The organism is Stenotrophomonas sp. CASM106 (assembly GCF_049384825.1).
Lineage (GTDB): Bacteria > Pseudomonadota > Gammaproteobacteria > Xanthomonadales > Xanthomonadaceae > Stenotrophomonas > Stenotrophomonas muris.
In genome coordinates this window covers 1-56,872 of record NZ_JBMRFS010000001.1, presented here as the reverse complement: position 1 = coordinate 56,872, position 56,872 = coordinate 1, and the positions used below count along the sequence as shown (strand labels likewise).

At 66.9% G+C, this 56,872-nt stretch carries 54 protein-coding genes and 2 pseudogenes (1 of these 56 cut by a window edge); 21 read left to right on the top strand and 35 right to left on the bottom strand.

Annotated elements, in window-relative coordinates:
* Positions 1-995: the start of a 1,4-alpha-glucan branching enzyme gene (locus tag VG556_RS00280; protein ID WP_100450179.1), read on the bottom strand. 1,240 nt of this gene lie to the left of the window's left edge; 995 of the gene's 2,235 nt are visible here — the first part of the coding sequence; it begins with the start codon at positions 993-995; its stop codon lies off the left edge, out of view.
* On the bottom strand, positions 992-2,518 hold the full coding sequence (gene glgA / locus VG556_RS00275) for a glycogen synthase GlgA (protein ID WP_080354467.1): 1,527 nt from the start codon (positions 2,516-2,518) through the stop codon (positions 992-994). Before glgA ends, VG556_RS00280 begins: the two co-directional genes overlap by 4 nt.
* A 441-nt stretch (positions 2,519-2,959) precedes the next feature.
* On the opposite strand from glgA, the gene VG556_RS00270 reads away from it, so the two are divergent.
* Both VG556_RS00270 and VG556_RS00265 read left to right on the top strand, forming a co-directional pair.
* The gene (locus VG556_RS00270; RefSeq protein WP_005409905.1) at positions 2,960-3,388 is read left to right on the top strand and encodes a PAS domain-containing protein; all 429 of its coding nucleotides are present in this window, start codon (positions 2,960-2,962) and stop codon (positions 3,386-3,388) included.
* Positions 3,385-4,914 carry a diflavin oxidoreductase gene (locus tag VG556_RS00265; RefSeq protein ID WP_100450180.1) on the top strand — a complete coding sequence of 510 codons (1,530 nt, stop codon included), beginning with the start codon at positions 3,385-3,387 and terminating at the stop codon, positions 4,912-4,914. The genes VG556_RS00270 and VG556_RS00265 overlap by 4 nt, the downstream gene beginning before the upstream one ends.
* A 138-nt stretch (positions 4,915-5,052) precedes the next feature.
* Here the strand turns inward: VG556_RS00265 and VG556_RS00260 are convergent, their stop codons facing one another.
* The 11 genes from VG556_RS00260 to moaA all read right to left on the bottom strand — a co-directional run bounded on the left by VG556_RS00260 (position 5,053) and on the right by moaA (position 12,900).
* Positions 5,053-5,721, bottom strand: a complete 669-nt coding sequence (locus VG556_RS00260; RefSeq protein ID WP_032959962.1) for an ATP-binding cassette domain-containing protein — start codon at positions 5,719-5,721, stop codon at positions 5,053-5,055.
* Entirely contained in the window at positions 5,711-6,394 is a 684-nt protein-coding gene (modB, locus tag VG556_RS00255; RefSeq protein ID WP_005413347.1) for a molybdate ABC transporter permease subunit, read from the bottom strand. The genes VG556_RS00260 and modB overlap by 11 nt, the downstream gene beginning before the upstream one ends.
* Before the next feature lie 3 nt (positions 6,395-6,397).
* Positions 6,398-7,141: a molybdate ABC transporter substrate-binding protein gene (gene modA, locus VG556_RS00250; protein WP_100450181.1), complete on the bottom strand. Its 744-nt coding sequence runs from the start codon at positions 7,139-7,141 to the stop codon at positions 6,398-6,400.
* 18 nt (positions 7,142-7,159) lie between these two features.
* Complete coding sequence (locus tag VG556_RS00245; protein WP_100450182.1) at positions 7,160-7,936, bottom strand: helix-turn-helix domain-containing protein; 777 nt, start codon at positions 7,934-7,936, stop codon at positions 7,160-7,162.
* Between the two features lie 68 nt (positions 7,937-8,004).
* On the bottom strand, positions 8,005-8,370 hold the full coding sequence (locus VG556_RS00240) for a hypothetical protein (RefSeq protein WP_014647390.1): 366 nt from the start codon (positions 8,368-8,370) through the stop codon (positions 8,005-8,007).
* Complete coding sequence (mobA, locus tag VG556_RS00235) at positions 8,367-8,933, bottom strand: molybdenum cofactor guanylyltransferase (protein WP_238381461.1); 567 nt, start codon at positions 8,931-8,933, stop codon at positions 8,367-8,369. Before mobA ends, VG556_RS00240 begins: the two co-directional genes overlap by 4 nt.
* Complete coding sequence (locus VG556_RS00230; RefSeq protein WP_100450184.1) at positions 8,899-9,399, bottom strand: molybdenum cofactor biosynthesis protein MoaE; 501 nt, start codon at positions 9,397-9,399, stop codon at positions 8,899-8,901. The genes mobA and VG556_RS00230 overlap by 35 nt, the downstream gene beginning before the upstream one ends.
* Positions 9,400-9,402: 3 nt before the next feature.
* Positions 9,403-9,663: a MoaD/ThiS family protein gene (locus tag VG556_RS00225; RefSeq protein WP_005409914.1), complete on the bottom strand. Its 261-nt coding sequence runs from the start codon at positions 9,661-9,663 to the stop codon at positions 9,403-9,405.
* Positions 9,663-10,916, bottom strand: a complete 1,254-nt coding sequence (glp, locus tag VG556_RS00220; protein ID WP_100450185.1) for a gephyrin-like molybdotransferase Glp — start codon at positions 10,914-10,916, stop codon at positions 9,663-9,665. Before glp ends, VG556_RS00225 begins: the two co-directional genes overlap by 1 nt.
* Positions 10,913-11,911, bottom strand: a complete 999-nt coding sequence (moaCB, locus tag VG556_RS00215) for a bifunctional molybdenum cofactor biosynthesis protein MoaC/MoaB (protein ID WP_100450186.1) — start codon at positions 11,909-11,911, stop codon at positions 10,913-10,915. Before moaCB ends, glp begins: the two co-directional genes overlap by 4 nt.
* Positions 11,912-11,919: 8 nt before the next feature.
* Positions 11,920-12,900 (bottom strand): GTP 3',8-cyclase MoaA, encoded by a 981-nt coding sequence (gene moaA / locus VG556_RS00210; RefSeq protein WP_100450187.1) that lies wholly within the window; start codon positions 12,898-12,900, stop codon positions 11,920-11,922.
* Positions 12,901-13,466: 566 nt separating this feature from the next.
* On the opposite strand from moaA, the gene VG556_RS00205 reads away from it, so the two are divergent.
* A complete protein-coding gene (locus tag VG556_RS00205; RefSeq protein WP_049404254.1) occupies positions 13,467-13,841 on the top strand; it encodes a hypothetical protein in 375 nt (124 codons plus the stop codon).
* 19 nt (positions 13,842-13,860) lie between these two features.
* On the opposite strand, the gene VG556_RS00200 is transcribed toward VG556_RS00205, so the two are convergent.
* From VG556_RS00200 to VG556_RS00165, 8 genes and pseudogenes are all read right to left on the bottom strand, one after another.
* The gene (locus VG556_RS00200) at positions 13,861-14,481 is read right to left on the bottom strand and encodes a hypothetical protein (protein ID WP_234413051.1); all 621 of its coding nucleotides are present in this window, start codon (positions 14,479-14,481) and stop codon (positions 13,861-13,863) included.
* Between the two features lie 10 nt (positions 14,482-14,491).
* Positions 14,492-14,878 carry a hypothetical protein gene (locus VG556_RS00195; RefSeq protein WP_049404253.1) on the bottom strand — a complete coding sequence of 129 codons (387 nt, stop codon included), beginning with the start codon at positions 14,876-14,878 and terminating at the stop codon, positions 14,492-14,494.
* Positions 14,879-14,976: 98 nt separating this feature from the next.
* A complete protein-coding gene (locus VG556_RS00190) occupies positions 14,977-15,339 on the bottom strand; it encodes a hypothetical protein (protein WP_100450188.1) in 363 nt (120 codons plus the stop codon).
* Between the two features lie 489 nt (positions 15,340-15,828).
* Positions 15,829-16,152: a hypothetical protein gene (locus VG556_RS00185; protein WP_146257718.1), complete on the bottom strand. Its 324-nt coding sequence runs from the start codon at positions 16,150-16,152 to the stop codon at positions 15,829-15,831.
* Between the two features lie 318 nt (positions 16,153-16,470).
* Complete coding sequence (locus tag VG556_RS00180; RefSeq protein ID WP_141098601.1) at positions 16,471-16,911, bottom strand: hypothetical protein; 441 nt, start codon at positions 16,909-16,911, stop codon at positions 16,471-16,473.
* 17 nt (positions 16,912-16,928) lie between these two features.
* Positions 16,929-17,354, bottom strand: a complete 426-nt coding sequence (locus VG556_RS00175; protein ID WP_336884645.1) for a hypothetical protein — start codon at positions 17,352-17,354, stop codon at positions 16,929-16,931.
* A gap of 21 nt (positions 17,355-17,375) precedes the next feature.
* Positions 17,376-18,462: pseudogene (locus VG556_RS00170) on the bottom strand (RHS repeat-associated core domain-containing protein); the annotation flags it as partial.
* Between the two features lie 565 nt (positions 18,463-19,027).
* Positions 19,028-23,713 (bottom strand): RHS repeat-associated core domain-containing protein, encoded by a 4,686-nt coding sequence (locus tag VG556_RS00165; RefSeq protein ID WP_111144218.1) that lies wholly within the window; start codon positions 23,711-23,713, stop codon positions 19,028-19,030.
* Between the two features lie 358 nt (positions 23,714-24,071).
* Here VG556_RS00165 and VG556_RS00160 point away from each other — a divergent pair, with 358 nt between their 5' ends.
* Positions 24,072-24,893 (top strand): alpha/beta fold hydrolase, encoded by an 822-nt coding sequence (locus tag VG556_RS00160; RefSeq protein WP_100450190.1) that lies wholly within the window; start codon positions 24,072-24,074, stop codon positions 24,891-24,893.
* 35 nt (positions 24,894-24,928) lie between these two features.
* Here the strand turns inward: VG556_RS00160 and VG556_RS00155 are convergent, their stop codons facing one another.
* Positions 24,929-25,723, bottom strand: a complete 795-nt coding sequence (locus VG556_RS00155) for an AraC family transcriptional regulator (RefSeq protein WP_100450191.1) — start codon at positions 25,721-25,723, stop codon at positions 24,929-24,931.
* A 166-nt stretch (positions 25,724-25,889) separates the two neighbouring features.
* Here VG556_RS00155 and VG556_RS00150 point away from each other — a divergent pair, with 166 nt between their 5' ends.
* From VG556_RS00150 to VG556_RS00130, 5 genes and pseudogenes are all read left to right on the top strand, one after another.
* Entirely contained in the window at positions 25,890-27,764 is a 1,875-nt protein-coding gene (locus VG556_RS00150) for an FUSC family protein (RefSeq protein WP_100450515.1), read from the top strand.
* A 4-nt stretch (positions 27,765-27,768) separates the two neighbouring features.
* A complete protein-coding gene (locus VG556_RS00145; RefSeq protein ID WP_100450192.1) occupies positions 27,769-27,978 on the top strand; it encodes a DUF1656 domain-containing protein in 210 nt (69 codons plus the stop codon).
* Position 27,979: 1 nt separating this feature from the next.
* Positions 27,980-28,865: pseudogene (locus VG556_RS00140) on the top strand (biotin/lipoyl-binding protein).
* Positions 28,862-30,298, top strand: a complete 1,437-nt coding sequence (locus VG556_RS00135; RefSeq protein WP_100450194.1) for an efflux transporter outer membrane subunit — start codon at positions 28,862-28,864, stop codon at positions 30,296-30,298. Before VG556_RS00140 ends, VG556_RS00135 begins: the two are co-directional and overlap by 4 nt.
* Positions 30,299-30,431: 133 nt before the next feature.
* Entirely contained in the window at positions 30,432-30,779 is a 348-nt protein-coding gene (locus VG556_RS00130; RefSeq protein ID WP_100450195.1) for an RcnB family protein, read from the top strand.
* A 50-nt stretch (positions 30,780-30,829) separates the two neighbouring features.
* On the opposite strand, the gene VG556_RS00125 is transcribed toward VG556_RS00130, so the two are convergent.
* Both VG556_RS00125 and VG556_RS00120 read right to left on the bottom strand, forming a co-directional pair.
* Positions 30,830-31,144, bottom strand: coding sequence for a hypothetical protein (locus VG556_RS00125; protein ID WP_049420791.1), 315 nt, complete (start codon positions 31,142-31,144; stop codon positions 30,830-30,832).
* A 17-nt stretch (positions 31,145-31,161) separates the two neighbouring features.
* Positions 31,162-31,485: a hypothetical protein gene (locus VG556_RS00120; RefSeq protein WP_100450196.1), complete on the bottom strand. Its 324-nt coding sequence runs from the start codon at positions 31,483-31,485 to the stop codon at positions 31,162-31,164.
* 155 nt (positions 31,486-31,640) lie between these two features.
* Between VG556_RS00120 and VG556_RS00115 the strand changes: the two genes are divergently transcribed.
* The 6 genes from VG556_RS00115 (at position 31,641) to VG556_RS00090 (ending at position 37,184) form a co-directional block, all read left to right on the top strand.
* Complete coding sequence (locus VG556_RS00115) at positions 31,641-32,273, top strand: hypothetical protein (RefSeq protein WP_238381462.1); 633 nt, start codon at positions 31,641-31,643, stop codon at positions 32,271-32,273.
* 35 nt (positions 32,274-32,308) lie between these two features.
* On the top strand, positions 32,309-32,839 hold the full coding sequence (locus VG556_RS00110; RefSeq protein ID WP_100450198.1) for a nuclear transport factor 2 family protein: 531 nt from the start codon (positions 32,309-32,311) through the stop codon (positions 32,837-32,839).
* Between the two features lie 104 nt (positions 32,840-32,943).
* Complete coding sequence (locus VG556_RS00105; protein WP_032962486.1) at positions 32,944-33,618, top strand: response regulator transcription factor; 675 nt, start codon at positions 32,944-32,946, stop codon at positions 33,616-33,618.
* Entirely contained in the window at positions 33,615-34,868 is a 1,254-nt protein-coding gene (locus VG556_RS00100; protein WP_100450199.1) for a sensor histidine kinase, read from the top strand. The genes VG556_RS00105 and VG556_RS00100 overlap by 4 nt, the downstream gene beginning before the upstream one ends.
* Positions 34,869-34,915: 47 nt before the next feature.
* Positions 34,916-35,302 carry a diacylglycerol kinase gene (locus tag VG556_RS00095; protein WP_050483602.1) on the top strand — a complete coding sequence of 129 codons (387 nt, stop codon included), beginning with the start codon at positions 34,916-34,918 and terminating at the stop codon, positions 35,300-35,302.
* A 73-nt stretch (positions 35,303-35,375) separates the two neighbouring features.
* Positions 35,376-37,184 (top strand): phosphoethanolamine transferase, encoded by a 1,809-nt coding sequence (locus VG556_RS00090; RefSeq protein ID WP_100450200.1) that lies wholly within the window; start codon positions 35,376-35,378, stop codon positions 37,182-37,184.
* Here the strand turns inward: VG556_RS00090 and VG556_RS00085 are convergent.
* Positions 37,088-38,008: a M14 family metallopeptidase gene (locus VG556_RS00085; protein ID WP_032962492.1), complete on the bottom strand. Its 921-nt coding sequence runs from the start codon at positions 38,006-38,008 to the stop codon at positions 37,088-37,090. The genes VG556_RS00090 and VG556_RS00085 overlap by 97 nt on opposite strands.
* A gap of 144 nt (positions 38,009-38,152) precedes the next feature.
* On the opposite strand from VG556_RS00085, the gene VG556_RS00080 reads away from it, so the two are divergent.
* Genes VG556_RS00080 through VG556_RS00065 form a run of 4 tightly spaced genes read left to right on the top strand, consistent with a single transcriptional unit; the run spans position 38,153 to position 42,089 of the window.
* Positions 38,153-38,806 carry a DUF3348 family protein gene (locus VG556_RS00080; RefSeq protein ID WP_049407309.1) on the top strand — a complete coding sequence of 218 codons (654 nt, stop codon included), beginning with the start codon at positions 38,153-38,155 and terminating at the stop codon, positions 38,804-38,806.
* Positions 38,807-38,816: 10 nt separating this feature from the next.
* The gene (locus VG556_RS00075; RefSeq protein WP_111144219.1) at positions 38,817-41,081 is read left to right on the top strand and encodes a DUF802 domain-containing protein; all 2,265 of its coding nucleotides are present in this window, start codon (positions 38,817-38,819) and stop codon (positions 41,079-41,081) included.
* Positions 41,078-41,716, top strand: coding sequence for an OmpA family protein (locus tag VG556_RS00070; protein WP_111144220.1), 639 nt, complete (start codon positions 41,078-41,080; stop codon positions 41,714-41,716). The genes VG556_RS00075 and VG556_RS00070 overlap by 4 nt, the downstream gene beginning before the upstream one ends.
* Positions 41,706-42,089, top strand: coding sequence for a DUF2894 domain-containing protein (locus VG556_RS00065; protein WP_049407312.1), 384 nt, complete (start codon positions 41,706-41,708; stop codon positions 42,087-42,089). The genes VG556_RS00070 and VG556_RS00065 overlap by 11 nt, the downstream gene beginning before the upstream one ends.
* Positions 42,090-42,837: 748 nt before the next feature.
* Here the strand turns inward: VG556_RS00065 and VG556_RS00060 are convergent.
* The 10 genes from VG556_RS00060 to VG556_RS00015 form a co-directional block, all read right to left on the bottom strand.
* A complete protein-coding gene (locus VG556_RS00060) occupies positions 42,838-43,284 on the bottom strand; it encodes an REP-associated tyrosine transposase (RefSeq protein WP_100450203.1) in 447 nt (148 codons plus the stop codon).
* Between the two features lie 170 nt (positions 43,285-43,454).
* Positions 43,455-44,213 carry a 2,3-dihydro-2,3-dihydroxybenzoate dehydrogenase gene (locus VG556_RS00055; RefSeq protein ID WP_100450204.1) on the bottom strand — a complete coding sequence of 253 codons (759 nt, stop codon included), beginning with the start codon at positions 44,211-44,213 and terminating at the stop codon, positions 43,455-43,457.
* The gene (locus tag VG556_RS00050) at positions 44,204-48,094 is read right to left on the bottom strand and encodes an enterobactin synthase subunit F (RefSeq protein ID WP_100450205.1); all 3,891 of its coding nucleotides are present in this window, start codon (positions 48,092-48,094) and stop codon (positions 44,204-44,206) included. Before VG556_RS00050 ends, VG556_RS00055 begins: the two co-directional genes overlap by 10 nt.
* Positions 48,091-48,348: a phosphopantetheine-binding protein gene (locus tag VG556_RS00045; RefSeq protein WP_032962506.1), complete on the bottom strand. Its 258-nt coding sequence runs from the start codon at positions 48,346-48,348 to the stop codon at positions 48,091-48,093. The genes VG556_RS00050 and VG556_RS00045 overlap by 4 nt, the downstream gene beginning before the upstream one ends.
* Complete coding sequence (locus VG556_RS00040) at positions 48,348-48,980, bottom strand: isochorismatase family protein (protein ID WP_032962508.1); 633 nt, start codon at positions 48,978-48,980, stop codon at positions 48,348-48,350. Before VG556_RS00040 ends, VG556_RS00045 begins: the two co-directional genes overlap by 1 nt.
* A complete protein-coding gene (locus VG556_RS00035; protein ID WP_100450206.1) occupies positions 48,980-50,632 on the bottom strand; it encodes a (2,3-dihydroxybenzoyl)adenylate synthase in 1,653 nt (550 codons plus the stop codon). The genes VG556_RS00040 and VG556_RS00035 overlap by 1 nt, the downstream gene beginning before the upstream one ends.
* A complete protein-coding gene (locus tag VG556_RS00030) occupies positions 50,629-51,822 on the bottom strand; it encodes an isochorismate synthase (protein ID WP_100450207.1) in 1,194 nt (397 codons plus the stop codon). The genes VG556_RS00035 and VG556_RS00030 overlap by 4 nt, the downstream gene beginning before the upstream one ends.
* Positions 51,819-53,009, bottom strand: coding sequence for an MFS transporter (locus tag VG556_RS00025; protein ID WP_111144221.1), 1,191 nt, complete (start codon positions 53,007-53,009; stop codon positions 51,819-51,821). The genes VG556_RS00030 and VG556_RS00025 overlap by 4 nt, the downstream gene beginning before the upstream one ends.
* Positions 53,010-53,160: 151 nt before the next feature.
* On the bottom strand, positions 53,161-53,472 hold the full coding sequence (locus VG556_RS00020; RefSeq protein WP_100450209.1) for a DUF3817 domain-containing protein: 312 nt from the start codon (positions 53,470-53,472) through the stop codon (positions 53,161-53,163).
* Positions 53,473-53,602: 130 nt separating this feature from the next.
* Positions 53,603-54,538, bottom strand: coding sequence for a TIGR03571 family LLM class oxidoreductase (locus VG556_RS00015; RefSeq protein WP_100450210.1), 936 nt, complete (start codon positions 54,536-54,538; stop codon positions 53,603-53,605).
* Positions 54,539-54,604: 66 nt separating this feature from the next.
* Between VG556_RS00015 and VG556_RS00010 the strand changes: the two genes are divergently transcribed.
* Both VG556_RS00010 and VG556_RS00005 read left to right on the top strand, forming a co-directional pair.
* Positions 54,605-55,054, top strand: a complete 450-nt coding sequence (locus VG556_RS00010) for a GNAT family N-acetyltransferase (protein ID WP_100450211.1) — start codon at positions 54,605-54,607, stop codon at positions 55,052-55,054.
* 97 nt (positions 55,055-55,151) lie between these two features.
* Positions 55,152-56,672, top strand: coding sequence for a thioredoxin family protein (locus VG556_RS00005; RefSeq protein WP_100450212.1), 1,521 nt, complete (start codon positions 55,152-55,154; stop codon positions 56,670-56,672).
* Positions 56,673-56,872 lie beyond the last annotated feature (200 nt).

The following is a 56,872-nucleotide window of genomic DNA, read 5'->3' as shown; positions in this document are numbered from 1 at the left end:
GGCGTGCCATGGCGTGCCGTCGGCGCGTAGATCCCCAGCGGCTGATAGCCCCAGGAACCGCCGAAGGGATGCTCGCTCACCGGCAACAGCTCGATATGGGTGAAGCCAAGACCGGCCACGTACGGAATCAAACGGTCGGCCAGGGCATCCCAGTCCAGCGGCGCACCATCGTCGCTGCGCTGCCAGGAACCCGCATGCACTTCGTAGATCGACAGCGGCGCGCAGGTTCCGGCCAGGCGGCGGGCCGCCAACCAAGCATCATCGTGCCACTCGATTTGCCCAGCCGAAGGCACCCGCGATGCGGTCGCCGGTGGCAGCTCGGCCCAGCGCGCCATCGGATCGAACTTGTCGGGCATCACCCGGCCGTCGGCGCCGACGATGCGGAATTTGTAGCGGGCACCGGCCTGCACGCCCGGCAGGAACAGCTCCCACACGCCGGCGGTGTGACGCAGCCGCATCGGATGGCGTCGGCCGTCCCACCCGTTGAAATCGCCAACCACGGCGACCCGCTGGGCATTGGGCGCCCACACCGCGAAGCGCACGCCCGCAATGCCCTGCACCTGCATCGGCACCGCACCCAGCTGCCGCGCCGCATCGGCATCACCGGCATGGAACCGCTGCAGCAGGGCTTCGTCCAACAGTGGACCGAACGCATAGGCATCGTGCACCTGCTCCACGCCCTGTTCGAAATGCAGGGCAAGCAGCGGTATCGCCGCGTCACCGGCCGCGCCCTCGAACAGGCCGGGCAACGGGCCAGGGGACAGGTTCCAGCGCCGCCCATCGTCTGCAATCACCTCGACGCGCTGCGCATGCGGCACCAGCACGCGCAGCTGGCGTCCGCCTTCTGGCTGGCGATGCGGGCCCAGCCAGGCGAATGCATCGGCCGGGCGCGCGTGGACGAGGTCCTGCAGCGCCGGGGCGATACGCTGATCCAATCCCGTCTCCGTGATCGCTTCATCCTCCAGGGCGGCCAGATGCAGGCTGTCGTGGCTCATGCGGCCACCTGGCAGGTCTGCTGGTACAGGGCCAGGTACGCGCGACCGGCCGCATCCCAGCCACCCGGCCGCAGCATGGCGGCGCGGCGCATGGCCTGCAGCAGGCCGGGCAGGCGGAAGGTGCGCATCGCCCGTTCCACGCAGCGGCGCAGGCCATCGGCATTGGCGCCGTGGAACAGGAATCCGGTCACGCCATCCTCGACGGTATCCACCAGCCCGCCGGTCGCGTGTGCGATGGGCAGGCAGCCGAAGCGCTGCGCGTACATCTGGCTCAGCCCGCAGGGTTCGAAGCGTGAAGGCATCAGCAGGAAGTCGGCGCCGGCAAACATCTGGCGGGCCAGCGCCTCTTCGAAGCCGATGAATGCGCCCACCCGTCCGGGGTAGCGCCGGGCCAGCGCCTGCACCTGCGCTTCCACCTGCGGCTCGCCGCCGCCGATGATGACCAGCTGGCCGCCGGCCGCCACGATCTGCGGTGCCACGTCGCAGGTGATGTCCAGGCCTTTCTGGTGCACCAGGCGGGAGACCACCGCGAACAGCGGGCCGGTCGACGGCGCCAGCCCGAACGCCTTGCGCACCGCATGCGCGTTGGTGGCGCGCCCGGTCCATTCGCCGATGCCGAAATGGGCCTTGAGGTGGATGTCGCGGCGTGGATCCCAGCTGGCGTCGATGCCGTTGACGATGCCACTCAGGTGTCCGCCGGCCGCCCGGCGCGCCAACAGGTCATGCAGCCCGCAGCCGTCATCCGGGGCGGTGATCTGCTGCGCGTAGCGCAGGCTGACCGTGTTCAGCCGCGTGGCATTGGTGATGCCGCCCTGCAGGAACGACATCTGCCCGTGGAAGTGCAGTTCATCCAGGTGTTCGGCCGGCACGCCCAGCACCGGCGCAAGCGCGTAGGGGAACAGCCCCTGGTAGGCCAGGTTGTGGATGGTCAGCAGGGTCGGCACGGCTGTCCGGTCCCAACGTACGTAGGCGGCAGCCATGGCCACCGGCCAGTCATTCAGGTGCAGCAGCTGCGGCGCCCAGTCCAGCCCGGCGCGCCCGGCCGCAATCTCCGCAGCCGCATGCGAAAGCGTGGCGAAGCGGACCGCGTTGTCTTTCCACTCCTGTCCCTGCCCATCCACGTAGGGCGAGCCCTCGCGCTCGTACAGCCCAGGCGACAGCAGCACGTAGATAGGAAGGCCGTCGGCCTGCACCGCCATGCCGATCGTGCACGCGGGCAACCCGGCTCGGGCGCTGACCTGCCCCACCGGTCGCAGCTGTGGCAGGCGCTGCAGAACCTCCGGGTAGCCGGGCAGCAGCACGCGCGAATCACATGCACCGCGCACCGCACGCGGCAACGCCGCGGCCACATCGCCCAGTCCGCCGGCCTTGATGAAGTCGGCCATCTCGGTGGCGACGAACAGCACGCGCTGCACCAGTTCTGGCAGATCCAACGGTTGCGAGTGGCCGCGGCGAGTGCCGATCGGCACGGGCGTGAGCGGAGAGATCGCAACGGGTGAAGCGGACTGGGCGGCGCGGGCCATGGGGATGATCTCGGATGCTTCAGGCAGACAGACGCCAGCGGCGCCCGGACGGGCGCTGGTGCTGGGAAGGAAGTCGACGCAGGACGTGGGGGACGTCAGCGAGAGGCTCAGGACGACAATAGCCCTCCATGCGATCAATCAACCGTGAAGCCATGGCGATTTCTTTGTGACAAGGCGTCATGAGCTCAGTACACATGACAGGCGCCCGCCTCCTGCCCGTGTCTCTCATGTAGAGCCGAGCCCGCGCCCGGCTGCCGGCAATCCCGTTTGCCGCGTGAGCCGAGCATGGGCTCGGCTCTACAGAGATTCTTCCTGCGACACCCGGTCGCAGGCCATCGAGCGACGCGCTTGACCAATGTCAAACCGCCCGCCGCCGCGCGGGCGTATTTCTATGCAGGACCCGAACACGCCGGCACTGCCGGCATCCACAAGGACCCTGCGATGAGCTACACCCCCGACAACGCCCAGCTGCTGAACGCCATGCAGAACGTCATGGTGATCTCCACCACCGACCTGCAGGGCAACATCACCTACGCCAATGACCTGTTCTGCACGCTCACCGGCTTCGCCCGCGAGGAACTGATCGGCCAGCCGCACAGCATCGTGCGCCACCCGGACGTGCCCAAGGCCGTCTACAAGGACATGTGGGACACCATCAAGGCCGGCAAGACCTGGACCGGCATCGTGCCCAACCTTGGCAAAGGCGGCGTGCTCTACGTGGTCGACACCACCGTGCAGCCGCTGTTCGACGCCGACGGCAACATCACCTCGTACATCAGCATCCGCCGCGTGGTGAACGACCTGATGCAGAACTACGACCTGGTCGAGTTCAGCAAGGAAAAGTTCGACGACTTCTACGAGGCCGCGTGAACGCTCTCCCGACCAGTACGCCCTTCAGCCGCCTGCTGGTGGGTTTCGCGTCCGAGTCGGGCAACGCCCGCGCCCTGGCCCAGCGCCTGGGCGCGGGCCTGCAGCTGCACGGGCCGCAGGTACTCCCGTTCAACGACATCGACGTGGCCAGTCTCGGCCAAGGCGATGTGCTGCTGGCAATCTCCAGTTCGTTCGGCGATGGCGAACCGCCGGCCAATGGCGAGCAGTTCTTCGAAACACTGCGCCAGACCCCGACGCTGCGCGGCCTGCGCTATGCGGTGTTCGGCCTTGGTGACACCGGCTACCCCAGTTTCTGCGGCTTCACCAAGGCGCTGGATGTTGCACTGAGCGAGCGCCAGGCCCAGCCGCTGCTGCAGCGGGTGGACGCCGACCTGGGCTACGAGCAGTTCTTCCAGCAATGGCAGCCGGTGCTGGGCCAGGTGCTGGAGGGTGACCTCAGCGCTGGCCAGCACCTGCACCTGCAGGTCACCGCCTATGGCGAAGACAATGCCTTTGCCGCGCGCATCCTCGAACGCCGCCGCTTGAACAGCAGCGACCCGGCCGCGTGGCACCTGCAACTGGACATTGCCGGCAGTGGCATGGCCTATCGCGCGGGCGACACCCTGCACGTAGTGCCCGAGAACGACCCTGCCCTGCTGCAGGCATTGGCCACCTGGTACGGCGACACCACCGCCGTGGCCGCCCTGCATGACCGCGAGCTGCGCCTGCTGAGCAAGGGCGTGCTGCGCGAACTGGCCCGGCTGGGCGGTAGTGAGGCACTGAAGGGCCTGCTGAAGGTCAGCCAGAAGCGCGAGCTGGACGCCTACCTGCACGGCCTGGACCTGCTGGACGTGCTGCAGGACCACGCCACGCCGGACAGCGTGCCGCTTGCCCGGCTGCGCGAACTGCTGTCACCGCGGCTGCCGCGTGCCTATTCGATCGCCTCGCACCCGTGCGACGACCAGCTGAGCCTGTGCGTGCGCGAAGTGCGCTACACCCTGCGCGGCCGCGAACGCTTCGGCACTGCCACCGGCAGCCTCCTGCATGGCGGCGACCATGCCCGTGTGTACTGCCGCTCCAACCCCGGCTTCCACCTGCCCGATACCGGCGAGGCACCGCTGCTGCTGGTCGGTACCGGTACCGGCATCGCACCCTTGATGGGCCTGCTGCAGGAACTGCAGGCCAACGCCTGCGAACGCGAAGTGCACCTGGTGTTTGGCGAGAAGCACCGCCAGCACGACTACCTGTACCGTGACCAGCTGCTGGACTGGCGTACGCGTGGCGTGCTGGCCGGCCTGCATACCGCGTTCTCGCGCGATGGCGCCGAAAAGATCTATGTGCAGCATGTGCTGCAGCAGCGCGGCGATGAAGTGCGCGATGTGCTGGCCCGCGGTGGGCATCTGTACCTGTGCGGCAACAAGCGCCATCTGGAGGGCGCGGTGCGCGAGGCCATCGATGCCATCGGCGGCGAGGGACGCTGGGACGCGCTGCGCAATGAAGGCCGCACGCACTGTGAGCTGTACTGATCCATGACCACCGGACCGCACGGACCTTGAACCGGTAGAGCCGGCCGCTGGCCGGCTGCTCAGGATCCCTTGGTTGCCGGCCAGCGGCCGGCACTACCATCAGATGTGCCCAACCATCGCCGGCGCGTCCATCACGGGTCAATTGCCGACCATGCGGCCATCCACCACGCGCGCCACCTGCTGGCCGAACATGGCCACATCCTGCGGGTCATGGCTGATCAACAGCAGCGGAATGCCGGTCCTGTCCAGCACGGTCTCCAGCTCCTGGCGCAGATGATGGCGAAGATCATGGTCCAGCGCGGAAAACGGTTCATCCAGCAGCAGCGCCTGCGGCTGTGTCACCAGCGCGCGCGCCAGCGCGGTACGCTGGCGCTGTCCGCCGGAAATCTGTGATGGCAGCAGATCGCCCACCGTGTCGATGCGGAAGGCGTGCAACCACTGCTCCACTGCATCGAATCGCTGACCCACGCGCGGATTCAACCAGCCCTTCTGCAGCCCGAACGCCACGTTCTGGCGCACGCTCAGGTGCGGGAACAGCGCGTAATCCTGGAACACGTAGCCCAACCGGCGGCGCTGCGGCGGCAGATCCACACCGGTGGCCGCATCGAACAGGGTCTGTCCCTGCACGCGCACATGGCCCTGGCCCGGCCGCAGCAGGCCGGCCACCGCCTTCAAGGTCAGGCTCTTGCCCGCGCCCGAGGGCCCGAACAGCACCACCTGGCGTTGCGTGCACTGCAGCGATACGTCCAACACGAAATCCTGGCCGGCCGCCTGCAGGCGGCGCTGCACCTGCAGGTCAAGCCACATCGCGCAGCTCCCGGCGACGCCCGCCTACCAGCCGCGCGGCCAGCAACAGGATCACGATGCATACCACCGAGGTCAGGATCACCAGCGCATTGGCCTTGCCGTCCTGTCCGGCCTGCACCGCCTCGTAGATGGCGATCGACAACGTCTGCGTGCGGCCAGGAATGCTGCCCGCCACCATCAGCGTCGCGCCGAACTCGCCCATCGCGCGCGCAAACGCCAGCAGCAGGCCGGCGAGGATGCCGCGCCAGGCCAGCGGCAACGTGATGCGGAAGAACACCGCCGCTTCGGACACACCCAGCGTGCGTGCGGCCTGCTCCAGCTGCCCGTCCACTTCCTCAAACGCCGCGCGCGCCGGCTTGAACACCAGCGGCAACGAAGCCACCGCCGCCGCGATCACCGCCGCCTGCCAGGTGAACACCAGGTTGATGCCGAACCACGACTGCAGCCACGCGCCGATCGGGCCGTTGCGACCGATCAGCACCAGCAGGTAATAGCCCAGCACCGTCGGTGGCAGCACCATCGGCAGGGTCAGCAGCGAATCCAGCAGCTCACGGCCGGGAAAGCGCCGACGCGCCAGCAGCGCGCCCAGTGCCACGCCCAGCACCAGATTGATCGCGGTGGCCCAGCCGGCCACCTTCAGCGACAACCACAGTGCGCTCCAGTCGAGATCCATGCCTCAGGGCTTGCCGAACCCGTGCTTGGCCAGGATCGCCTGGCCCTGTGCCGAACGCACGAAGGTGGTGAAGCGCTTTGCTTCGGCGGGCTGCGCGCTGGCCTTGGTCACCGCCAGCGGATAGGCAATGCGCCCCGCCACCGGCACCGCGAAGGCGCGGCGCACCCGATCAGGCATTGCCTGCGCATCGGTGGCATAGACGAAGCCGGCGTCCACTTCGCCGCGCGCCACGTAATCCAGCGACTGGCGCACGTTCTGCGTGGTGATGGTCTTGCCCTGCACCGACGGCCACAGGCCTGCCGCTTCCAGCGCGCCCTTGGCATAGCGTCCGACCGGCACGCTGTCCGGGTTGCCCAGTGCGATGCGCTGCACGCCGGCACCGGCCAGATCCTTCAAGGTACGCGGCGCGGCCTTGGCCTGCGGCGGCACCACCACCCACAGCGCATTCACCGCGAACACCTCGCGGGTACCGGCCGCCAGCAGATCCTGCTGCTGGGCCTGGTCCATCGTGGTTTCATCGGCCGACGCGAACACATCCACCGGTGCGCCACGGCTGATCTGCTGCAGCAGCACGCCGGATGCGGCGAAGTTGAAATCGACCTTGGTTCCCGGGTGCGCCCTCTCATACGCCGCGCCCAGCTCGCGGAAGCTCTCGGTCAGGCTCGAAGCCGCCGACACCGTCAGGTCGGCCGCCCAGGCCGGTACCGTGGCCAGCAGGCCCAGCCACAACAATGCCGCTCGCTTCATGCCCAGCCCCCTGCCTGATCAGTCCAGTCCGGCGTCCCGGGCTACGGCCAGTTCCGCCAGCCGGTCCGGGTCCAGCAACAGCATCTCACGTTGGTTCACCGCAATCACACCGTCGTCGCTCAAGCGGCGCAGTACCCGGCTCACCGTCTCCGGCGCCATCCGCAGGTAGTTGGCGATCTCGGTGCGGGCCATGCTCAGGTTGAAACGGGTGGCGGAGAATCCGCGCCGGGCATAGCGCTCGGAAAGATCCAGCAGGAACGCCGCCATGCGCTCCTCAGTGCGATGGTTGGCGGCCAGCGTGGCCACCTTGCCGATCTCGGCGCTGAGCAGGCTGAACAGCCGCGCCTGCAACCCCGGCATGCGCGTGGCCAGCAGGCTCAATCGCGGAAACGAGATCCGGCACAGGTAGACGGTGTCCAGGGCCACGGCGTTGCAAGGGAAGCGCGCGCCGTGGATGGCATTGAGCCCGATCACCTCGCCCGGCAGGCTGAAACCCAGCACCTGCTCGTTGCCCTGGCTGTCATCGACGAACGTCTTGACCATGCCGGCACGCACCGCGGCGATCGAGTCGAACGGATCGCCGGCACGGAACAGGTAGTCGCCGGCCTGGAACGGGCCGACGTGGTCGACCAGCACATGCAGCTCGCCCAGCGCGGTCTTGTCGTAGCCCTGCGACATGCAGGCGTCGGAGAACGCACAGGTGCTGCAGAAGTGCAGCGCGTCTCCGTCATCGGCCGCTGCCGGATTGGGCGTGGCCGGCCGGGACGCAGAGGGAGCGGAGGGGTTCACAGGCATTGCAGCGAGGCAGGAACGAAGGCCCTCATCATACGACAGCGCACCGCCCGGCCCTGCGCAACGTGCACCTACTCTGGCGCGGGTTCGGAACGCCGCTGCGGGCCACGCTGCCGCATGCTGTCGCGCACGTCCACGTCGAACTGCAGCTGCAGCATGCTGTCGTCATCCAACGCGATACCGAAGCCCAGCCCATCCCGGCAGGGCAGCCTGCCCGCCAGCGACTCAACGGCCTGGCGAGGCAGTACCAACCGGCAGAATGTCCCGCCATCGAGCAGCACCGCCTGATCGCCGGCATGCAGCGACAGCGCCACGCCCCAGCCACCGCTGCCACCAAAGCGCGTCAGGTTCTCCACTGATTCGCCGGCCAGCAATCCTGCCAGTTCTTCTTCATCCACGCGCAGGCGCATCGATTGCTGTTGCAGCTGGACCTTCATGCTGTGATGGACTCCCATTCCGACGGGGTGTTGCAGTTGAGCAGCAACGCCTGATCCTCCGGCGCCAGTGGCATCCGTGTCACGCCCAGGCGTTCCTGCAGGGCGCGCAGTGAACGGCGCGCCGTCGGATCATCGATCAAGGCCTGCAGCACGCGGCGGCAATGATCATCGATCTGCAACCGCATCGGCAACGGTTCATCGTCGAATACCGTGCAGGCACGCCCTTGATCGGCCTGCAGCCGCTGCAACAGCGCGGGTGTCACCCGCGGCGTATCGACCGGCACCACCCAGGCGGGGCCGTCTGGCATCTGCATCGCCACACTGTAGAGGCCGCCCAGTGGGCCGCAGCGTGCGACCCGGTCCGGGATGCCACCAAAAGCTGGGTAGTCGCCGCTCACCCATACCCTCCCGGCGCCGGCCTGCAGCAGCAGGCCGCGCATGTGTTCCAGCAGCGTGCGGCCGTGCCAGGGCAGCAGCGCCTTGTCGCGGCCCATCCGACTGGACAGGCCGCCGGCCAGCACGATGCCATCAATGGGCATGTTCGTGATCGTGCGCATGGTCATGGCCGGGTTCGCCGTCCGCATGGCACAGGCTGCAACCCTCGCTCCACGCGCTGTCGCCGTCCTCGTAATGCTCCTGCTTCCAGATCGGGCACTGGTGCTTGACCACTTCAATCAACTGCCGGCAGGCCCGGAACGCTTCGTCACGGTGCGGGCTGCCGGCGGCCACCACCACCGCCACATCGCCGATGCCCAACCGGCCCTTGGCATGCGCTACATACAGTTTCAGCTTCGGACCGAACGTGGCTTCGACCTCGGCGGCCAGCCGCTTGAATTCGTTCAGCACCAGCGGTTCGAACAGATCGTAGGTGATCCCGGTCACTCGCCGGCCCACATTGACGTCGCGCACCTTCCCGATGAACACGTCGATGCCGCCGAAGCCCGGATCGGAAACCGCCGCGATGCCCTCGGCCGGATCGATTGCCGCCTGCGCGCGGTCCACGACCTTGGCGATGATCGTCTCGCTCATCGCTCAGCCCCCGCTCACCGGCGGCAGGATCGCCACCCGGCCATCGTCGGGCAGCGCCTCGTGGTCGCGCAGCACGCGTTGCTGATCGGCGAATGCCGAGTAGTCCAGCAGGCCCGCGCGGAAACCCGGCCAACGCAGCGGCAGCAGCTCTCGCAGCGCCTGGCGCAGATCGGCCACGGTGCCACCGGCTACATCCACGGCGATCTCGCGGCTGGCATCCAGATCGGAAAACGCACCGAACAATTGCAGATTCACCTGTCTCATCACGGCTCCTGGCTCGCCAGCTGCACAGGGTCCTGATGACCCCAGCCCTGCACACGCACTGGCGTGCCGGCAGGGGCGAGACCGCCCTCGCCGTCCAGCACCACCCAGGCATTGGCCTGCAGCATGGACATCAAACGGAACGACTCCTGCCCAGCCAGCACGCGCGCACTCAGGCGGCCCTGCGCGTCCACTTCCACCCGGGCCCGCGCATGGAAGCGCAGGCCCGGCGGCGTGCGCACGTCGGCCTGCAGCGGCAACATCAGCACCTGCTCCGGTGCCAGCCCCAGCAGGCGGCGCAGCACCGGCTCGACGAAGAAGCGCTGGCCCACCGCAGCCGACACCGGGTTGCCCGGCAGGCCGAAGTACAGCGCGCCATTGGGCAGCACCGCGAACAGCAACGGCTTGCCAGGACGGATCGCCACCTTGTGGAACACGATGCGCGCACCTCGGCCACGCAGCGCGTCGGGAATGAAATCGTAGCGGCCGGCCGACACCGCGCCGGTGCTGATCAACAGCTGCGCACCCGCGTCCAGCGCTGCATCCAGTACGGCATTGAAGGCGGCCACCTCATCGCCCACCGTGCCCTGCCAGACCACCTCGGCACCGGCGGCCTGAAGGCGGCCGACCAGGTATGGCCGGTTGCTGTCACGGATCTGCCCGGATTCCAGCGCCTGCGCCGCCTCGGTCACCAGCTCCTTGCCGGTGGCGATCACCGCTGCCTTTGGCCGCGCCACCACCGCCACCTCGCCCACGCCGATCGCATGCAGCAAGGTGCGCGCGTTGACGTCCAGCACCTGCCCGGCCTGCAGCACGCGCTCGCCGTCGCTCACATCCTCGCCACGCAGGCGCACATTCTGGCCGGGCTTCACCGTGCCCTTCAGGGCAATGCGGGTCGGGCGGCCGTCCTCGCTGGCGAGGATCTCCACATTCTCGACCGGCACCACCGTATCCAGCCCAACCGGCATGCGCGCACCGGTCATGATTTCCCAGGTACCCTCGCCGCCTTCGGCACCGGCATCGCCGGCCGCCTGCCAGCCCTGCACCGCGAATTCGGTACCGGCCTCGAACGCCGTACCGTTGGCGCGCAGCGCGAAGCCGTCCATCGCCGAATTGTCGAACGGCGGCAACGACTGCCCGCTGTGGATGTCACTGGCCAGGGTACGGCCGCCGGCCTCGTGCAGCGGCAGGCGTTCGGCCGGCAGCGGCGTGGCCGCGTCCAGCAGGTGCTGCAAGGCATCGCTGTAGGGGATCATGCGTGGCCATCCCCCTCGACCATCGCCAGGGCGTGGCCCAGTACCGGCGCCAGGATGTCCAGGCACTGCGCCGCCGCCTTCGGGCTGCCCGGCAATGCAAACACCAGCATGTTGCCCAGCTGCACCACCTCGGCGCGGCTCAGCCAGGCCATCGGCGTGTGCTGTGCGCTCAGTGCCCGCACCATCTGCGCCAGGCCATGCACCGGCCGCGCATTCAACGAACGCAGCGCCTCCGGGGTCAGGTCACGCGGGCCCAGCCCGGTACCACCGGTACACAGGCACAGGCGCACGCCCTCGGCGGCCAAGGCCTGCAGGCGGCCCGCCAACGGCTCGATGCCATCGGGCAGTACCTCGGCGGCCACCACCTCGCCCCCCAGCTTCTTCAGCCCGGTCACCAGGGTCGGGCCGGAGACATCTTCATAGGTGCCTTCGCTGGCGCGATCGCTCAGCGTGATCACCGCGCAGGCCGCGCCTTCCAGGCCCTTCGGCGCACGCGGCTTGAACCGCTCACGCTCGGCCTCGTCCATGCCGTCCGGGTGCAGCCAGACACCGCGCTTGCCGCCCTCCTTGAACAGCAGGCGGATGCCTTCGATGCGCAGGGCCGGTTCCACCGGCTTGCTCAGGTCGTACAGGGTCAGCAGCGCCGCGTTGACGCCGGCCAGTGCCTCCATCTCCACGCCGGTGCGCGCCTCGCTGGCGCACTCGCACCACACGCGGATCGCCTGCCGTTCCGGTACCGGCGCGCAGAACACCTGCACCAGTTCCAGCGGCAGCGGATGGCACAGCGGCATCAGCATCGACGCCATCTTGGCGCCCTGCAGACCGGCAATCTCGGCCATCACCAGCGCATCGCCCTTTGGCAGGCGGCGCTCGACGATCAGCGGATAGGCCACTGGACCGGCATGCAGCTCGCCCACCGCCACCGCACGGCGGCGGCTGATGCGCTTGTTGCGCACATCGGCCATGTGGAAGGCCGCGTTCAATTCCCCACTCATCGTGTTGCTCATCCTCCGATGGAGGCCAGGTGCGGGGTCAGCCCGGTCTGGCCCTGGTGCAGTCCATGCCCGGCCGCTTTCAGGCCAAGCTGGGTGGTGATGCGTGCCAGCAGCGCGTCGTGGTCCTCATCGCGCTGCAGCAGCGGGCGCAGCGGTACGCCGAACTCGCCGAACAGGCACAGCCGCAGGTCGCCCTTGGCGGTCACCCGCAGGCGGTTGCAGCCCTTGCAGAAGTCACGCGAATACGGGGCGATGATGCCGATGCTGCCGCGATGGTCGGGGTGGCCGAACTCGCGCGCCGGGCCGGCGTCGGCCGCGCGCGGACGCTGGTGCCAGCCCGCGGCCAGCAGCTGCTCGACCACCACGTCGGCGCGCAGGTGGTAGCGCTGGAAATAGGCTTCGTTGTCGCCGGTGCGCATCAGCTCGATGAAGCGCACGCTGAAGGGGCGGTCACGCAGGTAGTCCATCCACTGCGGCAGCTCGTCGTCGTTCAGGCCCCGCAGCAGTACCGCGTTGAGCTTGATCGCCGGCAGGCCCAACGCCTGCGCCAGCGCCAGGCCCTGCTGGATCTCCGGCAGGCGGTCGTGCCCGGTGATGGTGTGGAAACGCTCGCGTTGCAGGCTGTCCATGCTCACGTTCAGCGCGGTCAGGCCGGCCCGGTGCCAGCCCGGCAGGCGCCGCGGCAGCAGCGTGCCATTGGTGGTGATGGCCACCTTGCGGATGCCCGGCACCGCCGCCACGGTGGCGATGATCTCGTCCAGATCCCTGCGCAGGCTGGGCTCGCCACCGGTCAGGCGGATCTTGCTCATCCCCAGCGCCGCAAAGGCCCGCACCAGGCGGCCGATCTCCTCCACCTGCAGGAAACGCGGGTGGCCATCGGCCTGGTACCCGTCGGGCAGGCAGTAGCTGCACCGGAAGTTGCAGGCTTCGGTGAGCGACAAGCGCAGGTACGGAAAGCTGCGTCCGAAGCTGTCGGTGAGTTGGCTCATGGCTGTTCCGCCTCCTGGTACCACCCTGCAGCCCTGCCCCTGAACGGGTTGTCGACCCCAGCCCGCAGAGTGCGCTGGGGCGTTGAAAGCGTCAACCCGGGAGGCACGCAGCCTGAATTGGTACCGCCTGTCGCGATAGGCCCTCCGCGCCCGTCCCGTTCGCCGTGACAACCTCGACACCTGTCGCAGATTGCACGCTGCGGGCGGATCACTACGCCAGCCAGCACTGGCGGGGCTTAACAGCGTAGGACAATGTCAAAAGCGTCTCCAATCGAGTGATGTTTGCAACTCTTCTGATTGGCATTGCACAGCGCCAGGGGCTCAGATGGCGTGCCACCGGAAAAGCGTGGCCGGGCTTCGAACACCCGAGTTGATGTTGATGTATGCGCTTGCCAGCCGGCGCCACCTTAGCGTGGCGCCGGCTGGCAATCCGTCTGCCGGCTATGGCGGGCGGTGCGTGGGGGCCTTCGGGCCCGCCGGACTGACATCAACCCGGTGTTCGAACCACGTACCGTCCGCCACTTTTATGGGTGGCGGCTACCGATTGCCCTGCACGGAGCCTTGCCATGAACGAATCGGACTTCCCGCATCTGCACGCCTACCGCAGCACCGCCGGCGACGACGGTTCGCCACAGGCTAAGCCAACAGTGGACAGGAACACCTTCATTGCCAATCTCCACCGCATCGGCTCCGGTGCGGCGGCCGACGGACAACCCTGGCCGGAGCGGCATCAGCTGCCCGGGCGCTGCCTGGCCCTGGCCGACGCCGATTGCGCGTTGACTGGGTTGCGGGTGGTGCTGGAAATGCTGCTGGCAGCCGAACGCACCCGGCAGAACGGCGAACCCGGGCAGTACGTGGGCGACCGCGTGATGGAGGGGTTGGTCATGGCCTGCCAGTCGTTGTGCGCCCAGGCGGTAGGGCGGTTGCAGCCCGAAGGGTGAATGCCATGTGCAACGGACTTCAGCGAGGATCGCCTCCCGCCCGACACGCCGTCGGCGCAGCCCCCTTGTTCGGGGGAACCGCGTGTACATTCCAGCGATCTGCCAAAGCGCGTTCGACGCGGAAAGAGAATGACCATGCCTCGGCGGGCATCTTCCCTTCAGAGAAGCCAATAGCTATCTCGAAGCGATCCAATCCGAGGTTCCCCGCCTCCAGTCCCGAGCCATCTTCCCGCTTCACTCCGATGTAGACGACAGGGCGTTGCACGTCCACCTTTGCCCTGGCAAGCTGGCGATCCAATTCAGCGCTGCCATCGAAGAACTGCATTCCTTCGTCCTTGGCGATAGAGCTGAGGGTCTGCTTGAACCGATTCACGCCCTCTTGGTCATGCACGCAGAACTGGATCATCTTGAAGGGCCGCTTTCCTACAGCCCATGCGCCGCCAGAGAATCCAAGTCCGACTCCAATCAGAAGTAGTGCTGTCAGGATCCTCACCATCATCAAGGTCCCAATTTGCAGAGTGTGGCGGCCAACGTCGCCGCAGGGCCAAAAATCATGACCCCAAGGATATCTCCGCTCGGTCTTCTCAGGCGCCTTCCCCCGGATGAGGGAGACCTTGTCGGGGGTGAGGAATCTGGGCACGGAATGTCCTTCAGGGCACTGCACCCGCCATCGGCAGATGCTCGATCCGCCATGTCCTGGCGTAGATCAGAATGACGCTACCGGTCGAGGTGGTCTCGATACGAAAACACTTCAGGCCGGACAGCGGATAGCCGACCGCCTTCCAACGATCAAGAAGATCAGCGAGTCCCGGCTCGTCATCGTCGACCCTGGCGAACTCTATTCCCTCCTCCCCCAGTACGCCGAAGTTCATGAGCGCAGAGCACCCGTACGCTTCCGGGAAGCAAACGATTGACTCCCGACCGTCCGGCCAGCGCACGTGGACCTTTACCTCATCGCATACGCCTGGATTCCTTCTATCGATGTTGATAGCCAGCAACGTGGCATCACACCATTCGAGCGCGTTGAAATCCTTCATCTACTGGAATCCCCCAAACCCATACAACAAAACGACCGAATCACCGCCGTCATCATTGCTGCGGCGTGTACGGGGAATTTCTTCAGCCTCGCAACGCCCTACTTCACGCAAGACGCCTTCAACGCGTGCCTAGCCTGTGCTGATCCGACATTGGCCGACACCAGCTGATCGACGAGTTGACAAGGGATTCTCTGTTCCGCGTGCATAGGGACGACAAACAGATCCCCATTGTCCCTCATTGTGTCCAACGCAACCCAAACCCTCGCTTGCGCGTCTATAGAGAACCCGGCGAGCAGATGCCCGCCCCCTTCTTCATAGATCAGGTCGCCAACCGGCTGGCGTCTGTACTCCAGCTCTGCTCTCTGCAAAGCGGCATAAACCGGCTTCTCGCCCAGCTCACCTCGATGGAGTTTGCGAAATGAAAACAGCGCCGCACCCGTGAGAAGGATGAAGAGCAACACGCAAATGAATCTCATGGACTAGATTCCCCATCAGAGCTCTGGGATGCGCGAGGACGATCGCCGGTCACCGCTCCTGAAGCTCCCCAAGATTGAGATCCCGGGCATAGGACCGCCGACTACTGATCTGCACCGGCTTGGATGCGAACCTCCGGCCATCCCTGCATTCGACGGCGAATTGGTAGCTTCTGGGTTTCGGCCCTGCAACGACCATCATGGGGACCGAGAATGTGCTTCCAACCGGTTTCGACGAGACTACACCTTCGTCCTCCCCGAGCATACTCAGCTCACAATCTAGAGCGCGAACGTCACCCTGACCTGGCGGCACGCTTCCCGAGACGCGCACGACCATATCGCCACCCGATGTTGCACAGCCCGCCAGAACCAGACCGGTAATGACAGCGGCGGCATACCTCACCTTCGGCATCCCCGAATTCTCAGTACGCACTGCGACGTCTACGCCGATGGCCATTCAGGGACGCATCAATCTCATCAATAGATACCCGCCATGATACGAATGTAGTCGTCGAGCGAATCCACCCGCCGATCGACTGCAATACCACGTTTTTTTGCGAGCGATTGAAGCTCGAATATCAACACCCCATACCCCGAGTCCCAACCATGATCTTCACCAGGCGACAGTTCCTTCGAAAATCGATCTCCAGGACGGAGCTTCCCGGAGGGCAAACGAAGTTCGTCTGCAACATGCTCCAGCAGCTCCACTACGGTTTCCTGATCCAGGCCACTCTCCGCATAGTATTGGTCATAGAAGCCAGTTGGCGACAGCGCCTCTCTTTCTCTCAGTTTGTCTTTCATTTCCCTTCGCCTCTATCCACCGCCTGCGCTGCAGCCACAATAGACCATGGAGCCGATATCCCATAGGTCCTCCCGCACAGTCGTCACCGCGGCCCAGCAATCTTCCTGCCGAACGCCTGGGTGCTTGAAGCTTGCCGGACCATCCGATCTTCTTACGCGGCCCTCCCATCCGTGAACACGGACAAGTGGCAAGGTCGATTTGACACATACCCGAACCCACACGACGCTCGGCCGGAAAGTGCCGAATCAGGCACCGGGAAAGGAGATCGCCACGTGCCACTCACGCATTTCGCTTACTAGGTGAGACCGCCCAGCCACCTATAACTTTATTCCGCTGTAAACAAGGCCCAGCTCTTCATCGCGCATGACCCAGCGGCCAGCATTTCCCTCCGGACACAGATAGAACTTGCCGCCATAGCTTGATGCTCGCGACCACGCGTTGCGGGCAAACGGAGGAAATCTCCGCATGACTCGCGCGTCGGACATCTCCGGCCTGCTCACCAGCCTACATTCTTCGGGCAAAGCAAGAACCCCGCTGGTCAGGCGGAAAACCAGCCACGATTCATTTGTGTCCATGTCGTGCGACTCGCGTATGTTGACTGCGTCCTCAGGCAACCATGAAGGCAACCATTTCGATTCACCGATTGCTTGTCTTGAGACGGCTTGATTGCGGTCTGCATACTCGGTGCTGGCAACTTCCATGCAACCAGAAAGTGCGATTGACAGCATCACGACTGGGAGCAGCTTGGGAGCGTACATTTGAGGCGTCCAAATCATCAGTAGGGGAAGTTTCCACCGGGACGATAGCTCCCGCACATCTGCGAGCAACTCCCCGTACGACTCATTTGTCCGGATGATCGTCCGAGGCGATTTGCCAACTGATCCGCAGCGGAGTCAGGGGCAGAGTCGCCCTTGATGCTTTGATCGAACCACTCGCGCCCGTTGCTTATGCACTGAGCAGCAGCTGATCCGCCCATACCCTTCTGTGCAGCCTCGCAGTTCGCCATGCAGTGGAAGTACCTATCCTGGCCACCCCATCCGTTATGAGACCCACCAACCACGTGTGTGGCTGACCGTTGATTGGCATACTGCCCGCCGAAGTCGCTGGCTCCCGCGACAAATGCCCCCGGAAAGCCAAGAGCTTCCAATGTCCTATTCACGTAATAGCGCCAATCGACCGTATATGCGCCAGTTTCTGTCACAGTCACTCCAGGCTGGGAGTCTTTCAAACCCAGTGGATCAACGTGCGAAATTGTATTGCCGATTGCATAGGTATAGGTGCTAACACCTCCACCAAGCCCAATTGGATCACTCTGCGAATACCGCCCCACCACCGGGTCGTATTCACGCTGGTAGTTGTAGAGCATCCCACTCGCATCCGTCGCCTGCTGGCCCGGGAAGCGCAGCGCAAGCCCAAACGCCACACCATCGCCATCCGGGTCAGCCCTCGGAATCTGGTTGCCGAACACTTCGCTCTTGTTGCTCCACTCCCAGATCGAGACATTCCGTACCGGATCGATCACCACGCGCGGCGTGCCCAGATGATCCGGCTGCACGTAGGCCAGCTCCGGCACGCCGGTAGCCGGCGTGTTGATCAGTGCCACCGGGTAGTTGTCCAGCCAGATCGCCTGCTGCTGCGCCTGGCCCGTGGCCGAGTAGTTGCCCAGCCACTGCCCCGCCTCGTCGTACAAGGTGATCTGAGCCGCGCCGGCGGCCGGGGAGCGCAACACGCGCTCGCCGCGATGGTTGTAACCGTAGCTTTCCAGCACGGCATTGCCCTGCTTCACCGCATTCATGCGGTTGGCGTGGTGGTATTGCCCGCTGCGTTATGGGTGCGCGCTTTGCCATCCACCGCAGTCAGGCAATGGCTGGTTGCGGGATAGGTGTAGCTGGCGGTGCCTGCCGACGTGGTCGCGCGGTCCGATTACCGGTGGCGTCGTAGCCATAGGTTTCGATCGGGGTGCCGGTCGTGCCGTCCTGGGTCTGGGTCAGGCGACCCAGCGCGTCGTAGGCGTACTTGGCGAGTACCGTTGAGCCTGTGCCGTTCTTCAGCTCGGTGATCGAACCGACCGGGTCGTAGCCGTAGCCCAGCGACAGTCTGCCCGCGGCCGGGTCGTGCACCGCCTGCGGGCGGTAATCCAGATCCAACGGACGCTGCAGCTGGCGGCCGTTGCCACAGGTCCATCCGGTGGCCGGGCCGAAGGCCGCATAGGTCACGTTGTTCACCACGATCTGGCGCGCTTGGCTGGTCCGGGTCAGGCCGATCTGGCTGATGCGCCCCTGGGTATCTCGCACGTGGTCAGCCACGCTTCGAATGTCTCGCACTGACGTAGCAGCATCCTGCCGCCAAAGCCGTTGTCCAGTCCATCTATCAGGGGATTGCGAACCACGTATCGACGACCTCCTGAGTTTTATGTTACGCCCTACGGAAGTACGTACTCACAGATCATCCACAGTCTCTCGAGGACTAGAGGCAGCGTCTGGCTGACGATCGTACATAGCGGTAAATGCCTCAGGTGATGGTTGGTTGCCGGATGGGTGTGGCTCTCGCTTCCTGCCAAGATGGTCAGTGTGGTGCGATTGCCAGTATCGGTAGGCAGAGGTCCCAATCGGCCTGCTGGAGAACTTTAATTAGCGGACGTAACATTAGCTCACAGTCCCCAGAAGCCATCCCAGATCAAGCGCCACCAAGATTTGGCTATTCGGGCCGCTTCACTTGGCTTTCTTGTGAGAGCCATAATGACCCATACGGTGCTTCCGCCCATGATGACTAGCGCAACCAACGTCATTAGCGCGGGGCTTATGTGCCTATAAAACCACCAGCCTAGGAGGACCAGGATCATCAAAGCAACATAGCGGAGCAGCAATCCAGTTTTCATAGTCCTATGGTTCCGACTTCCTGCAAGAATTCCCTTGGCTTATGGACAGCCTCCTTAACGTGCTTCTCCATAATATCAATCCAAAAAGGCTCACCGGGGTCATCTGACTCAGTTCCCCAAGGCAACAAACCCGAGTATGTCTTCAGGACGTCGCCCCTCGAATAGTTGCTACTGTCTTCACAGGCTGCCTCCGCCCACTGCTGCTCGGCGCGAGCCCACGCCTTCTGGCCACTAGTGATGTTCCAGACGCCCAGCCCAATACTTGCGGAGCCCGGTGCGGCAGTCACTACTGCCCCCTCCATGCCAAGTCCTCCAGCGATCCTCAGCGTACCCGAAGCAAGTAAGCGCCCAGCATTGATCGCATTCCCAATTGCGACGGCTGTCTTGTGCACGTTCCTTAACCCCAACGGGTCTATTAAGCTAAGTGAATTTCCGCCAACGTATCCGTATGTGCTGATCCCGCCCCTGAGTCCAATGCGATCACTCTGCGAATACCGCCCCACCGCCGGGTCGTATTCCCGCTGATAGTTGTAGAACAACCCACTCGCATTCGTGGCCTGCTGGCCCGGGAAGCGCAGCGCCAGCTCGAACGCCACTCCATCACCATCCGGGTCGGTACTCGGAATCTGGTTGCCGAACACTTCGCTCTTGTTGCTCCACTCCCAGATCGCCACATCGCGCGCCGGATCGATCACCACGCGCGGTGTGCCCAGGTGATCCGGCTGCACGTAGGCAAGTTCCGGCACGCCGGTAGCCGGCATGTTGATCAACGCCACCGGGTAGTTGTCCAGCCAGATGGCCTGCTGCTCCGCCTGGCCTGTGGCCGAGTAGTTGCCCAGCCACTGCCCTGCTTCGTCGTACAAGGTGATCTGCGCTGCGCCACCGGCCGGGGTACGCAGCACGCGCTCACCGCGATGATTGTAGGTGTAGCTTTCCAGTACGGCATTGCCCTGCTTCACCGCGTTCATGCGGTTGGCATCGTTGTAGATGAACGACTTGCCGCCGATGCGGGTGGTGTTGCCCACCGCGTCATGGTCGCGCGCTTCGCCGTCCACGGCGGTCAGCCGGTGGCTGGTTGCGGGATAGGTGTAGCTGGCCGTGCCTGCCGAGGTGGTCAGCGCGGTGCGATTGCCGGTGGCGTCATAGGCATAGGTTTCGATCGGCGTGCCGGTCGTGCCGTCCTGGGTCTGGGTCAGGCGACCCAGCGCGTCATAGGCGTACTTGGCCAGCACCGTCGAGCCTGTGCCGTTCTTCAGCTCGGTGATCGAACCGACGGGATCGTAGCCATAGCCCAGCGACAGGCCACCGGCGGCCGGGTCATGCACCGCCTGCGGGCGGTAATCCAGATCCAGCGGACGCTGCAGCTGGCGGCCGTTGCCGTAGGTCCAGCCGGTCGCCGGGCCGAAGGCCGCATAGGTCACGTTGTTCACCACGATCTGGCGCGCCTGGCCGGGGCGGGTCAGGCCGATCTGGCTGATGCGGCCCTGGGTATCGCGCACGTAGTCAGCCACGCTGCCGTCGGGGTAGGTCAACGCGGTCAGGCGGCCCGACTTGCTATAGGCGTAGCGCAGCGTGCTGGCAACGCCGTTGACGGTCTGTACCTTGCGGGTGACCTGGCCGAAGCGGTCATGGCAGTACTGGGTGCTGCCATTGGCATGCAGCACCTGCCCAAGCCGTCCCTTGGCGAAGCGCTCGTCGGCGGCACAGGCGGCAGGCGCCACGTCATAGCTGTAGCCCACGTCCAGATTGGGGTTCGGATAGGCGATGCCGATCAGGCGGTTGAGCCCATCGTAGTGATAGGTGGCGGTGACGCCGCGTGCATCGGTGGCCGTCTTGCGGTTGCCGGCGGCATCCACGGTGAAGCTGCTGGCACCGCTGTCCGGGCTGACCTGCCCGGTCAGGTCACCAAACCCGTTGTAGGCATAGGTCGTATGCAGGCCTTTCGGGTCGGTGACCTGGGTGACCTGGTCCAGCGCGTTGTACTGGCTGCGGATCTCCGCCGCCACGCCGCCGACGTCCTGCAGCGTCTGCGCCAGGCGGTTCAGCGGGTCGTACTGCTGGCTGGTCACGCGCTGCAGTGCGTCGGTGATCGTCTGCGGGTTTCCGTTGGCATCGTAGGCGAAGCCTGTGGCGTGATTGCCTGCGTCCTTCAGCGCGGTCAGCTGGCCGAGCGTGTTGAACGTCCGTGCCAGGGTACGGCGCAGGGTGCCGCCGGTATCCAGCGTGTCCTCCTTGAGGCGGTTGCCGGCGTTGTCCAGCGTGTAGTGAATCGTGTTGCCTACGTTGTCCTCGATATCGGTCAAGCGCAGCGCCGCATCGTAGACATAGGAAACGCTGCTGCCGTCGGGCTCGGTGATCTGTTGCACCTGGCCGGTCGGCCAGTAGCTGATCTGGGTGACCCGATTCTCGGCAGTGGTCGCGCCACGCACGGTGACCGAGGTTGGCCAGCCGCGGGCATGGTAGGTGTAGTCGGTGACCACGCCGTTGGCATCCTTGACCGACAACGGCCGCCCGAACGCGTCGTAGGCCAGAGTCTCGACCGTCTGGCCCAGCGCATTGGTCACGCTGCGCAGGTCGCCCTTGCGATAGGTGCAGGCGCCTCCGATCGCGCACCCTGCATCATCCGCCGAGTAATAGGCATAGGTAACGGCATCGGCCACATCCGTGCGCGGGCCATCCACACTCTTCAGCAGCCCCTCCACCGGGCAGCTGCCTGCCGCTGCCACATCAGCGGCTTCGCAGTACGTGTAGCTGGTGATGCGCGTCTGACCGGAAGCGGTGTCGGTCACCGTGTTGGCCGTCGGCTGGCGTCGGGAATTGAAGGCCGTGCGGGTTTCGCGGCTACCGATCCGGGTGGTCAGTACCGCATTGGTTTCGACGTCGCGCGCCGTGGTCGCCACACGCTGCTCGGGCAAGCCGACCGCTTCGGTCACCGTATGGATGCTGACGGCACGACCGCTTACCGGATCGGTGCCCTGCGCATAGGTGTGCTTGGTCTGGATGCCGCGGCGATCGGTGTAGGTATCCAGACGCCGGCGGAAGTCGACACTCTGGTCGTAGTAGGTTCGGCTGACCGTTCCCTGCGAATCCGTCAGGCCGGTCACCTTGCGCGACGGAGCGCTATCGCCGCCGGGTGTCAGGGTGTAGTCGGTCTGCCGCCCCAGCGCGTCGGTCACCACCGCACCGCCATTGGGGCTGTAGGCCAGTGTCACGCCATCGGCACCGCCGGCATGCTGACTGGAGATCACACGACCGATGGAATCGTAGGTAAAGGTGCTGTAGCGGCGACCGTCCTCGGCGGTGATACCCGTCAGGTGCTGGGGGAAGTCCTGGTTCTCGTAGTGATACGTGCGCACACCGTCACCCGCATAGGTCACCGTGGCGACCTGGTTCTGCGGTGTGTAGGTGTAGGTGGCGAGCGAAATGCCTTCGACCAGCACCGAACTGATCAGCGCCTCATAGTCGTTGGACTGGTAGACGAACTCCAGTGTGCGGCCACTGCTGTGGGTAACGGCCGCAAGGCGGTCGCTGTCGTCGTAGATATAGGTCAGCGACGTGCCATCCGCGAAGCGCTTGGCGGCCAGACGCCCGTCCGCGTCGAAGGTCGAGATGGAGCCCTTCGAGTACAGTGTCCAGTTGCCGTTCTGGACCAGACGATCGCCACTGTCGTCGTCCGCCTCATAGGCTTGGCTGACCTTCTTGAATGCACGCTGGAAACCAGTACTTTCAATGATGCCCACACTGTCAACGCCATCCAGTGCCAAGTGGGCGCCCAGCGAATGGGTCCAGCCATAACCGAAGCCACCGGATGAGGTCGAGATGCCGGAGTGATAGAAGCGCGTCAGCGCGATCCAGCCCAGATCGAAGCCCGGCGCGATTTCGTATTTCTCGCCCGTTTTGACGTCGCACGGATTGCCTACGGTGCCGTCGCAAGGCGCGTTGTTTGCCTCCTCACCTTTTTCTGTCGAGGGACAACTCGGACCCGCGCTGTCCTTGTCGCACTTCTGCGACTTCGAGGTAATGGTTGCAACGAATTCTTCGCTGACGCAGGCGTTGTGTGTGTTGGACCACTGCGTGAAGGGGATCGGGCAGTTCAAGCGTCGCATGCGAGCAAGCCCTGTCGTTCCTGCGTCGAAGGGCACGCACGGAGACTCCGCCGAATTGCTGCCCAGCATGCCGGTGACCCGGTACTCTCTGACCTCCGAAATTCCGTCCATCCCTGGAGCAGTTGGGCCCCATTCTCCTTCCGGCACAGCAGTTTCCCCAGGACACTGGGGATTGATGTCCTGCAAGTCTGCAATGAGCGCTTCCAGCACTTCCTCTTCGGACAGGAAGCCACCATCACCCGCGCCGTAGTAAGTCCAGTCAGGGTCGGAGGGCTGCGTCCTTCCCATCCAGTAGGTGATCGACGTGTTTCCGTTCAAGTCCACGACTTTCGACTTGATCTTGTCGACGTACTGCCAGCCGAACTGGAACTCCGGCGGGAAGGGGCTGGGCGCCGGCAGGTTCTTGATGCCGGCCACCGCCGCCTGCTGGGTCTTGTACTGGGTCGCATCGCCGCCGGGCTGTGAAATGCGCCAGGTGATCTTGCTTTCCTGCGCATGCGCCACAGCAGGGGCGAAGCAGGCAACGGCGATGATCGCCAGCACGGCACACGAAATGGTCTTCAGTCGTTCCAACATCCCTGTTCTCCTTCCTGGACGAACACAGCGCCGGCGGGAACGAGAACGCGGAGCTGTGCCCACGCGTCATGCATCGGATCGTCCTTGGTCCGGAATGCGGCAGTTGCCACATGCCGCCTTTATCGTTGAGGACGCTTACACATTCAAGTGTGGAGTCGCGTAACCGATCACAGATTCAAGCATCCAACGCCATTCAGCGGTCTACGCTCCGTCCCCATGACTTCCTGCACAGGGAGTCGGTGTTATACCTCACTACATTACCAGCACGACCTGTCGCGAGGTCGGCAGGCTACGGCACTCCGCTGCAGACCTGACCCATCGGAAGGGCCGGCACGCGTCACGGCCCAGGGGAATGGCAATGAAGAGCAGCCGAGTGACGATGTGGGCGCTGGCCGCGGTGATGGCCGCGGCGGGCACCGCCCACGCAGGGGAAATCCAGGTGGATCGCGGTGCCTACGCGCTGCAGGCCGAAGAGACCGGGGCCGGCCCGATCACCGTGGTCTTTGAATCCGGCTTCGGGCAGGGTGCGGGTGCCTGGAAGGAGGTGGTTGCGGGTCTGGGGCGCGATTACCACAGCATCACCTACGCCCGCGCAGGGCTCGGCAAGTCCGGCAGCGACGGTCACCCCAAGCGCATCGATGCGCATCTGGCCGACCTCACGGCCGTGATCGATACGCTCGCTCCCGGTCGCCGCGTTGTGCTGGTGGGTCACTCCTATGGCGGCCTGCTGGCCACGGAGTTTGCACGCCGCCATCCGGAGCGCCTGCAGGGCCTGGTGCTGGTGGACCCGGCCACGATGGGTCAGCGCCATGCGTTCAAGCAGGCCGACAGTGCCCGCGTGCAGGCAGATGATGCCCAGCTGCGGGCGATGCTGCCGCCAGCCATGGCCGCCGACTACGCCGTGTTGACCGAACAGCTGGATGCACCCGGTGCGGAGACCCCGCGCACGATGCCGGACGTACCGGTTGAGCTGCTGACTGCAACCCAGCTGGCTGCCGAACCTCTGTTCTTCGAAGAAACCGCAGCGGGCAAGGCCCTCTGGAAGGCGCAGCACGCCCTGCTCTTCTCGGGCTTCACGCGTGGCTCGCACCGCTACCTGGCGACCGGCCACACCCTCCAGCGCGAGGACCCTGCTGCGGTGGTGGCCGCGATTCAATCGGTCTCCGGCACCTCGAAGTAGCCGTTCCAGGCAACGGCTTCGCCCGTTGTTCCCCGCTACTGCCCGCGCAGGCGCACCGCGAAGTACCGCGCTGGGGAAAGGCCAAGCGCCTTCTTGAACATCGTGATGAAGGCCGTCACCGACTCATAGCCCAGCGTCTCGGAAACGCGTTGTACCGGTGCGCCCGCGGCGAGTTCACGAATGGCGATGAGCAGGTGCAGCTGCTGCCGCCAGCGCCCGAAGGACAAGCCCGTTTCCCGTTCGATGAGGCGGGTCAACGTACGCTCGCCCAGGGCCAGGCGCACGGCCCACTGGCCGATGGTGCTGCGGTCTGCCGGATCCGCCGACAGCGCCGCAGCCAGCGCACGCACCTTCGGGTGATGGCTGACCGACAGCGACAGATGCTCAGCCGGCATCTGTACCAGCTCGTCCAGCAACACCCGCGCCAGTCGGTCGGTGTGGCTGCCATGCGGATAGTCCAGCGGCGCGTCGGCCAGGTGCAGGATCATCTCGCGCAGCATCGGCGAGATCGCCAGCGTCACGCACTGCACCGGCAGGTCGACGATGCCGGGCTCGACGAACAGGTAGCACAGGCGCGCGTTGGCGGTGGCGCGGTTGCTGTGCGGCATGCCGCCCGGAATCCAGACGCCACACTGGGGCGGCACGATCCACAACGCATTGGCGACTTCGCAGGTCACCGCCCCATGCAGCGCAAGAATGAGCTGGCCCTTGCGGTGCTCATGCACCGGAATTTCCGCGTCGTGCTCGGCCACCTGCAGGCGGCTGGCAACCGCCGGGCGATCGGTCTCGTCAGGGTCCAGGTCAAAGCCGGGGAGCGAAATGCGAGCCATTCTCACATTGACCGGTTTTAGCGATTGGTTGTCATTGTAGCGAAATTCGTCAGTGCGGCCGATCACTAGCATGAGCCGCATGCACGCCCCCACCCCTGCCCGTCCCCACGTGTTCCAGGCATTTGCCCGGTTGAAAAACCCTTCCCTCAGAGCCGATCAGGAAGCGCTGCTGTTCTCGCTCAAATGCCTGCTCGCCGCGTCGCTGGGGCTGTATGTCTCCCTGCGGATCGGCCTGAATCGCCCATTCTGGGTGATCGGGACGGTCTATCTGGTGTCGCAGCCCCTTTCCGGGGCAACACTGAGCCGCGGCCTGTTCCGCCTGCTCGGTACCGTGGGCGGGGCCATCGCCACCGTCGCGCTGGTGCCACATTTTGCCAATGCCCCCCTGGTGCTGAGCGCCGCGCTCGCCACCTGGATGGCGCTGTGCCTGTACCTGGCAATGCTCGACCGCACGCCACGTGCGTACGCGTTCCTGCTGGCCGGCTATACCACCAGCCTGATCGGGTTTCCTGCGGTGATGGTGCCGGCAGACGTGTTCACCATCGCCATCACGCGGGTGCAGGAAATCGCCATCGGCATCCTGGCCGCAACGCTGGTACATGCGCTGGTGCTGCCGCGCCGGGTCTCGATGCGCGTGCACGCGCGGGTTGCTGCCGTGCTGGATGATGCGGAACGATGGACGCGCGACATGTGCGCCGGTGCATCGGACACGGTGCTGGCGACGGACCGCTCGAAAGTGGCGGCGGACCTGCTCGAGCTGCATGTGCTGTCGATCCACCTGCCCTTCGACAGCGCCCACGGCGTGGCCCAGGTGCAGATCCTGCGCGCCCTGCATGACCGGATGCTGGATGTACTGATGCTCTCCAGCGCGGTGGAAGATTCCCTCGCACGGCTGCGCTCATCACAGGCCAGCGCGATGGATTCGTCTGGCTGGCGCGAGCTGATGCAGACCGGCCTCGCCGCGCAACAGGCCGAGCTCGACCTCGCCCACGCCGATTGCCGCGTACTGCAGGCGGAGCTGCACACTGCCCGGCCCGACTGGCGCCGGCATGTACCTGCCCGCCTTGCGCGACATGCGCAGGGTGCGGTACTTCACCGGGATCATCGGCTTGCCCTGCGCAGCGCGCTGGGCGCGTTCGTCGGCATCCTGCTGAGCTGCGTGTTGTGGATCGTTACCGGCTGGTCGGACGGCGCCACGGCGGTGTCCATCATCGGCACGGCGTGCGTGCTGTTCGGCACGATCGAAGCGCCTGCGCCGCATGTCATGCGCTATCTGGTGGGATCGTTGATCGGCGTTGGCGTCGGCCTGCTCTACGGTCTGCTGATCTTCCCCGCGCTGTCCGATGTCGTCGGCCTGATTGCCGCGCTGGCGCCTGCGCTGCTGCTGTGCGGATCGTTCCTGGCCCGGCCGCCCTTCATCATGGCTGCGCTGGGCGTGGTGCTGACGTTTCCGCTCATCGCGGGACTGGGCGCGACCAATACGGTCAACATCGTCGGCGCACTCAACAACAGCGTAGCGTTGTTCGTGGGTACGACAGTGGCACTGTGCAGCATGCAGCTGTTCCAGACCGCCGATGCGGGCCGCAACCGCGCACGGCTGGAGCGTTCGATCCGTCGGGATATCGCACGACACGCCGCCGGACAAGGTGGCGTGGCCCGGGCCTGGCTCAGCCGCATGCTGGATCGAATCGGGCTGCTCGCTCCCCGGTTGCGGGGCGGTTCCAGTGCCGCAGACGACCTGCGGGCATTGTTTGCGGACGTGCGTGCGGTACGTGCATCCAACCAACTCCGCGCACTGGCCAAGTGCCAGGACAACCCGCAGGTCCGGGTGCTTCATGCGGCGCTGATCGAACGCGTCGCCGCACATTTCAGGGTTCGTGCCCACGCGCCACGCAGCGTCGACGCCCATCTTCTGGAACTGCTCGACCGCATGCGCGAGGCAGCAGTGGCCAGCAGCGGGGATGATCGTGAGCATCTGTCGCACCTGCTCTGCGGATTGCGCCGCGACCTGCTGGCGCCTGCTCTCACCCTTCGGCACTGACCTCATGTTTTCTGATCTCTCCATTGATGGCGTGCTGATCCCCGGCCTGCTCGCCGTGGCCGCCGCCGCGCTGGCGCTGTCGATGCTGACCTCGCGCCTGCTCGCCAGTCTCGGTCTGTACCGCCTGTTCGTCGCGCGACCACTGGTGGGCCTGTCCCTGTTCGTGATCCTGGCGGAGCTGATGATCCGGCTCTCGCCCCTGCTCGAGAAATGAAATGAAACACCTGCTTGCTGTCATCGGGCGCTGGAGCGCTACGCTGGTTGTATTCGCGATTGCTGTCGTCGCCGCGCTGTCCATCTGGAAGCGTTACGAAACACGCCCGTGGACGCGGGATGGACGGGTCCGCGCCGATGTGGTGCGCGTTGCGTCGGACATGGGGGGGGCTGGTCACCCAGGTGCTGGTGCACGACAACCAGCGGGTCAGCGCCGGACAACTGCTGCTGGTGCTGGATCAGCCACGCCTGGCTGCCGCGCTTGAGAAGGCCGACGCAGCGGTCAGCAGCGCACGCGCGACGCTGGCGCTGGCCCGCCGCGAATCGACGCGGGACAACGCACTGGGCAACCTGGTCGCCTCGGAGACACGCGAACGCAATGCGGCCAAGGTCGACACCGAGCTGGCCGCCCTGGCGCAGGCACGGGCCGAACAGCGCGTTGCCCAGCTCAACGTGCAACGCACCGAGGTGCGCGCGAGCACCGACGGCATCGTCACCAACCTGGACCTGCATGCGGGCGATTACCTGCAACCGGGCGCGCAGGCGCTGGCGCTGATCGACACCGGCAGCCTGCGTATCGAGGGCTACTTCGAGGAAACCAAACTGGGCTGCATCACCGAGGGCGATGCCGCCGTGGCGCGGCTGATGGGCGACACCCGCGATGTCCGCGGACACGTGGAGACCATCGCCGCCGGCATTGCCGACGATCAGCGCTCCAACACGCACAACCTGCTGCCTGCCGTAGCGCCGACCTATACCTGGGTGAGGCTGGCACAGCGCATCCCGGTACGCATCCGTATCGATGATGCGCCGCCGGATACGCGCCTGATCGTGGGTCGCACTGCGAGTGTGACCATCACGCCCTCGGCACCGGGAGCCTGCAAGTGAGCGTGCGGACAGTACGTGGTGGGCTGCTTGCCCTGTTGCTGCCCCTGACGGCCTGCGTATCCGGCCCCGACTATCACCTGCCTGCGAACGCCGTCGCAGCTTCACAACAGGCTGCGCGGGCGTTCGTCTCAGGCCAGGACGCATCGTTCAGCCACGACGCGCCACCGGATCGATGGTGGCACCTGTATGGCGACCCCCAGCTTGACGCCTACGTACGCGAAGCACTGGCGGCCAATACCGACCTGCGCGCCGCCGATGCCAACCTTCGGCGCGCCAGCGCTACCGTGCTGGAGTATCGCGCGCGCGGTGCCGTGCAGGCCGACGTGGATGCATCGGGCACGCTCACCCATGCCGGTGGCTACACCCAGGCGTCGGCCGCGCCGCAGTCGTACGCGCTGGGCCTTCACCTCTCCTATCCACTGGATCTCGCAGGTGGCATCCGCCGCGGCATCGAAGCCGCCAACGCCGACGCGGAGGCGGTCGCTGCGGCACGCGACCAGGTCCGCGTGGTCGTCGCTGCGGCCGTCACCCGTGCCTATCTCCAGGTGTGCACAAGCAATCACACGCTCGCTGCAACCCGGCAGGTGCTGGCGATACAGCGCGCCACGCTGGAGGCAACCCGACGCCTGGCTGCAGGCGGACGCGGAACGGACTTCGATGTCAGCCGTGCCGGTGCAGCCGTCAATCGCAGCGCGGCGGCGATACCGCACCTGCTGGCGGAACGGCAGGCCGCACTGTTCGAACTGGCCGCACTGATGGGCAGAGTCCCGGCAGACTATCCCAAGGAAGCAGAAGGGTGCCCACAGCCCCCTGAGCTGCAGCAAGCATTGCCGGTCGGTGACGGCTGGCAGCTGCTCCAGCGGCGCCCTGACGTACGCGCAGCCGAACGCAGCCTGGCCGCCGCGACTGCAATGATCGGTGTCGAGACGGCGGGTCTCTATCCGCAGATCACCTTGGGCGCCTCTTCGGGCGTGGCCGGCACACCGGCGCATCTGCTGTCGGCCGACGGCTTCGGTGCGAGCATCGGTCCCGTGCTGTCATGGCACTGGCCCAACCGCCGCGTAGCCAAGGCCCGCGTCGCAGCGGCCGGTGCCAACGCAGAGACCGCGCTCGCGTCCTTTGACGGCGTCGTGCTGCTGGCACTGCGGCAGACCGAGACCGCGCTTTCTGCCTGCACGCAGGAGCTTGAACGCGAGCGCAGCCTGGCGCAGGCGCGTGGGGATGCAGCGCGGGCCGCCGGGCAGGCGCAGCAGCTGTACCGTTACGGCAGGATCGATTTCCTCGATGTGCTTTCGGCCCAGGCCGCGCTGGCAGATGCGGAGTCCGCATTGGCTGCATCGCGCGCGGACCGGGTCGACCGCCAGCTGGGTCTTTTCCTGTCGTTGGGCGGAGGCTGGGCCGCAACGGATTCGGCCGCGGGCGGTGCCCGGTGACCCGTTCAGGGCAGCGACTGCACGCCGCGCCGTCTGTTCAGGAACGTACCGCCTACACCCGTATTCATTCACTCTGACTGCCCTATATTCCTGCCACAGCGCCGCATGCTGCGGCCATGACGGAGGCATATCCATGAAGACAACACGTTTGCTGGCCATCGCCTTGACCACCGCCACCGCTTTCGCTGCGGCCCCCGCCTTTGCCGATCCGCCGCACCATGCCCGCGGCAACGGCCCGCCGCCGCATGCAGGCGGCCCGCACCACCGCGATGCGCCGCCGCCGGGCTGGCAGAAGAAGGCCTGGCGTCGTGGCGAGCGCCTGCCGTGGGCCGAAGTGGACCGCCGCTACTGGGTAGACGATTACGCGCGCTATCACCTGCGCGAACCGGGCCGCGACCGGCGTTGGGTGCGCCAGTCCGATAACGAGTACCTGCTGGTGGAGATCGCCACCGGGCTGATCATCGACGCCCTGCATCGCTGAAGCGACCTGCAGCGTCCGCACACGCAGCGATTTACATCGGTGCAGACACCTTACGACCGGGGCCGTCCCGGTCGGCGGTGTCTGCGCCCACGGCGCCCCGCCCGCCTCTGCGGCCCGCCATGCATGCCCTCCCGCAGCGCGATGTACCCGCATATCAGCGCTGCGGCAAAGAGCCCCAGCGCCACCAGTAATTCGAATCCTCGATCACCAAAAAGCAGGCGGATGGAGATCTGCAGTGAGCACAGCTTGCCGCAGCGCAGGCCCTGCTCCTTGAAGCCATGGATGAGCACCAGTACGCCCATCAACGTGCACCACGCCACCAGGGCCAGGCTTGCGATGAAGATGAAAGGACGATGGATACGCATGCGCTTGCTGCGGTCGTCTACGGTGATGTCAGGCGCGACGTTGCGATCACGCGATCGGAAGCATCCAGTTCCACCGACCAGGCTTCGGTATCCAGTCCCAGCCGGTTCTCATACCACCATCGGTGCGCACAGCGACCACTGCATCCACGGCTGGCATAGCGGGTAAAGGGAACACCGGCGTGCTCCACTACGTCAGGGGGCCCCAACGCCCGCAGTACCTCGACCCTGCTCGCCCCGACCGGGACCGAGGCAAGCGCGTGGGAATGCCACGCCGAGATCGCCGAGCAACCGGCCACGTACGCCACGAACAGCCCGACCAGCCCCCACATCAGTGTCCTCATTGACAGATCCCCTCCTGCGCCGCGCGCCCGCGCATCATCCGCGCAGACTCTCTTCGACGTCAAACCCCAACGACAAGCGGACCTGTTGCGGCTCCCGGCAACCGTGCTAGCGTGCGCCGACCGATGTTTCAGGACGAACGCAGGGACACCCGTCGATGGCAGGCAAGCGCCGGAAGTGCAGGATCACGCAGGAGCTCGGTCTGGTCGTGAAGCGGTGCGGGCCCAAGGGCAGCGCCATGCCGAATCCAACGACCGGCCCTACGGACTGGAACTGCGAGAGCGGCTCAAGCGCCTGGCGCCGGAAGATCTGGTCAGGCTGCTTCCCGGCGGGGACGACAACGATGATCAGCCCTGAAGGAATGATCCGGCGCGCCATCGTCGTGACGCTCTGCAGTGTGCTGTGCGCCTGCGGCCTGGTGATGGACAGTTCGTTCGACACGCTGCGCGAGGCGCTTGACTCCGACATGGTGAACAAGGGATGGATTCCCAGCTGGGTGCCCCACGAGGCGACCGACCTGCGCGAGGTACACGACCTCGACTCGAACACCAGCGCGCTGGCCTTCTCCAAGCCTCCTGCGATACCACTGCGGCTGCCTGCGGATTGCCAGGCAACCACATTCAACGACAGTGATCCTGTTGCGTTCGATCGATACTGGTGGCCGGGCGACGGGACGCTCAAGTCGTCGTATCGCGTCTTTCGCTGCGCGCCCGAATCCGGAAAATCAGTCTTCGTCGCCATCAACAGGACCGAAGACCCCGTGCTCTTCTGGCGAACCTACGCGCGGTGATGCGCCCGCGCCACCCTATTCCTCCCCAGGACCCCATGATGCCCAACGCACGTGCACGCTTCGTCGCCCTCGCCCTGTTGCTCCCGGCGTGGCTGCCGGCCTACGCCACGCAGAATGCCCCCGCCGACGTCAAGGCGATCGAACAGGTGGTCGAAGCGTTCCGCACCTCGCTGATCAACAAGGACAGGCCGACCTACATGGGCCTGTTCTTCTCTGACAAACCGGAAGACATCGGCTGGCAGTTCGTTTCCGAGGATGTGCGCCTGCAGGACATCCGCAAGGCCAAGCCCGATGCGATCAAGGCACGGCAGATTCCCGCCAACAACTTCATCGCGCTGATCGACGGGGCGATGGCCTCGCCGAAGCCGAAGGAGGAGAAGTTCTCCAACACGAAGATCGAAACGGACGGCGATGTGGCCTCGGTCTCGTTTGACTACAGCTTCCACGACGATGGGGTGAAGACCAACTGGGGCAAGGAAATGTGGCAGCTGGTCCGCACCGAGCAGGGCTGGAAGATCTTCTCGGTGATCTACTCGATCCGCGATTCACGCAGCCCGGGCGATTGAACGTCGCTTGACCGGGCCGAACCCAGGCCGCGATCCATTCAGCAAGGGCATTGGCATTCGGCCATCGATCGGGCAGAGTTCGGCCACGCGCAAGGACGCATGCCATGACCCGCCTGCTGATCATCGAAGACAACCCCGAGCTGGTTGCCAACCTGTATGCCTTCTTTGAACCGCTCGGCTACGTGCTGGACGACGCGCGCGACGGCGCCAGTGGCCTGCGCCGGGCCACGCAGCACGACTACGACGCCATCCTGCTGGACCTGATGCTGCCGCGCCTGGACGGCATGACGCTGTGCCAGAAGCTGCGCCAGGAGTTCCAGAACCCGGTGCCGATCCTGATGCTGACCGCACGCGATCCGGTCGAAGACCGCGTGCAGGGCCTGGCCCTGGGCGCGGATGACTACCTGGTCAAACCGTTCTCGCTGACGGAACTGGATGCACGGATCAAGGCCCTCGTACGAAGGGCACAGGGGCGCCAGGTCCAGAGCGTGCTGGCGTGGAAGGACCTGCAGGTGGACACGCGCTCGCCGCAGGCCTGGCGGCAAGGCCGCTGCATTGCGCTGACGCCCACGTCGCACAAGCTGCTGATGTGCCTGGTGCGTGCAGCTCCCGCCGTGGTGCGCAAGCAGGAGATGGAATACCTGGTCTGGGGCGACGAGCCACCGGACAGCGGCGCGCTGCGAACCCACATCCATGAGCTGCGCCTGCAGGTGGACCGCAGCTTCGACACCGCGCTGATCACCACGGTGCACAGCGTCGGCTGGCGCATGCAGGCGTGAGCCCTGCCTCCCTCTACCGCCGCCTGAGCCTGCGCACCCGCATCACGATCTCGTTCGTGCTGTTGATGGCCGGTGCCATGGGCTTCATCGTACTGGCCGAACAGGTCGACTACGACCAGGTCCGGGCTGCTGTCGTCGCACGGACCCAGCACGGCGAAGTGCAAAGGCTGCAGGCCGCGCTGGATCGTGGCCAACGCCCCGCCCTGCCACCAGGGACCCAGCTGTTCGATGCCCAGGACGTGCCATTCGTACTGCGCCAGTACGGCCCGGGCTACCACGGCGAAGAGGCGCCCAACGAGTGGCACCTGCGTGTGTTCGACAGTCGTGGCCAACGTTACTACCTGCTGCAGGACGCTGCACCCTATGGCTATCTGGAACACCTGATCAATGCCTTTGCGGCACTGGTCATTTCGGTCTGCGTACTCGGCGCCTTCCTGATCGGCCGCAGGGTCGCTACCCACGTCATCGCGCCCATCACACGATTGGCCGATGCGGTACAGGACGGCCACAAGCCCTTTCCCTACCAGGACGCACGCGACGAGATCGGCGTGCTCGCGCGCGCCTTTGCCCGTCATAGTGACGAGCTCGAACGGTTCCTGCATCGCGAGCAGTGCTTCAGCGGCGATGCCAGCCACGAGCTGCGCACGCCCTTGGCCATCATCGGTGGTGCTGCCGAAACGTTGGCCTGCCAGCTTCCGGCCGACAGCCACCTGGTTCCCAGCGCGGCACGCATCCTGCGTACCACCCAGGAGATGCAGCGCCAGCTGACCTGCCTGCTGCTGCTCTCGCGTGCCCCCGGCGCCGTGCCGCGCAACGCGGTGGCCCTGCGTCCGCTGCTCGAATCCTGCATGGAGCGCTGCCAGCCCTGGCTTTCCGGCAAGCCGGTGACCGTTGCGTTTGATGCCCGGCGTGACGCCGTGCTGGTCACCAACGCGGATCTGGCGCACAGCATCATCTGGAATCTGCTGCGCAATGCCTGCCAGTACACCGAAAGCGGCGAAGTGCGGATCACCCTCCACGACACCGCACTCATCGTCGCTGACACCGGACCCGGCCTGCCGTCCAGCATCGACCCACGGCAGTTCCAGCGCTTCGTGCCCGGTGGCGCGCACAGCGGCGAGGGGCTGGGGTTGTCGATCGTGCAGCGCATCGTCGAGCACCTGGGCTGGACGATGACCGTGGAATCCTCCGGGCAGGGGTGCCGGTTCACCCTGCGCTGGCCCCGCCCCCCGCATCTGACGGATTCCTGACATCGGGCTGCACATGCTCCGGGCTGCTCCCCCGCTCTGGAGACGGCATGCAACACCCCAAGGACAGCGGCAAGTACCCGCACGGCAAGACCGGATTGAGCCGCATCTTCCACACCCTCATCCATTCGCGCGATGGCTTCATCGCCACCTTTCGCGGCGAGGCGGCGTTCCGCCAGTTGTTGCTGCTGCACGCGCTGCTGATGGCGGCCGCGTTCGTGCTGGACATCAGCACGGTCGAGCGGGCGCTGGTGCTGGCGGTCTGTTTCATCAGCCTGCTGGTGGAACTGCTCAACTCGGCGATTGAAGCCGTGGTTGATCGCATCTCGCTGGAGCAGCACCCGCTGTCCAAGAACGCCAAGGACATGGGCAGCGCCGCGCAGACCACCGCGTTGTTGATGGTGGGTGCGGTGTGGGGCGTGATCCTGCTGGGCTAGCCCGGCAATCCTGACAACTTCCTGATAAGGCCGTTTCGATACTGCGCGCACTCCTGTTCCGCGGAACCTGCTCGTGCGTCAATGCCTCCGTTTCCCGCGGTCCCATCCAATCGTTCTGGTCTGGGCCGCCGCACTGTTCTTCGCCACGATTGGAAACCTTGCCCTCTGGAAGACGCTGTGGGGGCTGATCGATCTCAACAGCCTGCGCAGCACGCTGTTCCTGGCCAGCCTGCCGCCGCTGCTGTTCTGCCTGTTCAACCTGCTGCTGACGCCACTGCTGGCACTGCCATTCCTGCGCAGGCCGCTGCTGGTGCTGCTCGTTGTCGTCAGCGCCGCGTGCAGCTACTTCATGCTGCACTACAACGTGCTGATCGACCGCAGCATGGTGCAGAACGTGTTCGAGACCAATCAGGCCGAACTGAACGCCTATCTGTCGCTGCCGCTGCTGCTCACGCTGCTGGCGCTGGGCGTGCTCCCCGCTGCCGGGCTCGCCCTGGTGCGCACCACCCGCGGGGCCGGTTCGATACGTTCGCTGCTGGTGTGGCCGGCCAACGTCCTGGCGTCGCTTGTGGTGCTGCTGGTGATCGGCTTTGCGTTCTACAAGGACTACTCCTCGCTGCTGCGCAACAACCGCTACATCCGCGACCAGGTACTGCCGTTGAACGTGGTGCGCCATACCCACGGCTACCTGAAGAGCCTCTACAGCACCCGCCAGCAACCGTTGCGCCCGATCGGCACGGACGCGCGGCGCGTTCCGGGCCCGCGCCCGAAGCTGGTGGTCATGGTCGTCGGCGAGACCGCGCGTTCACAGAACGTCCAGCTCAACGGCTACCCACGCGCGACCAATCCCCGGCTCTCGCGCAAGGAAGGCGTCATCAGCTTCAGTGATGTTTCCTCATGCGGAACCGCAACGGCGATTTCGGTACCGTGCATGTTCTCGCAGATGACCCGCCAGCAATACGACGACGTCCGCGCGGCGACCGAGGAGAACGTGCTCGACATCCTGCAGCGTACCGGCGTCGGCGTGCTCTGGCGCAACAACAACAATGGCGGCTGCAAGGGCGTGTGCGAGCGCGTGCCGACCGAGGACATGCCCGCACTCAAGGTGGCCGGCCAGTGCGTCAACGCCGACGGCACCTGCTACGACGACGTGCTGCTGCATCAGCTCGGCGCACGCATCGACGCCATCCATGGCGATGCCCTGGTCGTGCTGCATCAACTCGGCAGCCATGGGCCGACCTACTTTGAACGGTATCCCGCAGCGTCGCGGGCCTTCAGCCCGACCTGCGACAGCAACCAGATCCAGCACTGCAGCAACGAGGCACTGGTCAACACCTATGACAACACCCTGGTGCATACCGACCAGGTGCTGGCGGAGACCATCGACCTGTTGCAGGGCTATTCGGACCACCGCGACGTTGCGCTGTTCTATGTCTCCGACCATGGTGAGTCGCTCGGCGAACGCGGCATGTACCTTCACGGCACGCCCTACTTCATAGCCCCGCGCGAACAGACCCAGGTGCCGATGGTGATGTGGTTCTCAACGGAGTTCAGCCGCAACGCGGGCCTGGACATGGCCTGCCTGCGTGGGAATGCGCTGCACCGCGCCTACAGCCACGACAATGTCTTCCATTCCCTGCTGGGCCTGTTCGGTGTCAGCAGCAGCGTGTACCAGCGCGATCTGGATGTCTTCGCCGGCTGCCGGGCGACGACCGGCGCGCCGCTCGCCACCGCGCCGGCCAAGCGGCACCGGCTGATGCCGGTCACCGCCCGGAACGTGGCGCGTTACTGTGCGGCCAGGGCGAAATCCAGGCCGGCGCATACCGCCGCCACCTGGGCGTCGTTGCATTCCTGCGGGTTGGTGCGCGGGCTGTCCGGGTAGACCTCGGTGGTGGTGGCAAAGCGTGCATCGGTGAAGCCGGCGCAGGCACCAATCGAACGCGATTCGCCCCAGACCACGCCCGGCGACTGCAACGGCAGGCCGACCAGGTTGCCCTCGGCGTCGGCCGGGGCGATATGGGTGACCGGGGCGACGGCGGCGATCAGGGCCTTCTGGAACTCGGCCTGCGGATCCTCGCTGTTGCCGATCACGTAGAAGCCGTCCGGAATCGTGTCGCGCTCGAACGGCTTGCCGTCGCGGGCGCAGCGGGCCGGATCGAACTCGTGCAGGTCGCTGTCGGTGGTCTCGTGCAGGTCCAGGTGCACCAGCAGGTTCGGCTTGCGCTCGGCCACCCAGCGCATCAGCGCGGCGGCTTCCTCGATCTGGCCGCCGTCACGGAAGCTGCGGTTCGGGTCGATGGCATCCGGGTTCCAGCGCTGGATGCGCTCGTAGCCCCATGGGCTGACGCACGGCGCCACGATCAGGTTCAGCCGGCCCAGGTAGCGCTCGGCCTGCTGTTCCAGGAACTGCAGGGCGCCATGCACGCCACTGGTCTCATAGCCGTGCACGCCGCCGGTGATCAGCGCGGTCGGCAGCGCCGGGTTCCAGTCGTGATTGACCACGGCGAACAGCGGGTAATGGTCCGGCGCGTAGTCCAGCTGACCGTACTGGATCACATCGAAGCTGTCGTCCAGGCGTTCAAGCGCGGCCACCACATCGTCGTGGTAGCTGCGCTGGCGCTGCTGGCGGGCCCGCCACTGTGCGCGTTCCGCGTCGCCCCAGGGCTGTCCGGGGGTGCCGATCGGGTAGAACTGCGCAACAGTCATTGGGGAACTCCAGGGGTCGAACGGAAGGGTGCAGCCGGACATTCTAAGCCTTGTCGCGCCTGCGGGCCCCCCCCCCGGCCCCGCCTTCATCCAGGCCGGGTCATCTGGTTGTAAAATCAGCGGTTTTTGGCCCCTCATCCCTTGATGGCGAACGCAGCGCAGCCGGTCCTGGGTGGACCGGAGTTCCTCCGCCTGCTCGCCCGTCTCAGCGACGGCGCGATGCCGGCCACCAGTCCCGCCCTGACCGATCGCCTCGGCCAGTGGGTGGACTGGAGCCGCGCCGTGGCCCTGTCCGGGGCGCTCGGCGGACGCCTGCCCGAGCCCGATGAAGCCGCCGAAGCGCTCGAGGATGTGCTGGCCGACTGCGCGCAGGCGCACGCCAGCCTGCTGGCCTCGATCAGTGAGGATGCCGAAGCCGAGCGCCTGCTGGACCTGGCCGAAGCCGCCGCTGTACCCAACTTCGCCTCGCTGCGCCAGCGCTATCGGGTGCTGCAGCAGGCCATCCAGACCGCCACCGGGCGCCTGCGCGGCCGCCTGCGCGACCAGCTGGTGCAGGTTTCGCCCGAGCTGGCGCGGCTGGCCGAGGTCGATGCGGTGATGGAACAGACCCTTACCCCGCGCGAGCACAGCCTGCTGGCCACGGCGCCGGCGGTGCTCGGCGCCCGTTTTGAACGCGTGCACGGCCAGCCCGGCTGGCGCGCGGCCTTCCGCCATGACATGCGCACCCTGCTGCTCGCCGAGCTGCAGCTGCGCTTCCACCCGATCGAAGGGCTGCAAGACGCCCTGCGCTCCCACTGACCGGAACACCATGTCGAGAACTGCTTTCCATGTCGTTGTTTTCCTTGTCGGCCTGCTGGCCGTGTGCTGGATCGGCATTGGCTACGTTTCGGTGCATCCGCTGGGTGCAGCGGTGGCGGCGATCATCGCGGCCTGCTACATCGCCGGCGGCGTGGAGCTGTACCGCTACCGCCAAGCCAGCAACGGCCTGCGCAGCGCGCTGAACGACCTGTCCAGCGCGAAGGAAAGCCTCGCCCCCTGGCTGGAGCGCGTGCCGGCGGGCCTGCGCAACGCCGTGCGCCTGCGCGTGGAAGGCGAGCGCACCGCCCTGCCCGCACCGATGCTGACCCCGTACCTGGTTGGCCTGCTGGTGCTGCTGGGCATGCTCGGCACCCTGCTGGGCATGATGGACACGCTGCGTGGCACCGGCCTGGCGCTGCAGAGTGCGACCGACATGGCCGCGATCCGCGGCTCGCTGGCCTCGCCGGTGCAGGGCCTGGCGGTGGCATTCGGTACCTCGATCGCCGGTGTGGCCAGCTCGGCCATGCTCGGCCTGCTGGCGGCACTGCTGCGTCGTGACCGCCTGCAGGCCGTGCAGCAGCTGGACCGCGCCATTGCCGGCGACCTGCATCCGTACTCGCAGGCCTGGCAGCGCGCCGAATCGCTGCGCCTGCTGCAGGCACAGTCTGCGGCGCTGCCGGCGCTGGTCGACCGCCTGCAGGCGATGACCAGCACTTTTGAACAGCACAGTGCGGCCGCCAATGAGCGCCTGCTGGCCGGCCAGGCCGAGTTCCTGACCCAGAGCCAGGCCCTGCAGGAACGCCTGGCCGTCTCGCTGCAGCAGTCGCTGCGCGAAGGGGCCGAAGCCAGCGCCGCCGCCATCGGTGGTGCGCTGCAGCCGATGGCCGAAACCACCCTGGCTGGCCTGGCCCATCACGGCGAAGCACTGCATGCCCGCGTCGAGCAGGCCGTGCAGCAGCAGCTGGCCGGCCTGAGCGAGGGTTTCGAGCGCAGCCGCGTCGCCACCGAGGCCAGCTGGGCCAGGGTGGTGAGCGAGCAGACCCAGGCACAACAGGCGCTGGTCAGTGATCTGCGCCAGCACCTGCAGGCCTTCAGCGATGGCCAGGCCACGCATGCCGAAGCGCTGGTCACACGTATCGGCGAGCGCCTGCAGGCCGATGCACAGGACAATGCGGAGGCCTTGCGTGCTGCCGCCGAACAGCAGCAGGCACTGAACAGCGCGCTGGTCGAACGCCAGCAGCAGGCGTTGATCGTCGCCAGCGAGCATCTGGACGCGCGTGCGCAGGCGCTGCTGCAGGCACTGGAGCAGCAGCACAGCGCCAGCCAGTCGCTGCTGCAGGACCACGAACTGCAACGTTCGCAGCAGTGGCAGGCCGCCCAGGCCGCCGCCGCCACCGCGCACGCCGAGCTGCAGGCCAGCCTGGACAGCCGCGAGCAGCAACGCCAGGCGCGCTGGGACGCGGCCAGCGCCGAGTTGCAGCAGGCCCACGCCGCCCTGCAGGCGCAGCTGCAGGCCGGCGACGAACAGCGCCTGCAGCGCTGGAGCGATGCTCTGCAGCACGTTTCCACCGAGCTGGCCGAACGCCTGCAGGCCAATGGCGAACGCCTGGCCGCGCAGCAGCAGCGCGTCTGCGACACGCTGGCGGAGACCGCACAGCAGATCGGTGAAAACGGTCGCGCGCAGGCCAGCGCCACGCTGGCCGAAGTGTCTACCCTGCTGCAGACCGCCGCGGCCGCTCCGAAGGCTGCTGCCGACGTCATCAACGAGCTGCGCAGCACGCTGTCCGAGAGCCTGGTGCGTGACAACGCGATGCTGGAAGAGCGCGGCCGCCTGCTGGCCACCGTGCAGACCCTGCTGGATGCGATCAATCACGCTTCGCACGAGCAGCGCACCGCTGTGGACGCACTGGTCGGTGGCTCGGCCGAGCTGCTGGAGCGCGTTGGCAATCGCTTCACCGACCATATCGCCGCAGAGACCGGCAAGCTGGATGGCATTGCCGCAGCGCTCAACGGCAGCGCTGCCGAAGTGGGCCAGCTGGCCGGCACGTTCGGCGAAGCGGTCGCGCAGTTCGGCAGTGCCGCCACCGAGTTGTCCGGCCGCCTGGAACAGATCGGCGGCGCACTGGATGCCTCGCTGGCCCGCAGCGACGAGCAGCTGGCCTACTACGTAGCCCAGGCGCGCGAGGTGGTCGACCTCAGCCTGCTGTCGCAGAAGCAGGTGATGGAAGAACTGCAGCAGCTGGCCGCGCGCCGCGGCAAGGCCGGCAGCGCATGAGCGACGAGCTGGAGGTCGACGGCGGTTCGCATGCCCCGATCTGGGCAGCCTTCGGCGACCTGATGTCGGTGCTGCTGGGCGCGTTCGTGCTCATACTGGTCGGTGTGGTCGCCGTGCAGCTGGAGCTGTCGCAGCGACTGGACCAGGAAGTGAAACAGCGCCAGGCCGAAGCCAAGCGCCTGCAGACGCTGGAGCAAGCGTTGGCTGGACCGCTGGCGGCCGGTCGCGTGACGCTGGTGGATGGCCGCATCGGCATCAGCGGCAGCGTGTTGTTCGCGCTGAACTCCGACCAGCTGCAGCCGGAAGGCCAGGAGCTGCTGCGCAGCCTGGCCGCACCGCTGGCCGGCTACCTGGGCAGCCGCGAAGAGATCCTGATGATCAGCGGCTTCACCGATGACGCGCCGGTACGCGAAGGCAACCGGCGTTTCGCCGACAACTGGGAACTGTCGGCGCAGCGCTCGCTGACCGTGACCCGCACCCTGATCGCCGATGGCGTACCCGCCGACGCCGTGTTCGCTGCCGCGTTCGGCAGCGAGCAGCCGGTCAGTTCCAATGCCAACGAGGAAGGCCGCGCACGCAACCGTCGCGTAGAGATCGCGCCGATTCCCAAGCCCAAGGCCCCGGATGCCAAGTAAGCCGCCAGCGCTCGAAGGCCTGCGCGCACTGGTGCGCGACCTTGATGCAGGGTCGCGCTCGCTGCCGCATTACCCGCAGGTGCCGATGCTGCAGCAGGTGCAGCGCGAGTGGTCGGAGCTGCGCAGCGAACTGCAGGTGCGCCGCTCCCTGCGCACCGAGGCCCCGGCTGACGGCGGCCCGCTGAACTCGGCGGTGCTGGTGCAGCGCATGCTGGACACGATGCAGGCCACCAGCCCCGGCTACCTGCGCCACTTCATCGACTACGTGGACACCTTGTCCTGGCTGCAGGCACTGCAGGATGGCGCCGCCAGCGGTGCGGATAGCGCAAAGCCGAAGCGCACGCGCAAGCCGCGCCAGACGCCGAAGGAGTAGCGCCGGCTGCTGGCCGGCGGCTACGCGTCTCCGCGCGGGTCATGGGGTTGTCGGCCAGCGGCCGGCACTACCATCGCGGGTGCTCTGTGCGCCGGCACACGATCTGCGCTGCGCTTCGCCCTTGCTTTGGTAGTGCCGGCCGCTGGCCGGCATCACAACCAGACCGACCACGGCCGAAGCGCGCGCAAGCGGCGCTGAACAGCGAATGGCCGCGCTGAACATCGACTGGTAGTGCCGGCTACCGGCCGGCAGCCATGCATCTCCGCGCGGGTCATGGGGTTGCCGGCCAGCGGCCGGCACTACCACCGAGGGTGCTCTGTGCGCCGCAGCGCAACTGCGCTGCGCTTCGCCTTTGCTTTGGTAGTGCCGGCCGCTGGCCGGCATCACAACCAGGCCGACCACGGCCAAGACGCGCGCAAGCGGCGCTGAACAGCGAATGGCCGCGCTGAATATTGACTGGTAGTGCCGGCTGCTGGCCGGCAGCTACGCGTCTCCGCGCGGGTCATGTGGTTGCCGGCCAGCGGCTGGCACTACCATCGCGGGTGCTCTGTGCGCCGGCACACGATCTGCACTGCGCTTCAGTTCTGCCGTGGTACTGCCGGCCGCTGGCCGGCAGCTACGCGTCTTCGCGCGGGTCATGGGGTTGCCGGCCAGCGGCCGGCACTACCATCGCGGGTGCTCTCTGCGCCGGAACGCGATCTGCGCTGCGCTTCGGTTCTGCCGTGGTAGTGCCGGCCGCTGGCCGGCATCACACCCAGACCGACCACGCATGCGGATACTCGCCAATCTGCCCAGCAAGACCGGCGCGTACCGGATTCCCCAGGATGTATAGCGCTTGCCGCGCCATCGACTCCTCGGCCCTCACGGCATGATCGAAGTAGCCGGGCTGCCACACCGTACTTCGACGGCCCGCCAAGCGATTCAGGGCGAGCGCGCTCGACGATTTCATCCGGCGTGCGATGTCTGGAAGGTGGGCTGCGCGCAGCTCGAACATCCAGTGGACGTGATCCGGCATGACGACCCATGCGTGTGACCGTACGAGCCCGCGCTGCTCGATGTAATCGAACTGGTCGATCACACATGCTGCTGCGGCTTCGCTTTCAAGGAGCCGGCGGCGCTGATGCGTGGTAGTTGTCAGAACGTAGACCTGGCCGATGATCGAGTGACGGCCCAGGCGGAGGCGATGGCTGCTCATGCGCCATGGTGGGTCGATCATTACGCGTTGGCTGTCGGGCCATGGCTCGACGGGGGTTGGGAGATGTCTGAAGGTGAATGAGGTTGCCGGCCAGCGGCCGGCACTACCGGGGGCCGTAGGTTGCCGGCCAGCGGCCGGCACTACCATTGCCGGCAGGCGGCCGTCGGGGCTCAGCCGCGCAGGGTGGCGCCGCCGTCCACGTACAGGTCGCTCATCGCCACGTGCCCGGCCTGTTCCGAGAGCAGGAACATCACCGAGTGCGCGATGTCCTCGGGGGTGGCCAGCTTGCGCAGTGGAATGCCGGCCTTGTAGGTCTCCAGGCTGCCGGCGATCACCCGCTCGGCACCGTGCTCGTCCCGCCACATGCCGGTCTGCATCGGGGTCAACGTCGATCCCGGGGCGACGATGTTGCAGCGGATTCCCAGCGGCGCCAGCTCCAGCCCGAGGCAGCGGGTGAACATGGTGGCGGCGGCCTTGGATGCCGCATAGGCGGCCATCCCGTGTCGCGGCACGCCGGCAGCGTTCGAGCTGACGGTAACGATCGCGCCCTGCCGGCGCGCGGACATCACCCGCGCCAGCGCGCGCCCAACATGGAATACACCGTCGGCATTGACCGCGAACACCCGACGCCAGTCGTCATCGCCGGTCTCGGTCACGCCGCCCACATGCAGCACACCGGCCACGCTGGCGGCCAGCATGATCGGCCCGATGCTGGACTCGACCCGATCCACCAAGGCGTCGACGGCCGCACTGTCGGTCACGTCAAGAGCAAACGCCTGCACACGTGCATCCGCGAACATGGGTGCCTCGCGATCGGTCGCCACCACGGTGCAACCGGCCGCGGCCAGCAACCGTACCAGTGCCTCGCCGATGCCGCCGGCAGCGCCGGTCACCAGCGCCACACGACCATCAAAACCGGTCAATTGCATGTTGCGGTCTCCTGTTGCTCGTCCCAGTGGCGCAGCCGCGCCGACAACCACGGTGCCAGCTGCGCCACCGCATCGCGGCCGGTCAGTTCGGCGTGCAGGAACGGCAGTTCCAGTGCCTGCACCTTGCGCGCGTGGGTCCGCCACAACGCCGACTGCAGCTGTGGCCGCGCCTGGTGATCCCGGCCCGCGCGGACGTGCACCAGCGTGCCGTCGAATGGTTGGTGGATGTGCTCGCGGATCAGCCGATTGGTACCGGTCACCGCGCGCACCACGCCGTCAAGCACCACATCCGGCAGGCTGCCCAGTGCACTACCGCCGCGACGCAGGAACGCGAGTATGCGTTCACGACTGTCCAGTTCCGGATGCGCATCCGGGTCATGGCCGGCAATCGCCAGTAGTGCCCGCAGTGCGGCGACGGCGTCCGGTTCAGGCTCGGCCCGCCAGCACTCGCTGGGATAGGCGTCCAGCAGCACCAGCTCTCCAACGTCGCGGCCGATCTCATGCAGCCGCACCGCCATCGCCTGGGCCAGGATGCCGCCCACCGACCAGCCCAGCAGATGCACCGGCCCCTTCGGCTGCAGTGCGACCACGCGCTGTACGTAGTCGTTGGCCATCGCCTCGATGCTGCTCGGCAGTGGCAGCCGCGCGTCCAGTGCCGGCGACTGCAGGCCATACACCGGGCGGGCTGGTTGCAGTGCCCGGGCGAGCGTGCGGTAGTTCCAGGCGATGCCACCGGCCGGGTGCAGCACGAACAGCGGCGTGGGCCCGGCAGCGTCGGTTGCGGCCAGCGCGATCACCGGCCCCAGCGCGTGATCGGCCAGCGCGGGTGGCGCGGCAATACGAACCGCCAGCGCGGCCACGGTGGGCTGGGCAAACAAGGCGCCCAAACCCAGATCGCAGCGCCAGCGCTGCTCGATCGCCAGCAGCAGGTGCACCGCCGACAGCGAGTCACCGCCGAGACTGAAGAAGTCCGCATCCACCGCCACCGGCGCCTCACGCCCAAGCGCCTGTGCGAACAGCAACGCCAGCTCCTGTTCCAACGGCGTGCGCGGCGCCAAGCCGGCAACTTCACGTTGCGGTGGCTTCGGCAACGCGTTGCGGTCGAGCTTGCCGTTGGCGGTCACCGGCCAGTGGTCCACACCAACGATGGCCGAGGGCACCATGTAGTCCGGCACACGCGTGGCGAGGTGGCTGCGCAGCGTCACGGCGTCGGCATGCGCCGCTGGAACATAGGCCACCAGACGCGCATCGCCGGGAGCATCCTGGCGCAGCAGCACTTCCACCCGCTCCATGCCAGGCAGCTCGCGCAGTGCCGCCTCGATCTCGCCCAGCTCGATGCGCAGGCCGCGCAGTTTCACCTGGTGGTCGCTGCGGCCCAGGTACTCCACCGCACCATCGCGGCGCCAGCGCGCCACGTCGCCGGTGCGGTAGATGCGCTCGCCCGCCAGGAAAGGATCGGCAAGGAAGCGTTCGGCGGTCAGATCGTCGCGACCGAGATAGCCGCGTGCCAGCTGCACGCCGCCCAGGTACAGGTCACCGGCCACACCGACCGGCACCGCCTGCATCCGGGCGTCCAGCACGTACAGGCGGGTGTTCCAGACCGGGAAGCCGATCGGCACCGGCCGCGAGCGATCCTGCGCTGACGCCGGCCAATAGCTGACATCCACTGCGGCCTCGGTCGGGCCGTACAGGTTGTGCAGTTCTGCGCGCACGCGCGCATGGAAGCGGTCGCGCAACGCAGCGTCCAGCGCCTCGCCACTGGTGAATACGCGGCGCAGCTGCAGCCCTGCCGAAGCCGGCGCAGCGAGGAAGGCGTCGAGCATCGACGGCACGAAATGCGCCGTGGTGATGCCATGGCCCCGGATCAAGCGCGCCAGTTCAGTGGGATCGCGATGCGCATCGGGCCTGGCAACCACCAGCGTTGCCCCGCACAGCAGCGGCAGGAAGAATTCCCAGACCGAGACATCGAAGGTGGCCGGAGTCTTCTGCAGCACGCGGTCATCGGCGCCGATGCCGTAGTGCTCGCGCATCCACAGCAGGCGATTGACGATCGCGCGGTGTTCGACGACCACGCCCTTGGGCTCGCCGGTCGAACCGGAGGTATAGATCACATAGGCGGCATCGCTGGGCGCAGGATCCGCCCATGGCGCCGCAAAACTCAGCGCGGTCCACTGCTCCGGCGCGAGCACCGGCACACCGGCCATGCGCACCGATACGTCTGGCGCAGCCAGTACGCACACCGGCTGCGCCGACGCAAGAATACGTGCCAACCGCTCGTCAGGATGGGCAAGGTCCAGCGGAAGATAGGCCGCGCCTGCGCGCAGCACCGCGACCAGCGCGAGCACCAGTTCCAGCGAGCGCGGCAATGCCACCGCGACTACGCTGCCCGGGCCGACGCCCATGCCGCGCAGTTGTGCGGCAAGCGCAAAACTGCGTGCTTCCAGCGTTGCATAGTCGAGCGTAGTGTCGCCGAACACCAGCGCCGGCGCGTGCGGATCCCGATCCATGCCCTGCTGCAGCAGTTCAACCAGGGTAGTCTCGGGAAGCGCATGCGCGGTGGCATTGAAACCGTGCAGCACCTGCTGCGCCTCCTCAAGCGTCGCCAAAGGCACGGCTGCGATATCGTCAGCCTGCAATGCTGCCGACACGAAATGCAGCAACCGCGCTGCATGCGCCCCGACATCCTCGCGACTGTACAGCGCGGGATTGGCCTCGATCTCCAGATCGAGAAGGTGCTGGCCATCGCCACGGAAGCCCAGTGTCAGATCATCCACCGGCCCGGTGCACAGCACCTCCAGCGTTGCCTGCGCGCCGGCCAGCGCCAGCGGCTTGTAGAACGGCTGCACATTCACCAGCGGACCGTGCAGGCGCTGCTGCGCGCCGACCAGCCCCAGGTCCCGGCGCAGCTGCTCACTGCGGTAACGGCCATGCTTGCGACCCTGGCTGAGCTGCCGGCCCAGGCCGCGGGTGAAGGCCTCGACGCTGCCCTCGCCGGCCGCCACGCGCAGCGGCAACACATTCATCACCATCGCCGGCACCCGCGCCGACGCGTTGCCGAGCCGCCCCATGTAGGGCACGCCCAGCACCACTTCATCGGCGGCGCTCATCCGCCGCAAGTACTCGGCCGACAACGCGGCCAGCACATCCGGCCAGGGCTGCAGCCAACGCACCGAGGCCTGCAGCAGCTGCTCACGGAAGGCCGCATCGAGCGGCTGCACCCAGCGCAGCGCGTCGTCACTGGCCGCGAGCGTACCGGCCAGGCCCACGCCTGCCGGTGCGCCCTTCATGTGCTCACGCCACCACTGCCCGGCCAGCGCGCGGCGCGGATCGGCACGATAAGCGGCATCATCGGCCAGCACGCCCGCCAGCCCCGGCAGTGGCTCACCCATGCGGCCGGCGTACAACGCGCACACGCGATCGGTGAACAGCGCCATGCCGTAGCCATCGGCGGCCAGATGATGCACGCGCAGGTACCAGACCCAGCGCTGCCCGCCCAGGTCAAACAACACCTGCTGACTGATCCGGTCACGGGTGGGATCGACCGGGCTCAGACGGTCGGTGTGCATCAGGTTGCGTGCCGCAGCGGCGGGATCCGCCGCGGTGGAAACATCGCGCACCGAAAGCAGCGGCACGTGTGCCGGGTCATGCCACTGCAGCGGCTGGCCATCGGCCCCTTCGGCAAAGCGCAATGCGAAGGCCTGGGCCTCGCCTGCAGCCTGGTCTGCCGCTGCAATGAACGCGGCCACGTCCAACGGGCCGTCGATCCACACCGCGTGCGCGGTATTGAATGACGGATTGTCCGGTGCCAGCCGCTGTGCGAACCACAGTCCGGCCTGGGCCTCGGTCAATGCCACCGGTGTGGCCAGCGCAGCGGCGTTCATGCGTTCTGCGCGGCCTGCAGTTGCTGCACCACAGCCCACCACTGGCGCAGCGTGGTGTGCTCGGCCAGCTGCGAGAACTCAATGGGCAGGCCGGTGTTGCCCCAGGCCAGGACCAGGCCGAGCATGCGCATCGAGTCCAGGTCCAGGTCGATCAGGTTGTCGTCGTCACCGATCTCGGCCGGAGCACATTCCAGCACGCGCGCCACGTCGGCACGCATCCTCTCCAGATCCAGCACGTCACCCGTGGCGGCCATCACAGCACCTCCAGCAACTGGTCGGTGGTCATCGGTACGCCACAGGTGCGGGCAATCCAGTGCAGGGCCTGATCGTGGTCGGCACGCGAGAAATCCGCTACCGCATCGGCCGCGATGAACGCCTCGATGTCGCGCTGGAAGGCTTCGACCACGGTGGCCGTGCAGCCTATATGCGCATACACGCCAGTGACCAGCAGCTGGTCGCGTCCACGCACCCGCATCAGCGTCTCCAGGTTGCTGCGCTGGAACGCGCTGTAGCGGTGCTTCACCAGCACGTGCTCGCCAGGCTGCGGTGCCAGTGCCTCGATGATTGGTTCATGGTCGGCGCTGCGACGCATGCCTGGTCCCCACAGGTCGGCCTGCAGGCCACGGTCACGGCGGTCCTGGTCGCCATGCTGGGCGGTGTAGAACACCGGAATGCCGTGCGCGCGGCAATGCGCCAGCAGCCGTGCGATGTTGTCCACTGCCGGCCGCAGCGGTGCGTTGCCGGCGTCGAATGCGGCCAGGAAATAGCGCTGCATGTCGTGCACCAGCAGCGCGACACGATCGCGCTGGGGGCGCCACGGGCCGCGCGCCTGCGGCAGTTCGGCGGCAGTCGGCAAGGGGTAATCGGTGATACGGGGCAGCGCCATCAGCGCGTTCCTCCTGTCTGTTGCAGATGACGCGCACGCAACTGCGCGCGCAGTTCGCGGCGGCTGATCTTGCCGACCGCGGTGGTATCGAAACTGTCGACGAACACGACCTGGTCGGGCACCTTGAACGCCGCCAGGCCGCGCCCGCGCATCCAGGCCTTCAGTGCCGGGGCCTTGATCGGCTCACCCTGCTGGATCACGAACGCGCAGCTGCGCTCCCCGAGATACTCGTCAGGAATGGAGACCACGGCGGCGTCGAACACGCCGGGGTGGGCCAGAAGGTGATCTTCGATCTCCTCGGCGGAGATTTTCTCGCCCGCCCGGTTGATGTGGTCACCGGCACGGCCCTGCACCACCAGGTAGCCTCCGGGCAGCTGCTGCACGCGGTCGCCGGTGCGGTAGAAGCCGTCGTCGGTGAACGAACGCGCATTGGCCACCGCATCGTTGTGGTAGCCACGTATGGTGTAAGGGCCGCGGGTCAGCAGATGCCCTACCTCGCCTTCCGGCACCGGCTGGTCATGGTCATCGACCACGCGCACCTCGTCGTCCGGGCTGATCGGCCGGCCCTGGCAGGCTACGATCAGTTCTTCCGGATCATCCAGCCGTGTGTAGTTCACCAGGCCTTCGGCCATGCCGAACACCTGCTGCAGGGTGCAGCCCAGGCCGTCAATCACCCGCCGTGCGGCTTCCGGCACCAGTTTGGCCCCGCCTACCTGCAGTACCTGCAGGCTGGACAGGTCGTGCTTGCTGGTGGCGGCGGCCTGTGCCCACAACAGCGCCAGCGGCGGCACCAGCCCACAGCAGGTCACTTGCTCGCGCGCGATCAGCGGGAAGGCCGCGTCCGGCCCCGGACCGGGGCTGAGCACCACGCGGGCACCGGCATACAGCGCGCCGAAGAAACCGGGCGAGCTCATGGGGAAGTTGTGCGCGGCCGGCAGCGCGACCAGATACACGCTGTCGCGGTCGATGCCGCAGAGGTCATTGCTGGCACGGAACGAGTAGATGTAGTCGTCGTGGGTGCGTGGAATCAGCTTGGACAGCCCGGTGCTGCCACCGGAGATCTGCAGGAACGCCACCGACTGCGGGTCCGGGTCGGCCGGCAGCTGGTTGCGGTCTCCCTGCAGCGCCTCGAGCGCGGTGAACTCTGCTGCATCGCCATCGATGACCACGTGGCGCAGCGCCGGCACCTCGGCCTGCAGCGCCCGCGCCAGCCCGCGATGATCAAAGCCATCGTGCAGGTCGGCAGTGATGTAGGCACTGGCTTCGGCCTTGTTGGCGAAGTGCACCAGCTCGGTGATGCGGTGCGCCGGCAGCGCGTACACCGGCACCAGGCCGGCGCGGAACAGCCCGCATACGGTGGCGATGAACCCGGCGGTGTTGCCCAGCTGTACCAGCACCCGCTCACCGGGTTGCAGGCCGAGTGCCAGCAGTCCGGCACCGATGCGACCGGCCTCGTGCCACAGCTGCGCGTAGCTCAGGCGCACATCGCCAGCGACCACGGCGATGTCATCAGCGTAGCGTTCCGCACGCTCACGCAGGAACGCCGGGAAGGTCTCGCCGCGCCAGTAGCCCGCCTCGCGATAGCGCGCCACCAGCGCATCGGGCCATGCCTGCTGCAGTGGCAGGCGGGAAGAAACAGTGGGCATGTTCATGCAGCAGGCTCGATGACAGGCGCGGCGTCGTGGACGCCCAACGCGTTCAACAGGGCGGCAAACTTCGCCGCGGTTTCGGCGACCTCGGCCTCGGGCTGCGACTGGGCAACGATGCCGGCGCCGGCGTACAGGCGCAGCTGCGTGCCCTGCAGGCGTGCGCAGCGGATCGCCACATACCAGTCACCATCCCCTTGCGCATCCAGCCAGCCGACCGCACCGGCATAGAAGCCACGCGGCGCCGGCTCAAGCTCGCGGATACGCTGCAGTGCCGCCAGCCGGGGTGTACCGCAGACCGCCGGCGTTGGATGCAACTGCGCCAGCAGCTCGGCCGCCGATGTCTTCGGATCCTTCAGGGTGGCGTGGATGCGGGTGCCGAGATGCCACATGCTGGCGGTGGCATGCAGCACCGGGCGCGGCTGCGCATCGATGTGGCTGCAGTACGGCGCCAGGCCCTCGATGATGGCCTCGACCACGTGGCGGTGCTCGTCATGGTCCTTGTTCGAAGCCAGCAGCGCCTGCGCGGCGCGCTCGTCCTCGGCGGCATCGGCACTGCGGCGCGCGGACCCGGCCAGCGGGTGCGACAACAGCTCGGCGCCACGCTTGCGCAGCAGCAGCTCCGGTGTTGCGCCGACCAGCCAGGCCGGTGCGTGCCCCGGTTCAACCGGAAGCGGCACCGCATAGGTCGCCACCGAGGGATCCGCGCCCAACCGCGCCAGCAGCACCTCCGGAGACAGCGCATGGCGGCTGTGCGCCAGCAGGCTGCGCGCCAGCACCACCTTGTGCAGGTCCTGGTCGGGCGCGCGCAGCGCCTTCACTGCCGCGGCAACCGCAGCTGCATAGTCCTGCGCTGCGGGCTCCGCCTGCAGCGGGCCCTGCAGCGCCGGCGCCGCCCGTGGCTGCAACGGCAGGGCCGGCAGCAGGCGCTCGGGCTGGTACAACGCGTCGTCGGCACGCGGTTCGAATGGCACCGCACCGACCAGCAGGCCCGGACCGCCACGCTGCTGGGCGAAGAAGGCCGCAACGCGCTCCGCCAGGGTTGCCAGCGTGCCACCCGGCAGCGCGAGGCGGCAACCGCGTGCGTGCACATGCTGGCCTGCATGCTGCAGCAGGAACAGCGACGCGTCGTCAGTGCTCTCCAGCGGCGCGGGCGCAGCCTCCGGCCACGCGCCCTGCATCAGGGAATCGTTCATGGGGTCTCCTTCATCCGATGCGCTGCAGCCAGCGCGCACAGCAACAGCAGCAGCGCGCCGACCAGCAGATATGGCAGGCTGGGCCCGCCGCGATACAACAGCGTGCCGAGCATCGGCCCGGCCACCATGCCCAGCCCCTGCGCGGCAGCGACCGTGCCCGCCGCGGCACCCTGCTCGTGCGCTTCCACCGCGTCGGCGGCCAGCGCCTGGAACGAGGGGAATACGAAGCCCATGCCGAACGCGGCCAGCGCGTATGCCGCCGGCAACTGCCAGCCCTGCTGCACGCCCGCCACCGAAGCAAAGCCAATGCCGGAAATCAGCGCGCCGAGGATGATCCAGCGGCGCGGATGCACCTCCAGCTTCATCACCAGCGCCTGCGCCAGGATCAGGCCGATGCCGACCGCGGTCAGCGCGATGCCGGCCATGCGTGCACCAGCGGCAGCATCCAGGCCCAGGCGATCAATCGCGAAAAAGCCCACCGTCACCTGCGCGATGGTCACCGAGACCATGGCGATGAGCGCCGCCAGCTGCGGCAGGCGCGGGTCGAGGCGGCTCATCGGCGCGCAGCGCTGTGCGGACGCGCCAACCACCGGCGGTGTAGCCGGCAGCCGCCAAGCCAGCAATGCCAGTGCCAGCAGCGGCAGCAACGCGGCCACGTACAGCGCCAGCGAAAGGTTGGTATAGGCAAGCCAGCCGGCAGCGGCCGGCCCGAGCACCATGCCCAGCGCATTGGCGCTGCCCAGTCGGGCGAGGAATTTCGCACGTTGGCCGGTCGGTGCCTTGTCGGCGATGAGCGCGGCTGCGGTAGGCGGCACCGCCGCGTAGAACAGGCCGATCAGGCCTCGCGCACCGACCAGCACCAGCACCGATACCAGTACCGGCGGCACCGCCTGCAGGGCAACGTCGATGAACACCGCCAGCGCGATGTAGACCACGGTGTAGGCGCTCATCGCCAGCATCAGCACGCGCTTGCGGCCGATGCGGTCGCTGAGCTGGCCCCAGGGGCGCGCGGCCAGCATCCACAACACGCCTGCGGCGGTGACCGACAGGCCGGCATGCCACTCGGACAGCCCGAGCATGCGGACCACCGGGCCGATCACGGCGACGAAGGACATCATCGCCATGGTGCCGATCAGGGCGGCCACTACCAGCGCCGGCAAGCCGGGAACGACGGGACGTGCGTGCATGGAACACCAGCCGTAACAGGAAGGGATCGCCGGGCGCACCTGCGCCCCGCCCGGCGCCGGCCCTGCTCAGGACCGGACGCCATCCTCAAATGATAACGGCTCGTATTTGCATTTGATACCCATTCTCTTGAACGGGCACGCAACAGCGACTTCAGCGCACCCCGCGCAGGCCCAACAGGCCACGGCGCTTGAACCACCATTCCAGTGGCAGCGTCACCAGCGGCGGGATGGCTGCCAGTAGCGCCAGCGCACTGGCCCACCACGGCCAGCGCAGGCGCAGCGCCGCGAACAGCGTCACCGCCACATAGAGCAGGAACGCCACGCCGTGCAGGGGTCCGAACAGCTTCACCAGCGCCACGTTGGCCATGGGGCCGTACTTCATCCACATGCCGATGAGAAGGCCGGCCCAGGTCACGGCCTCGATGAAAGCGACCGCGGCGAACAGGCGTCCGCTCGGGTGCATGGGGGAACGTTGGGTCACACGGGGCTCCGGCAGCGGGGTATCAAATGCGAATGATACGCAGATGCGAACTTCCAGCACACCGGCGAGCGCAGCGTTGGCAACGATGAAGCGCGTCCACCCAGGTGGATACCTACCGCAGCGAGTATGGCAGGACGTGCTCCCCGATCTCACGCAACACCGCGTCCATCGGCCGCCCGTTGTCGACCAGATTGAACATCACGTGCGCCACGCCCTGCCCATGCACGCGCAGCAGATAGTCACGCAGGCCATCGCGGCCGACCTTCAGGCCCAGCGGCAGCGGCTCGGCTGGCGCCTGCGGATCTGCCTGCAGATCCAGAAGCATCGACTGCACGAATGGCTTGCCCGGCCCACCGCGCTGCACCAGCGCCTGCTGCCACAGGCCGATGCGCCCCTCCTGCGCGGCCTCCTCACGATGATAGGTGGCCCAGCCTTCGGCCTCGCGCGCGATCCACTGCAGGCTCTGCCGTGCGGTACCCACCACCAGCATCGGGATGCGGGTTGCCGGCGCCGGCAGCACGTCGAAGCCACCCGTGGCCTGCAGTACGGCGGTCCGCGCATCGGCCTCCGGTGACAATGCCGCGCGCAGCAACGTCCAGCGCTCACGGAAGGTTGCCGCCCTGCCCTCCAGGTCCTCACCGAAGGCGGCGAACTCTTCCGGGCGGTCGCCCGAACCCAGGCCCAGCACGAACCGCCCGTCACTGATCCGGTCCAGACTCAGTGCCGACTTCGCCACCTGCAACGGCTGGCGTAACGGCAGCACGATGGCGGCGGTACCGACCACGATGCGCCCGGTCGCGGCGGCCAGCATGCCCAGCCACAGGAAGGGATCGTCCAGCGCGCTTGCTGTCGCGTCCGGACCCTGCGGCACCATCAACGGGACATCGCGCGCCCACAACGCGGCGAAACCAAGATCGTCGGCCAGCCGCGCAATGCGCCGCGCCGCGCCCGGATCGCCCAGCCCATGCGCCGCAACGGGCGTCATCAGGCCCAGGCTCAGTCCCTGTTGCGGAAACAACGAAGCGTAGGCGGGATTGAATTCACTCATGTGACCAGCTTAGCGTGCAGGCACCGGGCGACGATGACACGCCACGCACCACAGGAAGAATGCTGCATGCCGAGGATCCGCCCCGCCCACATCGATGACCTGCCCGCGATCAGCGCGGTATGCCTGGCCGCATTCACTGCGGCCGTCGCGCCCTCGCTCAGCGCGGCCGGCATTGCTACGTTCGGCAGTGTCGCCGCCGCCGATGCGTTCGCTGCACGCCTGCAGGGTGACAACCACATCCTGGTGGCCGAGCAGGACGGCCGCATCCTCGGCGTGGTAGAGCTGAAGGAAGGCCGCCACCTGGCGATGCTGTTCGTCGATCCCGCCTGCCAGGGCCAGGGCATCGGCCATGCCCTGTTCGAAGCCGTGCTGCCGCACCTGCGCACACCGGTGCTGACCGTGCGCGCCTCGCTCAACGCAGTGCCTACCTACCTGCGCTATGGCTTCGTGCTGGACGGTGATGTCGGCGAGTTCAACGGGCTGGTGTACCAGCAGATGGTGCGGACAGCCGCCTGAGGGCAGCGGGTGTCATGCCCCGCTGCACGGCCGATATAAGCAAACTGAATCAGCACACTCCCCGGCCATTCCTACAATGGACTGTCCCCCCTTCGAGATGCCGCCGATGCGCGTCGCGCTTTCCGTGTTGCTGCTGGCTTCGGCGCTGAGCGCCTGCACCCCGGCCCCGGTGTCCACCGCCAGCTCCGCCGAGGCGCCCGCGCCGGCGTCCGCCATCGCCTGGCGCCAGGGCGATGTGGACGATGCCTTCGCCGAGGCCGCCGACAGCGGAAAGCCGGTGCTGCTGTACTGGGGCGCGGTCTGGTGCCCGCCGTGCAACCAGCTCAAGGCCGGCCTGTTCAAGGACCCGGCGTTCATCGCGTTGACCGGCAAGTTCGTGCCGGTCTACCTGGATGGCGACGAGGAAGGGGCACAGGCCTGGGGCGAACGCTTCGGGGTGCGCGGCTATCCGACCCTGATCGTGCTGGACCCACAACGCAATGAGCTCACCCGCGTGGCAGGCGGCAACGACGCGGCCGAACTGACCCGTGCGCTGACCGTCGCGGCCGGGCGCCGCAGCGCCATCGCCGCCACCCTGGCGACGGCACTGGCCACGCCGGACAGGCTGGCCGCCGAAGACTGGCAGGTGCTGGGCGATTACGGCTGGGAAGTCGACGCCAACCGCTTGGCCGGCGAGCGCAAGAGCCAGGATGTGCTGCGCCAGCTGTCCAAGGCCGCACCCGACGCGGCGCTGCAACGCCGCTTCGCCCTGCTGGCCCTGGCCACCGCCGACACGCCCGCCAGCTCGCCCACCGAGGTGCGTGAGCTGCTGCAGGCAGTGCTGGCGCAACCTGCCGAAGTCCGTCGTAACCGCGAACTGCTGGGCTACGCGGGCGCGACGCTGGTCAAGCAGGCCAGCGCCGGCCCGGCCACCAGCAACACGCTGGGGCAGCAGCTGCTGGTCGCACTGGAGCGCGCAGATGCCGAGCGCGGCAACCGTGCCGACGACGCGCTGTCGCGTGCGCTGACCGAAGTGTCGCTGGCCCGTCAGCAGCAGCCAAACGGCGCACTGCCCGCGGCCCTGGTTGAGCGGGTCAAGCAGCGCGTGGCCGCTGCCGATGCCGCCGCCACCGATGCGCATGCACGCCAGGCCACGATCAGCAGCGCGGTCTACGCACTGCGCCAGGTCGGCGACGACGCGGGCGCCGAGGCGCTGTTGCTGGCCGAGCTGAAACGCAGCGAACAGCCGTACTACTACATGCCCGAGCTGGCCGAACTGGCCGAGCAGCGCGGCGACACCGCCGGTGCGCTGGAGTGGCTGAAGCGCGCCTACGATGGCGCGCAGGGCCCGGCCACCCGCGTACAGTGGGGCGTGCTGTACGTGGAGGGCCTGATGAAGTTGGCGCCGGATGATGCACCACGCATCGAGCAGGCCACCGCCTCGCTGATCGCCGAACTGGAAGCGCAGCCGTCGGGCTACCACCAGCGTACCCGCCAGCGTTTCGAGCGCCTGGCCGGGCAGTTGAAGACGTGGAGCGGCAAGCACCAGGGCGCCGAAACACTGGCGCGGCTGCAGCAGCGGATGCAGCAGGCGTGCGGGGAACAGGTTGATGGTGCGTGCAAGGATTGGTTGAGTTGAGTTGATGAAGGCGCTGGCGGCTGGTTCGCCTGCCGGCGCTTTTGTTGATATCGGCTGTGACGGGGGAAGGGGCTGGCCGGGACACGCCGTAAACCCATCCTTGGGGGCTCGATGGCGCCATCCATGGCGCCAACGGTCCTGCAAACCCACCCCGCCCGTCCTTTGACAGTTTCCTGCTGCGTCCAACCACGGAAAAAGAA

Bases quoted from the DNA above. Each gene is read 5' to 3' on its own strand.
- VG556_RS00160 (WP_100450190.1), top strand. From the start codon at position 24,072: ATGAAGAGCAGCCGAGTGACGATGTGGGCGCTGGCCGCGGTGATGGCC.
- VG556_RS00145 (WP_100450192.1), top strand. From the start codon at position 27,769: ATGTTTTCTGATCTCTCCATTGATGGCGTGCTGATCCCCGGCCTGCTC.
- VG556_RS00180 (WP_141098601.1), bottom strand. From the start codon at position 16,911: ATGTACGCTCCCAAGCTGCTCCCAGTCGTGATGCTGTCAATCGCACTT.
- VG556_RS00045 (WP_032962506.1), bottom strand. From the start codon at position 48,348: ATGGCCGCCACGGGTGACGTGCTGGATCTGGAGAGGATGCGTGCCGAC.
- VG556_RS00230 (WP_100450184.1), bottom strand. From the start codon at position 9,399: ATGAGCGAGACGATCATCGCCAAGGTCGTGGACCGCGCGCAGGCGGCA.
- VG556_RS00085 (WP_032962492.1), bottom strand. From the start codon at position 38,008: ATGACTGTTGCGCAGTTCTACCCGATCGGCACCCCCGGACAGCCCTGG.
- VG556_RS00050 (WP_100450205.1), bottom strand. From the start codon at position 48,094: ATGAACGCCGCTGCGCTGGCCACACCGGTGGCATTGACCGAGGCCCAG.
- VG556_RS00075 (WP_111144219.1), top strand. From the start codon at position 38,817: ATGTCGAGAACTGCTTTCCATGTCGTTGTTTTCCTTGTCGGCCTGCTG.
- modA (WP_100450181.1), bottom strand. From the start codon at position 7,141: ATGAAGCGAGCGGCATTGTTGTGGCTGGGCCTGCTGGCCACGGTACCG.
- VG556_RS00030 (WP_100450207.1), bottom strand. From the start codon at position 51,822: ATGAACGATTCCCTGATGCAGGGCGCGTGGCCGGAGGCTGCGCCCGCG.
- VG556_RS00025 (WP_111144221.1), bottom strand. From the start codon at position 53,009: ATGCACGCACGTCCCGTCGTTCCCGGCTTGCCGGCGCTGGTAGTGGCC.
- VG556_RS00165 (WP_111144218.1), bottom strand. From the start codon at position 23,713: ATGTTGGAACGACTGAAGACCATTTCGTGTGCCGTGCTGGCGATCATC.
- VG556_RS00120 (WP_100450196.1), bottom strand. From the start codon at position 31,485: ATGAGGACACTGATGTGGGGGCTGGTCGGGCTGTTCGTGGCGTACGTG.
- VG556_RS00240 (WP_014647390.1), bottom strand. From the start codon at position 8,370: ATGAAGGTCCAGCTGCAACAGCAATCGATGCGCCTGCGCGTGGATGAA.
- modB (WP_005413347.1), bottom strand. From the start codon at position 6,394: ATGGATCTCGACTGGAGCGCACTGTGGTTGTCGCTGAAGGTGGCCGGC.
- VG556_RS00070 (WP_111144220.1), top strand. From the start codon at position 41,078: ATGAGCGACGAGCTGGAGGTCGACGGCGGTTCGCATGCCCCGATCTGG.
- VG556_RS00110 (WP_100450198.1), top strand. From the start codon at position 32,309: ATGATGCCCAACGCACGTGCACGCTTCGTCGCCCTCGCCCTGTTGCTC.
- VG556_RS00065 (WP_049407312.1), top strand. From the start codon at position 41,706: ATGCCAAGTAAGCCGCCAGCGCTCGAAGGCCTGCGCGCACTGGTGCGC.
- VG556_RS00125 (WP_049420791.1), bottom strand. From the start codon at position 31,144: ATGCGTATCCATCGTCCTTTCATCTTCATCGCAAGCCTGGCCCTGGTG.
- VG556_RS00035 (WP_100450206.1), bottom strand. From the start codon at position 50,632: ATGAACATGCCCACTGTTTCTTCCCGCCTGCCACTGCAGCAGGCATGG.
- VG556_RS00020 (WP_100450209.1), bottom strand. From the start codon at position 53,472: ATGCACCCGAGCGGACGCCTGTTCGCCGCGGTCGCTTTCATCGAGGCC.
- glp (WP_100450185.1), bottom strand. From the start codon at position 10,916: ATGATCCCCTACAGCGATGCCTTGCAGCACCTGCTGGACGCGGCCACG.
- VG556_RS00105 (WP_032962486.1), top strand. From the start codon at position 32,944: ATGACCCGCCTGCTGATCATCGAAGACAACCCCGAGCTGGTTGCCAAC.
- mobA (WP_238381461.1), bottom strand. From the start codon at position 8,933: ATGACCATGCGCACGATCACGAACATGCCCATTGATGGCATCGTGCTG.
- VG556_RS00205 (WP_049404254.1), top strand. From the start codon at position 13,467: ATGAACGAATCGGACTTCCCGCATCTGCACGCCTACCGCAGCACCGCC.
- VG556_RS00040 (WP_032962508.1), bottom strand. From the start codon at position 48,980: ATGGCGCTGCCCCGTATCACCGATTACCCCTTGCCGACTGCCGCCGAA.
- VG556_RS00245 (WP_100450182.1), bottom strand. From the start codon at position 7,936: ATGCCTGTGAACCCCTCCGCTCCCTCTGCGTCCCGGCCGGCCACGCCC.
- VG556_RS00270 (WP_005409905.1), top strand. From the start codon at position 2,960: ATGAGCTACACCCCCGACAACGCCCAGCTGCTGAACGCCATGCAGAAC.
- moaCB (WP_100450186.1), bottom strand. From the start codon at position 11,911: ATGAGTGGGGAATTGAACGCGGCCTTCCACATGGCCGATGTGCGCAAC.
- VG556_RS00055 (WP_100450204.1), bottom strand. From the start codon at position 44,213: ATGCAATTGACCGGTTTTGATGGTCGTGTGGCGCTGGTGACCGGCGCT.
- VG556_RS00080 (WP_049407309.1), top strand. From the start codon at position 38,153: ATGGCGAACGCAGCGCAGCCGGTCCTGGGTGGACCGGAGTTCCTCCGC.
- VG556_RS00015 (WP_100450210.1), bottom strand. From the start codon at position 54,538: ATGAGTGAATTCAATCCCGCCTACGCTTCGTTGTTTCCGCAACAGGGA.
- VG556_RS00155 (WP_100450191.1), bottom strand. From the start codon at position 25,723: ATGGCTCGCATTTCGCTCCCCGGCTTTGACCTGGACCCTGACGAGACC.
- VG556_RS00185 (WP_146257718.1), bottom strand. From the start codon at position 16,152: ATGAAAGACAAACTGAGAGAAAGAGAGGCGCTGTCGCCAACTGGCTTC.
- glgA (WP_080354467.1), bottom strand. From the start codon at position 2,518: ATGGCCCGCGCCGCCCAGTCCGCTTCACCCGTTGCGATCTCTCCGCTC.
- VG556_RS00060 (WP_100450203.1), bottom strand. From the start codon at position 43,284: ATGAGCAGCCATCGCCTCCGCCTGGGCCGTCACTCGATCATCGGCCAG.
- VG556_RS00010 (WP_100450211.1), top strand. From the start codon at position 54,605: ATGCCGAGGATCCGCCCCGCCCACATCGATGACCTGCCCGCGATCAGC.
- VG556_RS00195 (WP_049404253.1), bottom strand. From the start codon at position 14,878: ATGAAGGATTTCAACGCGCTCGAATGGTGTGATGCCACGTTGCTGGCT.
- VG556_RS00225 (WP_005409914.1), bottom strand. From the start codon at position 9,663: ATGAGACAGGTGAATCTGCAATTGTTCGGTGCGTTTTCCGATCTGGAT.
- moaA (WP_100450187.1), bottom strand. From the start codon at position 12,900: ATGAGCCAACTCACCGACAGCTTCGGACGCAGCTTTCCGTACCTGCGC.
- VG556_RS00130 (WP_100450195.1), top strand. From the start codon at position 30,432: ATGAAGACAACACGTTTGCTGGCCATCGCCTTGACCACCGCCACCGCT.
- VG556_RS00005 (WP_100450212.1), top strand. From the start codon at position 55,152: ATGCCGCCGATGCGCGTCGCGCTTTCCGTGTTGCTGCTGGCTTCGGCG.
- VG556_RS00115 (WP_238381462.1), top strand. From the start codon at position 31,641: ATGGCAGGCAAGCGCCGGAAGTGCAGGATCACGCAGGAGCTCGGTCTG.
- VG556_RS00095 (WP_050483602.1), top strand. From the start codon at position 34,916: ATGCAACACCCCAAGGACAGCGGCAAGTACCCGCACGGCAAGACCGGA.
- VG556_RS00260 (WP_032959962.1), bottom strand. From the start codon at position 5,721: ATGTGGCTTGACCTGCAGGTGCAGCGCCGCCTGCAGGCGGCCGGCCAG.